This window comes from Pseudoalteromonas sp. PAB 2.2 (genome assembly GCF_001938575.1).
GTDB classification, from domain to species: domain Bacteria; phylum Pseudomonadota; class Gammaproteobacteria; order Enterobacterales; family Alteromonadaceae; genus Pseudoalteromonas; species Pseudoalteromonas lipolytica.
Genome location: NZ_LYPI01000008.1, coordinates 288,358 through 346,028 on the forward strand (window position 1 = coordinate 288,358; position 57,671 = coordinate 346,028).

General features: G+C 40.7%; 50 protein-coding genes (2 of these 50 only partly in view). 22 read left to right on the forward strand and 28 right to left on the reverse strand.

The features are described 5' to 3' along the window. From mmsB to BWD47_RS05415, 6 genes are all read right to left on the reverse strand, one after another. Window positions 1-781 carry the 5' portion of a 3-hydroxyisobutyrate dehydrogenase gene (mmsB, locus tag BWD47_RS05390; RefSeq protein ID WP_075593580.1) on the reverse strand. It extends 110 nt beyond the left edge of the window, so only the first 781 of its 891 coding nucleotides appear in the window; it begins with the start codon at window positions 779-781; its stop codon lies beyond the left edge, outside the window. A 5-nt stretch (window positions 782-786) separates the two neighbouring features. Further along, entirely contained in the window at window positions 787-1,929 is a 1,143-nt protein-coding gene (locus BWD47_RS05395) for an enoyl-CoA hydratase/isomerase family protein (protein WP_065979915.1), read from the reverse strand. Beyond that, entirely contained in the window at window positions 1,929-2,708 is a 780-nt protein-coding gene (locus BWD47_RS05400; protein WP_065979914.1) for an enoyl-CoA hydratase, read from the reverse strand. The genes BWD47_RS05395 and BWD47_RS05400 overlap by 1 nt, the downstream gene beginning before the upstream one ends. A gap of 10 nt (window positions 2,709-2,718) precedes the next feature. After that, entirely contained in the window at window positions 2,719-3,876 is a 1,158-nt protein-coding gene (locus BWD47_RS05405; RefSeq protein WP_036968447.1) for an acyl-CoA dehydrogenase family protein, read from the reverse strand. A gap of 99 nt (window positions 3,877-3,975) precedes the next feature. Next, window positions 3,976-5,466: a CoA-acylating methylmalonate-semialdehyde dehydrogenase gene (locus tag BWD47_RS05410; RefSeq protein ID WP_075593581.1), complete on the reverse strand. Its 1,491-nt coding sequence runs from the start codon at window positions 5,464-5,466 to the stop codon at window positions 3,976-3,978. An 85-nt stretch (window positions 5,467-5,551) separates the two neighbouring features. Then, window positions 5,552-6,733, reverse strand: coding sequence for an acetyl-CoA C-acyltransferase (locus BWD47_RS05415; RefSeq protein WP_036968453.1), 1,182 nt, complete (start codon window positions 6,731-6,733; stop codon window positions 5,552-5,554). A gap of 341 nt (window positions 6,734-7,074) precedes the next feature. Between BWD47_RS05415 and BWD47_RS05420 the strand changes: the two genes are divergently transcribed. From BWD47_RS05420 to BWD47_RS05460, 9 genes are all read left to right on the forward strand, one after another. Beyond that, on the forward strand, window positions 7,075-7,509 hold the full coding sequence (locus BWD47_RS05420; RefSeq protein WP_036968456.1) for a MerR family DNA-binding transcriptional regulator: 435 nt from the start codon (window positions 7,075-7,077) through the stop codon (window positions 7,507-7,509). 50 nt (window positions 7,510-7,559) lie between these two features. Further along, window positions 7,560-8,735, forward strand: coding sequence for an isovaleryl-CoA dehydrogenase (locus BWD47_RS05425; RefSeq protein ID WP_036968459.1), 1,176 nt, complete (start codon window positions 7,560-7,562; stop codon window positions 8,733-8,735). Window positions 8,736-8,746: 11 nt separating this feature from the next. Next, window positions 8,747-10,354, forward strand: a complete 1,608-nt coding sequence (locus BWD47_RS05430; RefSeq protein WP_065979911.1) for a carboxyl transferase domain-containing protein — start codon at window positions 8,747-8,749, stop codon at window positions 10,352-10,354. Window positions 10,355-10,364: 10 nt separating this feature from the next. Then, window positions 10,365-11,135, forward strand: a complete 771-nt coding sequence (locus tag BWD47_RS05435; protein ID WP_036968466.1) for an enoyl-CoA hydratase/isomerase family protein — start codon at window positions 10,365-10,367, stop codon at window positions 11,133-11,135. Between the two features lie 8 nt (window positions 11,136-11,143). Beyond that, window positions 11,144-13,111 (forward strand): acetyl/propionyl/methylcrotonyl-CoA carboxylase subunit alpha, encoded by a 1,968-nt coding sequence (locus BWD47_RS05440; protein WP_075593582.1) that lies wholly within the window; start codon window positions 11,144-11,146, stop codon window positions 13,109-13,111. Further along, entirely contained in the window at window positions 13,108-14,013 is a 906-nt protein-coding gene (locus tag BWD47_RS05445; RefSeq protein ID WP_075593583.1) for a hydroxymethylglutaryl-CoA lyase, read from the forward strand. The genes BWD47_RS05440 and BWD47_RS05445 overlap by 4 nt, the downstream gene beginning before the upstream one ends. 11 nt (window positions 14,014-14,024) lie before the next feature. Next, the gene (locus tag BWD47_RS05450; protein WP_075593584.1) at window positions 14,025-14,723 is read left to right on the forward strand and encodes a CoA transferase subunit A; all 699 of its coding nucleotides are present in this window, start codon (window positions 14,025-14,027) and stop codon (window positions 14,721-14,723) included. Window positions 14,724-14,734: 11 nt separating this feature from the next. Next, window positions 14,735-15,391 carry a 3-oxoacid CoA-transferase subunit B gene (locus tag BWD47_RS05455; protein WP_065979908.1) on the forward strand — a complete coding sequence of 219 codons (657 nt, stop codon included), beginning with the start codon at window positions 14,735-14,737 and terminating at the stop codon, window positions 15,389-15,391. Between the two features lie 388 nt (window positions 15,392-15,779). Next, the gene (locus BWD47_RS05460; protein ID WP_036968484.1) at window positions 15,780-16,658 is read left to right on the forward strand and encodes a LysR family transcriptional regulator; all 879 of its coding nucleotides are present in this window, start codon (window positions 15,780-15,782) and stop codon (window positions 16,656-16,658) included. Window positions 16,659-16,722: 64 nt separating this feature from the next. Here the strand turns inward: BWD47_RS05460 and BWD47_RS05465 are convergent, their stop codons facing one another. The 4 genes from BWD47_RS05465 to BWD47_RS05480 all read right to left on the reverse strand — a co-directional run bounded on the left by BWD47_RS05465 (window position 16,723) and on the right by BWD47_RS05480 (window position 24,756). After that, entirely contained in the window at window positions 16,723-20,190 is a 3,468-nt protein-coding gene (locus tag BWD47_RS05465) for an ATP-binding protein (RefSeq protein ID WP_075593585.1), read from the reverse strand. Between the two features lie 10 nt (window positions 20,191-20,200). Next, entirely contained in the window at window positions 20,201-22,483 is a 2,283-nt protein-coding gene (locus tag BWD47_RS05470) for an ATP-binding protein (protein ID WP_083422845.1), read from the reverse strand. A 9-nt stretch (window positions 22,484-22,492) separates the two neighbouring features. Then, the gene (locus tag BWD47_RS05475) at window positions 22,493-23,761 is read right to left on the reverse strand and encodes a PotD/PotF family extracellular solute-binding protein (RefSeq protein WP_075593586.1); all 1,269 of its coding nucleotides are present in this window, start codon (window positions 23,759-23,761) and stop codon (window positions 22,493-22,495) included. Between the two features lie 71 nt (window positions 23,762-23,832). Further along, window positions 23,833-24,756, reverse strand: coding sequence for a diguanylate cyclase (locus BWD47_RS05480; RefSeq protein WP_075593587.1), 924 nt, complete (start codon window positions 24,754-24,756; stop codon window positions 23,833-23,835). An 868-nt stretch (window positions 24,757-25,624) separates the two neighbouring features. Here BWD47_RS05480 and BWD47_RS05490 point away from each other — a divergent pair. Then, window positions 25,625-26,044: a hypothetical protein gene (locus BWD47_RS05490; protein WP_036968496.1), complete on the forward strand. Its 420-nt coding sequence runs from the start codon at window positions 25,625-25,627 to the stop codon at window positions 26,042-26,044. Window positions 26,045-26,435: 391 nt separating this feature from the next. Here BWD47_RS05490 and BWD47_RS05495 read toward each other — a convergent pair whose 3' ends face one another. From BWD47_RS05495 to BWD47_RS05530, 8 genes are all read right to left on the reverse strand, one after another. Beyond that, window positions 26,436-26,741, reverse strand: a complete 306-nt coding sequence (locus BWD47_RS05495) for a hypothetical protein (protein WP_075593589.1) — start codon at window positions 26,739-26,741, stop codon at window positions 26,436-26,438. Window positions 26,742-26,870: 129 nt separating this feature from the next. Continuing rightward, window positions 26,871-27,272, reverse strand: coding sequence for a hypothetical protein (locus BWD47_RS05500; RefSeq protein ID WP_075593590.1), 402 nt, complete (start codon window positions 27,270-27,272; stop codon window positions 26,871-26,873). Window positions 27,273-27,378: 106 nt separating this feature from the next. Further along, window positions 27,379-27,804, reverse strand: a complete 426-nt coding sequence (locus BWD47_RS05505; protein ID WP_075593591.1) for a hypothetical protein — start codon at window positions 27,802-27,804, stop codon at window positions 27,379-27,381. Window positions 27,805-27,913: 109 nt separating this feature from the next. Further along, window positions 27,914-28,762: a DUF4062 domain-containing protein gene (locus BWD47_RS05510; protein ID WP_075593592.1), complete on the reverse strand. Its 849-nt coding sequence runs from the start codon at window positions 28,760-28,762 to the stop codon at window positions 27,914-27,916. A 117-nt stretch (window positions 28,763-28,879) separates the two neighbouring features. Next, complete coding sequence (locus BWD47_RS05515) at window positions 28,880-29,329, reverse strand: hypothetical protein (protein ID WP_075593593.1); 450 nt, start codon at window positions 29,327-29,329, stop codon at window positions 28,880-28,882. Between the two features lie 478 nt (window positions 29,330-29,807). Beyond that, on the reverse strand, window positions 29,808-30,197 hold the full coding sequence (locus BWD47_RS05520; protein WP_075593594.1) for a hypothetical protein: 390 nt from the start codon (window positions 30,195-30,197) through the stop codon (window positions 29,808-29,810). A 62-nt stretch (window positions 30,198-30,259) separates the two neighbouring features. Then, window positions 30,260-30,556, reverse strand: coding sequence for a hypothetical protein (locus tag BWD47_RS05525; RefSeq protein ID WP_075593595.1), 297 nt, complete (start codon window positions 30,554-30,556; stop codon window positions 30,260-30,262). Between the two features lie 107 nt (window positions 30,557-30,663). Next, the gene (locus BWD47_RS05530; RefSeq protein ID WP_256719223.1) at window positions 30,664-31,023 is read right to left on the reverse strand and encodes a hypothetical protein; all 360 of its coding nucleotides are present in this window, start codon (window positions 31,021-31,023) and stop codon (window positions 30,664-30,666) included. Between the two features lie 423 nt (window positions 31,024-31,446). On the opposite strand from BWD47_RS05530, the gene BWD47_RS05535 reads away from it, so the two are divergent. Next, window positions 31,447-31,866, forward strand: a complete 420-nt coding sequence (locus BWD47_RS05535) for a hypothetical protein (RefSeq protein WP_036968511.1) — start codon at window positions 31,447-31,449, stop codon at window positions 31,864-31,866. Between the two features lie 106 nt (window positions 31,867-31,972). On the opposite strand, the gene BWD47_RS05540 is transcribed toward BWD47_RS05535, so the two are convergent. Together BWD47_RS05540 and msrA are read right to left on the reverse strand one after the other, a co-directional pair. Continuing rightward, complete coding sequence (locus BWD47_RS05540; protein ID WP_075593597.1) at window positions 31,973-32,308, reverse strand: hypothetical protein; 336 nt, start codon at window positions 32,306-32,308, stop codon at window positions 31,973-31,975. 511 nt (window positions 32,309-32,819) lie between these two features. Then, the gene (gene msrA / locus BWD47_RS05545) at window positions 32,820-34,046 is read right to left on the reverse strand and encodes a peptide-methionine (S)-S-oxide reductase MsrA (RefSeq protein WP_065979991.1); all 1,227 of its coding nucleotides are present in this window, start codon (window positions 34,044-34,046) and stop codon (window positions 32,820-32,822) included. Window positions 34,047-34,245: 199 nt separating this feature from the next. Between msrA and BWD47_RS05550 the strand changes: the two genes are divergently transcribed. The 5 genes from BWD47_RS05550 to BWD47_RS05570 all read left to right on the forward strand — a co-directional run bounded on the left by BWD47_RS05550 (window position 34,246) and on the right by BWD47_RS05570 (window position 41,492). Continuing rightward, a complete protein-coding gene (locus tag BWD47_RS05550) occupies window positions 34,246-35,769 on the forward strand; it encodes a leucyl aminopeptidase (protein WP_036968514.1) in 1,524 nt (507 codons plus the stop codon). A 153-nt stretch (window positions 35,770-35,922) separates the two neighbouring features. Beyond that, a complete protein-coding gene (gene pxpB, locus BWD47_RS05555; protein WP_075593598.1) occupies window positions 35,923-36,588 on the forward strand; it encodes a 5-oxoprolinase subunit PxpB in 666 nt (221 codons plus the stop codon). Continuing rightward, window positions 36,585-37,526: a biotin-dependent carboxyltransferase family protein gene (locus tag BWD47_RS05560; protein WP_075593599.1), complete on the forward strand. Its 942-nt coding sequence runs from the start codon at window positions 36,585-36,587 to the stop codon at window positions 37,524-37,526. Before pxpB ends, BWD47_RS05560 begins: the two co-directional genes overlap by 4 nt. Window positions 37,527-37,917: 391 nt before the next feature. Then, the gene (asnB, locus tag BWD47_RS05565) at window positions 37,918-39,585 is read left to right on the forward strand and encodes an asparagine synthase B (protein ID WP_075593600.1); all 1,668 of its coding nucleotides are present in this window, start codon (window positions 37,918-37,920) and stop codon (window positions 39,583-39,585) included. 329 nt (window positions 39,586-39,914) lie between these two features. Further along, window positions 39,915-41,492: a BCCT family transporter gene (locus BWD47_RS05570; RefSeq protein ID WP_065979899.1), complete on the forward strand. Its 1,578-nt coding sequence runs from the start codon at window positions 39,915-39,917 to the stop codon at window positions 41,490-41,492. 64 nt (window positions 41,493-41,556) lie between these two features. Here BWD47_RS05570 and BWD47_RS05575 read toward each other — a convergent pair whose 3' ends face one another. The 5 genes from BWD47_RS05575 to BWD47_RS05595 all read right to left on the reverse strand — a co-directional run bounded on the left by BWD47_RS05575 (window position 41,557) and on the right by BWD47_RS05595 (window position 49,680). Next, the gene (locus tag BWD47_RS05575; protein WP_065979898.1) at window positions 41,557-42,264 is read right to left on the reverse strand and encodes a 3'-5' exonuclease; all 708 of its coding nucleotides are present in this window, start codon (window positions 42,262-42,264) and stop codon (window positions 41,557-41,559) included. Next, window positions 42,264-44,162 (reverse strand): DUF294 nucleotidyltransferase-like domain-containing protein, encoded by a 1,899-nt coding sequence (locus tag BWD47_RS05580; RefSeq protein ID WP_074988244.1) that lies wholly within the window; start codon window positions 44,160-44,162, stop codon window positions 42,264-42,266. The genes BWD47_RS05575 and BWD47_RS05580 overlap by 1 nt, the downstream gene beginning before the upstream one ends. Before the next feature lie 82 nt (window positions 44,163-44,244). Next, entirely contained in the window at window positions 44,245-47,322 is a 3,078-nt protein-coding gene (locus tag BWD47_RS05585; RefSeq protein ID WP_081759716.1) for an efflux RND transporter permease subunit, read from the reverse strand. A gap of 2 nt (window positions 47,323-47,324) precedes the next feature. Further along, the gene (locus BWD47_RS05590) at window positions 47,325-48,341 is read right to left on the reverse strand and encodes an efflux RND transporter periplasmic adaptor subunit (protein WP_083633638.1); all 1,017 of its coding nucleotides are present in this window, start codon (window positions 48,339-48,341) and stop codon (window positions 47,325-47,327) included. A 331-nt stretch (window positions 48,342-48,672) separates the two neighbouring features. Then, complete coding sequence (locus tag BWD47_RS05595) at window positions 48,673-49,680, reverse strand: rhodanese-related sulfurtransferase (RefSeq protein WP_065979897.1); 1,008 nt, start codon at window positions 49,678-49,680, stop codon at window positions 48,673-48,675. 197 nt (window positions 49,681-49,877) lie between these two features. Here BWD47_RS05595 and BWD47_RS05600 point away from each other — a divergent pair, with 197 nt between their 5' ends. From BWD47_RS05600 to BWD47_RS05620, 5 genes are all read left to right on the forward strand, one after another. Beyond that, window positions 49,878-51,203, forward strand: coding sequence for a DEAD/DEAH box helicase (locus tag BWD47_RS05600; RefSeq protein ID WP_065979896.1), 1,326 nt, complete (start codon window positions 49,878-49,880; stop codon window positions 51,201-51,203). A 2-nt stretch (window positions 51,204-51,205) separates the two neighbouring features. After that, window positions 51,206-52,036 carry a S1 RNA-binding domain-containing protein gene (locus BWD47_RS05605; RefSeq protein ID WP_036968547.1) on the forward strand — a complete coding sequence of 277 codons (831 nt, stop codon included), beginning with the start codon at window positions 51,206-51,208 and terminating at the stop codon, window positions 52,034-52,036. A gap of 711 nt (window positions 52,037-52,747) precedes the next feature. Next, on the forward strand, window positions 52,748-53,194 hold the full coding sequence (locus BWD47_RS05615; protein ID WP_075593602.1) for a hypothetical protein: 447 nt from the start codon (window positions 52,748-52,750) through the stop codon (window positions 53,192-53,194). A gap of 4 nt (window positions 53,195-53,198) precedes the next feature. Then, on the forward strand, window positions 53,199-53,645 hold the full coding sequence (locus BWD47_RS20015) for a hypothetical protein (RefSeq protein ID WP_143474476.1): 447 nt from the start codon (window positions 53,199-53,201) through the stop codon (window positions 53,643-53,645). Between the two features lie 103 nt (window positions 53,646-53,748). Further along, the gene (locus tag BWD47_RS05620; RefSeq protein ID WP_075593603.1) at window positions 53,749-54,495 is read left to right on the forward strand and encodes a type 1 glutamine amidotransferase domain-containing protein; all 747 of its coding nucleotides are present in this window, start codon (window positions 53,749-53,751) and stop codon (window positions 54,493-54,495) included. A 216-nt stretch (window positions 54,496-54,711) separates the two neighbouring features. Here the strand turns inward: BWD47_RS05620 and BWD47_RS05625 are convergent, their stop codons facing one another. Then, complete coding sequence (locus BWD47_RS05625) at window positions 54,712-55,599, reverse strand: LysR family transcriptional regulator (RefSeq protein ID WP_075593604.1); 888 nt, start codon at window positions 55,597-55,599, stop codon at window positions 54,712-54,714. A gap of 125 nt (window positions 55,600-55,724) precedes the next feature. Here BWD47_RS05625 and BWD47_RS05630 point away from each other — a divergent pair, with 125 nt between their 5' ends. Next, window positions 55,725-56,216: a VOC family protein gene (locus BWD47_RS05630; RefSeq protein WP_075593605.1), complete on the forward strand. Its 492-nt coding sequence runs from the start codon at window positions 55,725-55,727 to the stop codon at window positions 56,214-56,216. Between the two features lie 426 nt (window positions 56,217-56,642). On the opposite strand, the gene pyrF is transcribed toward BWD47_RS05630, so the two are convergent. Next, on the reverse strand, window positions 56,643-57,347 hold the full coding sequence (pyrF, locus tag BWD47_RS05635; RefSeq protein ID WP_036968566.1) for an orotidine-5'-phosphate decarboxylase: 705 nt from the start codon (window positions 57,345-57,347) through the stop codon (window positions 56,643-56,645). Between the two features lie 33 nt (window positions 57,348-57,380). Next, a protein-coding gene (gene lapB, locus BWD47_RS05640) for a lipopolysaccharide assembly protein LapB (RefSeq protein WP_075593606.1) crosses the window boundary here: on the reverse strand, window positions 57,381-57,671 show its 3' portion. 846 nt of this gene lie beyond the right edge of the window; the window shows 291 of its 1,137 coding nt (coding positions 847-1,137); the start codon falls outside the window, past its right edge — the gene reads right to left on this strand; the stop codon is at window positions 57,381-57,383.

Sequence of the window (57,671 nt, forward strand, 5' to 3'; positions counted from 1 at the left end):
TACTTTGCTGGGCTGCTTCCATAGCAAGACCTAAATCTTTTGCCATTAAATCAACCATAAAGCCCGGTTTATAATCATTACTAGCCGGTGCGGTTTCCATCACACCTGGGCACGGGTTATAAAGCTCTAAGGTCCAGTTACGGCCTGAGCTGGCGGTCATAATGTCACTCAATACTTTGGGGTCTAAGCCATTATTAATGCCCATTTGCAGAGCTTCACTTGTCCCTGCCATCAAAATACTAAGCAGCATGTTGTTACATATTTTAGCCACTTGGCCTGCACCAATATCACCCGCATGGAAAATATTTTTGCCCATATCAACCAATGCAAGCTTGGCTTTTTCAAAGTGACGCTGCTCACCACCGACAATAAAGGTCAGCGTACCCGCGGTTGCACCTGCAACACCACCTGATACCGGCGCATCAACAAAATCAATGCCTTTTTGTGCCAATTCGCTGCCTACTTGACGAGCTGATTCAGCATCAATGGTTGAGCAATCAATAACCAGTGTTTTACTATCTAGTAAATTAATTAAGCCCGTTTCACCAAGATAAAGCGACTTAACATGCTTGCTTGCTGGTAGCATACTAATAAAAATATCGGCACCAATAGCACATTCAGCTGCATCGCTTGCGGCCATTGCGCCTTTTGCTTCAAGCTCGCTGACCGCCGCTTTATTTAAATCAAATACGCGTACTGTGTGGCCGGCATTAACTAGGTTAGCCGCCATTGGGCCACCCATATTGCCTAAACCAATAAAACCTATTGTTAATTTAGCCATCTGTATTACCCCTTGGTTAACACATTGAGTGGGTGAGATTGCTCATCCCAGCGTGATGTAAAAAAGCTTTCTAGTAAATCAGGTTCAATGTCTGATAGTGACTTAAATTGCCAATTAGGTGCGCCATCTTTATCAATTAATAAAGCACGCACACCCTCTTGAAATTCACCTACTTCACCGCATCGTACCGACATACCAAGCTCCATTTTAAAACACTCGGCAAGTGTTTTGCCTTTCGATGCAGCAAGTTGACGCTCTACCAATGCACAACTCAGCGGGCAACCATGTGCCAACGATTTTTGAGCACGTGACAGCCATTTATCTTCTGTGTCGATTGCTTGGATATAGTCAATTTTGTCTTCTAGAGTTTCAAACTCAGCAAGCTTTTGAATAACTGCTAGGTTAGCTTTCACATTCCCCTTTGGTACTCGACCTGAAATGTTATCGATAGAGACTAAAATTTGAGTTAGCTTTTCATGGTTTAATGAGGCTGTTTTACCCCATTTTTCAGCAGTGATAGCAGAAAAAATGGCATCAAATTTATCGGCCGTTGCATAATGATCGGCTAAGTTTACAAATAATGCATCTTCGGCATTAATAGAGGCCGCCGTTAAACCTAAAAATAGGCCCACTTGATCTGGCATTTTATGTAAAAAGTAACTGCCGCCAACATCTGGGTACAAGCCAATAGTAAGTTCAGGCATCGCGATTCGAGAAGTGTCAGTTACGACTCGATGACTTGCCCCCGCCATTAAGCCAAGGCCCCCGCCCATCACAATACCGTTACCCCATAACATAATGGGTTTTTCGTAGCAGTGTATTAGGTAATCAAGCTTGTACTCTAACGTGAAGAAATCTTCAATGTAGCTGGCAGGCTCACCTGTGCTCATCGCTTTGTGTAAACTAACCACATCGCCACCGGCACAAAACGCTTTTTCACCTGCACCTTTTAAAATAACCATCGCTACTGAGTCATCGTCAGCCCACTTTCTAAGCTGTGGCTCAAGTAACTGGATCATGTCGTAATTTAATGCATTTAACGACTTTGGCGCGTTAAGTGTTGCAATTGCAATGAGGCCGCTGGCGGCCTCTGCAGTTTCGAACACCACTGGCGCATCTTGATGATTTAGTAGTGTTAAATTACTCATTAGCCGTTTACCCAGTTTGCTTTACGCTTTTCTAAGAATGCGTTCACACCTTCGCGTTGGTCTTTGCTGTCGAAAAGTTGAACAAACAGTTCACGCTCAAGTGGTAATGCATGAGCCATAGGCTGAGTACGGCCTTTTTGAATGAGTTCTTTACACGCAGTAACAGCAACAGGGCTCTGTTCAGCTACTTGATTAGCCAGCGCCATTGCTGCATTTAAACTTTCGCCTTGTGCAACAACTTCTTCAACAAGTCCAATTTCAAGTGCTTTGTCGGCTTTTAAACGCTCACCACATAAGATCATGCGTTTTGCCCAACCTTCGCCCACTAACCACGCAAGATTTTGCGTCCCGCCAGCACAAGGCAGTAAGCCTACTTTTGCTTCAGGTAGCGCCATTTGTGCTTGTTGCTCTGCAATACGAATATCGCACGCAAGGGCAACTTCAAGACCGCCGCCCATGGCATAGCCATTTATCGCAGCAATTGAAACACCACGGAAGTTTGTTAATGCTTCAAATGCATCACCAAATACTTTTGACATGGTTGCCGCAACGCCTTTATCGCCACTTGCAAATACATTTAAATCGGCACCGGCACTAAAAAACTTCTCGCCTTGACCTGTGATAACCAATGCATACACGTTTTTATTGGCATTTAACTCTGTCACCGTGTCTTTTAAGGCGGTAAGTGTATCGTGTGTCCAGGTATTCGCAGGGGGGTTATTCATTGTTAACACCGCTACGTTGCCTTCAATAACAAGATCGATAGATGGATTAGACATAGTACGCTCCTTATAGAATGTCGTTAGCTGATTCAGCTAAAATACGGCGCGCAATAATCACACGCATAATTTCATTTGTACCTTCAAGTATTTGATGTACTCGCACATCTCTAAAATGACGCTCTAGTGGGTATTCTTTGATATAGCCATAGCCACCGTGAATTTGCAGTGCATCATCACATACTTTAAAGCCAACATCAGTGGCAAAGCGTTTTGCCATTGCACAGTAGGTGGTTTTTTCGCTGTCGCCCGTATCCAGTTTAAACGCCGCTAAACGTACCATTTGACGCGCAGCTACAAGCTCCGTGTTCATGTCAGCAATTTTAAATTGCAACGCTTGGAAAGCGGCTAAAGGCTTGCCAAATTGCTCACGCTCTTTTAAATACTCGCGCGCTGTATTAAGTGCAGCTTGCGCCGTACCTAACGAACACGTTGCAATATTAATACGACCGCCATCTAGGCCTTGCATCGCAAATTTAAAACCTTCGCCTTCTTGACCCAGTAAGTTTGCAGCAGGAATACGCACGTCTTCAAAGCTAATTAAGCGTGTTGGTTGTGCATTCCAGCCCATTTTTTCTTCGGCTTTACCATACTCAACGCCGGCTGCATCTGCAGGAACCACAAATGCCGAAATACCTGCAGCACCTTCACCACCGGTGCGTGCCATAACCACTAATAAGTCAGTTTCACCCGCTCCAGAGATAAACATCTTAGAGCCTGAAATCACATACTCGTCGCCTTCTTTAACGGCTTTTGTTTTAAGTGATGCAGCATCAGAACCTGAACCCGGCTCGGTTAAGCAATACGAGGCAAGTAATTCACCCATGACAAGTTGTTCGCAGTATTTTTCTTTTACTGCATCGGTACCGAAGCTTGCTACCATCCAGGTTGCCATATTATGAATCGTTAGCATGGCGGTGGTTGCTGTACAACCCATCGCAAGCTGTTCAAAAATAATGCTTGAATCTAGGCGAGATAACCCTAAACCACCCGCTTCTTCTGGCGTGTATAAACCACAAAAACCAAGCTGACCCGCTGCCTTAATGGTGTCTTTTGGAAAAATGTGTTCTTGATCCCATTTAGCGGCGTAAGGTGCCAGTTCAGACTCTGCAAACTGACGGGCTGTTTCAGCAAAGGCTTGCTGATCTTCGGTTAAATTAAAGTCCATAGTAGACCTCTTAAATTGTTGTCTTATTCTTTGTATAAATCGGTGTTTAAAGAGCGAGGACAGCCTCGCTCATTCCTTATAAAGCGCGCTTACCGGCGCTTATTTAAGGTTAATACTCATGTTTGGACCCGAGGCAATATCGTCCTCAAACCAACGAGACGTAATGGTTTTCGTTTCAGTGTAAAAACGAATACCTTGTTTGCCATACGTGTGTTGATCACCATAGAAAGAGCCTTTCCAACCAGTGAATGAGAAAAACGGCAGTGGCACCGGAATTGGCACGTTAATGCCTACTTGGCCTACTTCGATTTCGTGTTGGAATTTACGTGCGGCTGCACCGCTTGAGGTAAATAATGACGTACCATTACCGTATGGTGAGTTATTAATTAGCGCGATTGCTTCTTCAAGCGTATCAACAAACATACACGCCAGTACTGGACCAAAGATTTCTTCTTTGTATAAATCCATCTCGGTTGTAACATCAGTGAATAACGTTGGACCAACCCAGTTACCTTGCTCATACCCTTCAACAGTAAAGTCTGAGCCATCAATTAAACAGGTTGCACCTTGTGCTTTACCGCCAGCAATAAGCGATAAAATACGGTCTTTTGCCGCTTTTGATGTTTGCGGACCATATGCTGCATTCGCATCATCCCACACACCTGGGCGCACGTTTTCAAAACCCGCTTTAATTTCATCAACCCAGTCTTTCGCTTGACCAACAAAAACAGCAACCGAAATACCCATACAACGCTGACCCGCAGCACCAACCGAAGCACCTACTAGGTTGTTTACAACATGTGATTTACTCGCATCAGGCATAATAACCATGTGGTTTTTGGCGCCAACACAAGCTTGAACGCGTTTAAGATTCGCAGTGCCTTTTGAATAAATATACTCACCGACACCACACGAACCCACAAATGAAATTGCACGTACAGCAGGGTCTTCTAGTAAGCGGTCTACTTGTGGTTTAGTACCATGAACAACTTGTAAAACACCTTTAGGGGCACCTGCTTCAACAAACAGCTCAGCTAAACGCATTGGTGTAAGTGGGTCTTGCTCTGATGGCTTAAGAATAAACGTGTTACCACACACAATAGCCAGTGGGAACATCCACAGTGGGATCATCGCTGGAAAGTTAAACGGCGTAATACCAGCACACACACCAAGCGGTTGCATATACGAATATGTATCGATTTTACGCGCCACGTTTTCCATGGTTTCGCCCATCATTAACGAAGGTGCATTTGCGGCTTGTTCAACAACTTCGATACCACGCCATACATCACCTTTCGCATCTTCGAATGTTTTGCCCAGTTCATGACAAATAATCGTTGCTAACTCATCGTGATTTTCTTTTAATAACGCGGCATATTTCATCATAATGCGCGCACGTTCAGAAATAGGTACTTCTTTCCACGTTTTAAACGTTTCTTTAGCCGAAGCAATTGCGGCATCCATTTCGGCATCTGTTGCACAAGGCACTTGTGCTAAAACTTCTTGGTTTGCAGGATTAATAACATCAATAAGGTGCGTTGAACTTGATTGGGTAAATTCGCCGTTGATAAATAAAGGTACTTGGTGCATGAGGCACTCCTCCCCAGTGGGTATTAAGAGGCCGCAACATGATAGTTTTTAAAATACGTTGCGGCTGTGAGAGACTAAAAAATGCTTAAATAGCTTCGACGGCCATCGCAACCGCTTCACCACCACCAATACACAGTGAGGCAACGCCTTTGCTTAGACCACGATTCTTTAATGCATGAATTAGGGTGACTAAAATACGTGCGCCGCTGGCACCAATTGGGTGACCCAATGCACATGCACCGCCGTTAACATTCACTTTGCTTTCGTCGAGTTTAAGCTCGTTGATTGCAAGCATAGTTACCATGGCAAATGCTTCATTGATTTCCCAAAGGTCAACGTCTTCTACAGACCAACCTGCTTTATCTAGTAAAGACTTCATTGCACCAACAGGTGCTAATGTAAACTCGCTAGGGGCTTGTGAATGTGTGCTGTGAGCTACAATGCGACAAAGCGGTGTTAAACCTTGTGCGTGTGCGTCAGACTCACGCATTAATACAAGAGCAGCAGCACCATCAGAAATTGACGACGAGTTAGCCGCCGTAATAGTGCCATCTTTTTTGAATGCAGGACGTAAGCCTGGGATCTTATCTGGGCGAGCATTACCTGGTTGCTCATCAATAGAAACCGTTACATCGCCTTTACGCGTTGAAATAGTGTGTGCAGCAACTTCGCTCTCAAACGCACCTGATTCAATGGCGGCATTGGCTTTGGTTAACGAGCTTAATGCAAAGTTATCCATTTGTTCACGGCCAATTGAATATTGATCAGCGGTGTCTTGTGCGAAACAGCCCATTGCTTTGTTGTCATAGGCATCTTCGAGGCCATCACACATCATGTGGTCTTTTACTTCACCGTGACCCATACGCATACCACCACGTGCATTAGGTAGCATGTAAGGCGCATTACTCATGCTTTCCATACCACCAGCAACAGCAACATTAATAGAGCCAGACTTAATTAGATCATGCGCGAACATCGCCGCTTTTAAACCTGAGCCACATACTTTATTGATCGTCGTTGCACCGGTGCCTTGATTTAGGCCCGCTTTTAACATTGCTTGACGCGCTGGTGCTTGACCTAAACCTGCCGGTAATACACAGCCCATAATCACTTCGTCGATTTTATCCGCAGATAATCCCGCGTGCTCTAAACTGCTTTTAATGGCAGTCGCCCCTAAATCAGTTGCGTGTGCGCCACTAAGTGCGCCCATAAACCCACCCATAGGTGTGCGTTTTGCGGCAACAATAACAACGGCTTCAGTAGTCATAATTGGCTCCATGTTAGTGGTTATCATCATGTGTTCAAATCATGTGTAACCAAACAGTTAATTTGTTATAGTTTAATTTCGATTTAATTCAGCATACATAATATTTACGTTTACGCCAACGTAAATCTAAAATCAACTTTTTTGCGGCCGGTAAAACTGTAAACTTATCTGTATTTTGCTGTATTAAAAATCAAACATTTCCTCACAAAGCCATATAAATAAGGCGCTGCAATAAATTTTAAGCGCTAACCTTATAAGTCTAAAGTATAACTTCACAATGACACTTTACCTTTACGTAAACTTCACTTATATTGGTGTTATTCGAATGAGGTAAATAAATCATGAAACAAGACAATCAAACAAACTTTGAAAGTGCAGCAGTCGAGCCTGCCAGCAATGAGCAAACGTTTAGTATCAGCGAACTAGCAAAAGAATTTGATATTACAACGCGCTCTATTCGCTTCTATGAAGACCAAGGCTTGATCTCACCTGAGAGAAACGGTCAAACCCGTATTTACTCGAAACGTGACAAAGTAAGGCTAAAACTGATCCTACGAGGTAAACGCTTAGGCTTTACACTTGCCGAAACCGGCCGTTTGTTTGAACTTTACGACGCAGATAAATCAAGCGCTAAACAGTTAGTGACTATGCTTGACCTTATTGCAGAAAAGAAAGCGGATTTAAGCCAACAAATGGACGACATTAAAGTTGTTCTTATGGAATTAGTCACCGCTGAACGTCGCTGTCGTGAAACCCTCAATAACCTAGACGAATAACCTGACACCCTTTTTATACGCGTCAACAGACTCTCACAGGAACACATATTATGAGCACTATTTCACTTTATAAAGAAATGAACTTCGGACTTGGCGAAACCGCAGACATGATCCGTGATCACGTTAATAGCTTCGCAAGCCAAGAGATTGCCCCTCTTGCTGAACAAACAGATTTAGACAACACGTTCCCAAATCAACTTTGGCCACAACTTGGCGAAATGGGTTTATTAGGAATGACGGTAGCTGAAGAATTTGGCGGTGCGGGTTTAGGCTATTTAGAACATGTTATTGCCATGGAAGAAATTAGCCGTGCAAGTGCCTCAATTGGCCTAAGTTATGGTGCTCATTCAAACTTATGTGTAAACCAAATAAACCGTAATGGAACACAAGCGCAAAAAGAAAAATACTTACCAAAGCTTATCAGCGGTGAACACATTGGTGCGCTTGCTATGAGTGAACCCAATGCAGGTTCTGACGTAGTATCAATGAAATTAAAGGCCGAGAAAAAAGGCAACGTATTTGTTCTTAACGGTAACAAAATGTGGATCACCAATGGTCCCGATGCTGACACGTTCGTTATTTATGCCAAAACCGATTTAAATGCAGGCCCTAAAGGGATCACTGCTTTCATCGTTGAGCGCAACACACCTGGATTTTCTACCGCACAAAAACTAGACAAACTGGGTATGCGCGGTTCGAATACTTGTGAACTTGTATTTGAAAACTGTGAAGTACCAGAAGAAAACATTTTAGGTAACTTAAACGAAGGCGTAAAAGTCTTAATGAGTGGCCTTGATTACGAGCGTGTTGTATTAGCCGCGGGTCCACTTGGTATCATGCAAGCCTGTATGGACATTGTTGTACCGTACATTCATGAACGTAAACAGTTCGATAGCCCAATTGGTCAATTCCAATTAATTCAAGGCAAAATTGCCGACATGTACACGCAAATGAATGCAGCGCGTTCATATGTTTACACGGTAGCTCGCGCATGCGATCGCGGTGAAACAACGCGTAAAGATGCGGCTGGTGCCATTTTATATGCGGCAGAACTGGCAACTAAGATGGCATTAGATGCAATTCAGATCTTAGGCGGTAACGGTTATATCAACGAGTACGCGACAGGCCGTTTATTACGTGACGCTAAACTTTATGAAATTGGTGCGGGTACTTCTGAAATCCGCCGTATGCTGATTGGTCGCGAATTATTCACTGAAAGCCGATAAGGATTAAAGTTATGACGATTTTAAAATCGAGTGTTAATCCACACGATCCGCAATTTCTGCAAAATCACGATAACATGGCTGCCCTTGTAAACGACTTACGTGAAAAAGTGGCCGATATCCGCTTAGGCGGTGGCCCTGCTTTAATAGAACGCCATGTTGGCCGTGGTAAGTTATTTGTACGCGATCGTATCGAAACATTATTAGATGAAGGTTCGCCGTTCTTAGAGATTTCTCAATTTGCGGCGTTTGGTGTTTACGAGCAAGCGATTCCATGTGCAGGCGTTGTTGCGGGTATTGGTCGTGTTAAAGGCGTTGAATGTATGATTATCGCCAACGATGCCACTGTTAAAGGAGGGACATATTTCCCACTAACAGTGAAAAAGCATCTGCGCGCACAAGACATTGCAGAGCGTTGCCATTTACCGTGTATTTATTTAGTTGATTCGGGCGGTGCAAACCTGCCTGAACAAGACGATGTATTCCCAGATAAACTGCATTTTGGTCGCATTTTCTATAATCAAGCACGTATGTCGGGTAAAGGCATTCCGCAAATTGCGGTGGTAATGGGCTTATGTACTGCTGGCGGCGCGTATGTGCCTGCAATGGCAGATGAAAGCATTATCGTAAAAGAACAAGGCACTATTTTCTTAGCGGGTCCACCGCTTGTAAAAGCCGCAACAGGTGAAGAAGTTAGCGCTGAAGAGCTAGGCGGTGCCGATGTGCACTGTAAAACATCGGGTGTGGCCGATCACTATGCTGAAAACGATGCACATGCACTGTCTATTGCACGTCAATGTATTGAGCGCATTAATTATCAGCGCCCTACTGCACCATTACTTGAAGACGTAAAACCTCCACGTTACGACATTAACGAGATTTACGGCATTGTTGGTACTGATCTTAAAAAGCCATTTGATGTACGTGAAGTCATTGCACGAGTGGTTGATGACTCATCATTTGATGAGTTTAAACGCTACTTTGGTGAAACCTTGGTAACGGGCTTTGCGAAAATTTTTGGCCACCCTGTTGGTATCGTTGCTAACAATGGCATTTTATTTAGTGAATCAGCTCAAAAAGGTGCGCACTTTATTCAGTTGTGCGCGCAGCGAAATATCCCTTTAGTCTTCTTACAAAATATCACCGGCTTTATGGTGGGTAAAAAGTACGAGGCAGAAGGTATCGCAAAACACGGTGCCAAAATGGTTACCGCGGTATCGTGTGCTGATGTACCCAAATTCACCGTGTTAATTGGTGGCTCTTATGGTGCGGGTAACTACGGTATGTGTGGCCGAGCGTTTGAACCAACAATGATGTGGATGTGGCCTAATGCCCGTATTTCGGTTATGGGTGGCGAGCAAGCAGCTGGCGTACTTGCTCAAGTGAAGCAAGACGGTTTAGCACGCAAAGGCGAAAGCATGACTGATGTGCAAATTAGCGAATTTAAAAAGCCAATTATCGAGCAATACGAAAAACAAGGTCATCCATATTATGCCAGTGCACGACTGTGGGATGATGGCATTATCGACCCTGCCGATACACGTAATGTGTTAGGTCTTGCTTTAAGTGCTGCTAAAAACGCCCCAGAGCGTGATTCTCAGTTTGGCGTATTTAGAATGTAATGGAGGCCGTATGTCAGTAACACTACAAATAACAAAATCAAATGTGGCTGTCCTCGTTTTAAACCGCCCAGAAAAACACAATGCATTTAATGAGGACGTGATTAGCGAACTCATTCAGTGCATTGAGCACGCCAATAGCTGTGATGTACGTGCTTTGGTATTAAAAACACAAGGTAAGCATTTTTCTGCAGGCGCTGATTTAAATTGGATGAAGTCGATGGCTGGCAATGACTTTGCAGAAAACTTCGCAGATTCAAAGCAACTTGCCAAATTAATGCATGTGCTTGCAACAAGCCCTCATCCAACGCTATGTGCCGTACAAGGGGCTGCATTTGGTGGTGCGTTAGGCTTAATAGCCTGTTGTGATATTGCTATTTGCCAAGACGATGCACAATTTTGTTTAAGCGAAGTGAAGTTAGGTTTAATTCCAGCTGTGATTAGTCCGTATGTGATCAAAGCGATTGGTGAGCGTGCTGCACGCCGTTACTTTTTAACCGCAGAAATCTTTGATGCACACACAGCGAAACAATTAGGTTTAATTCATCAAGTGACCGGTGACTTACAAACAGCATTAGACAAGCACTTGCAAAGCCTTGTTAATAATGGGCCTATTGCAGTGAAAGCAGCCAAACAGCTAATCAATGATGTTGCGGGTAAAGCCATTGATGAAACACTAATCGATTTAACAGCAGAGCGTATTGCGCGTATTCGTGTATCAGACGAAGGACAAGAAGGTCTTAGCGCATTTTTTGAAAAACGCAGCCCAAATTGGCAGAAATAGGATCCATTATGACAACAAAAACGTTGAAAAAAATTCTCGTTGCAAACCGTGGTGAAATTGCCTGCCGAGTTATGCGCACAGCAAAACAAATGGGCCTAACTACGGTTGCTGTATATTCAGATGCAGATAAACACGCGCAACATGTAAAGCTGGCCGATGAGGCTTATCACATTGGTCCTGCACCAAGCAAAGACTCATACCTAGTCGCAGATAAAATTATCGACGTTGCAAAACAAACCTCCGTTGATTGCATTCACCCCGGCTACGGTTTTTTATCTGAAAACAGTGAATTTGCCCTAGCCTGTGAGCAAAACGACATTGCATTTATTGGTCCTCCAGCATCAAGTATTGAAGCAATGGGTTCTAAAACGCGTGCAAAAGAAATTATGCACGAAGCCAATGTCCCTTTAGTGCCGGGCTATTATGGCGATAACCAAGACAATGAATTTTTAAAAGCCGAAGCAGAAAAAATTGGCTACCCTGTCCTTATCAAAGCAGCCTTTGGCGGTGGCGGTAAAGGAATGCGTGTAGTAGAGCATGCAAAAGATTTTATCAGTGCGCTTGAAGGGGCAAAGCGTGAAGCTAAAGCAGGCTTTGGTAATGATTTAGTGCTTCTAGAGCGTTACGTTACTAAACCCCGTCATGTTGAAGTACAAGTATTTGCAGACAATCATGGCAACTGTGTTTATTTAGGCGATCGTGACTGTTCTTTACAACGTCGCCATCAAAAAGTGATTGAAGAAGCACCGGCGCCGGGTTTATCTGATTCGCTACGAAAAGAAATGGGTGAAGCCGCTGTACGCTGTGCACAAGCAATTAACTATCGTGGTGCGGGTACTGTTGAGTTTTTGCTGTGTGGCGATGAGTTCTTCTTCATGGAAATGAACACTCGTTTACAAGTAGAGCACCCGGTAACCGAAATGGTCACTGGCGTTGACTTAGTAAGCTGGCAAATTAATGTGGCTGCAGGTGGAAAACTGCCGCTGTCACAAGCGGATATTCAGCTGCAAGGTCATAGCTTTGAAGCACGTATTTATGCAGAAGACCCAAGCAATGACTTTATCCCGTGTTCTGGCCGTATTGATGCCCTATTCACCCCGACTGAATCAGAGTTTGTACGCATAGACACTGGCATTGCCGCTGGTGATGAAATTAGCCCGTTTTACGACCCAATGATTGCTAAGCTCATTGTTCACGATGACAACCGTGAGGCTGCGCTTGGTCGTTTATCAAAAGCACTGCAACAATTTCATTTAGCTGGGTTTAGTTGTAACGTTAACTTTTTGCACAACCTTGCTAACCACCCTACGTTTCAAGCTGGTGCGCCTGATACGCACTTTATTGAAGACCAAGGTGCGCAATTAGTCGCTAAAGACGAGCAACAACATACACTCGCGACAGTAATCGCTGCATTTGCATACATGAGCACACTAAAAGGCAGTAGTGCGAGTCCATGGCAGCAATTAACTGGCTTTATGCTAAACAGCGCTGCGCTAACAAAAATCCCATTTACTGATGTTGCGGTGCAAGCTGAAAAGTGTGCCGATGGTTTTAAAATCAACCTCAACTCAGTTGACTATACAAGTTCAGGCACTGTTGAAAATGGCCTTGCTCGCTTAGTCATTAATGGTGAAAAAGTTGTCGCGCATGTTATCCAAACAGACACGCATATCACTGTAATGTATAACGCTCAGCAAACAGTGATTGAACTCATCGATAAACACTACATTAGTGAACATGAAAGTGATGCACTTCCTCTTGCGGCCCCATTAAACGGCACAGTCGTTAAACACCTTGTCGCTGTGGGTAGCGAAGTAGTTAAAGGCGATGCGGTTGTAATTATCGAAGCAATGAAAATGGAATACACGCTTAATGCTCCACATGATGGTGTATTAACCAGCTACTGTTTTGGTGAAGGTGAATTAGTTAGCCATGGCGATATGCTCGCCATAGTCGAGGAACAGGAGGCGGTATGACACAGTTCCCTGGGTGTGTACGTATTGTTGAAGTGGGTGCCCGTGATGGACTGCAAAATGAAGCAGCCGTCACCAGCCAAGATAAAATCGAACTAATTAACGCCCTAGCCAACGCGGGTCTTAACGATATTGAAGCGGGAGCATTTGTATCACCTAAATGGGTGCCGCAAATGGCTGACTCACGTGATGTGATCAACGCATTAAGCTTACCTAATGTTAATTTAAGTGCGCTAACCCCTAACTTACGTGGTGCAGAAGCCGCTCATCAAGTGGGCATTAAAGAGTTTGCTATATTTACCGCAGCCAGCGAAGCATTTTGTCAAAAGAACATTAACTGCTCGATTGATGAAAGTATTGACCGCTTTAAAGAGGTCATGGACTTTGCGAAAGAAAATAATATTCGTGTTCGTGGCTATGTAAGTTGTGTAATGGGTTGCCCTTACCAAGGTGACGTTGACTACGCTGATGTATTAAAGGTGTCGCAGCGTTTATTAGACTTGGGTTGTTACGAGATTAGCCTTGGTGACACAATTGGTGTAGGAACAGCAAAAAAAGTGGACGAGTTATTAGATTTATTACTGCAACATATTGATAAGTCAAAACTCGCTGTACATTTTCACGACACCTACGGGCAAGCGCTCACAAATATTTACACCGCGCTAATGCGAGGTATTTCAACCGTTGACAGTGCCGTTGCAGGCCTTGGTGGCTGCCCTTATGCCAAAGGAGCGTCAGGAAATGTTGCCACTGAAGATGTAGTTTACTTACTGCAAGGGCTTGGCATAGAGCATGGAATTGATTTAGAAAGACTGGCGAAAGCTGGTTGGGCTATTTGTAGCGCATTAAATAAACAACCTGTCAGCAAGGTTTCACTTGCTCTAAAGAACACGCAGAATAATTAAGGAGTAGGCTCATGGCCGGTTTTGATAAAGTGGTTTCGAGTTACGAAGCTGCGATGGAAGGTTTAAAAGATGGCGATACCATTATCGCTGGTGGCTTTGGCTTGTGTGGTATTCCTGAAGGACTTATCGGCGAAATAAAGCGTAAACAAACAAAAAACTTAACGGTTGTGTCTAACAACTGTGGCGTTGACGACTTTGGTTTAGGTATTTTGCTACACGACAAGCAAATTAAAAAAATCATTGCCTCTTATGTTGGTGAAAATGCCTTATTTGAACAACAGTTACTTAATGGCGAAATTGACGTAGTACTTACGCCACAAGGTACACTTGCTGAGAAAATGCGTGCTGGTGGTGCGGGTATTCCGGCATTTTACACTGCAACTGGTTACGGCACCCCTGTTGCACAAGGCAAAGAAGTTAAAGAATTTAATGGTCGCCCATACATTCTAGAAGAATCAATTACAGGTGAGTTTGCGATTGTTAAAGCATGGAAAGCCGATCGCTATGGCAACCTCGTGTTTCGTCACACAGCCATGAACTTTAATCCAATGGCTGCAACCGCAGGTAAGATTACCGTTGCTGAGGTTGAAGAAATCGTAGAGCCGGGTGAACTGGAGCCGAGCCAAATTCACACCCCAGGCATTTATGTTAATCGTGTGATCAAGGGTAACTTTGAAAAACGCATCGAACGTGTAACGACTCGCGATTAAGGAGCATTAAAATGGCATTATCACGTGAACAAGTAGCTATGCGCGTTGCACAAGAGCTACAAGACGGTTATTACGTTAATTTAGGGATTGGTATCCCTACCCTTGTCGCTAACTATGTACCCGATGGCATAGAAGTCATGCTGCAATCTGAAAATGGTCTGCTAGGAATGGGTGCGTACCCATCTAAAGACCAAGTTGATGCAGATATGATCAACGCGGGTAAAGAAACCGTGACAGCAGCAACAGGTGCAGCAATATTTAATAGTGCAGATAGTTTTGCCATGATACGGGGTGGTCATGTAGACTTAACAGTATTAGGTGCATTTGAAGTTGACCAGAACGGAAACATCGCATCGTGGATGATCCCAAAAAAGCTGATTAAAGGCATGGGTGGCGCGATGGACCTTGTTGCTGGCGCGAAGAATATTATTGTTACGATGACGCATGCAAGTAAGCATGGCGACTCTAAGTTATTAGAAAGTTGCACTTTACCGTTAACTGGGGTTAACTGTGTAAAGAAAATCGTAACTGATTTAGCCGTACTCGAAGTCAAAGACGGCGCTTTTCATCTACTAGAGCGCGCACCAGGCGTATCAGTAGATGAAATCATAAGCAAAACGGCAGGAAAATTGCTTATTGAAGGTGATGTCCCTGAAATGGTTTTCTAACCACTGACATCCCAATGTACCGACCTCATTCCCAGTGCCAATGGCGCTGAGTTACCCAAAATCCCTCGCAAGAGGGATTTTTTTTATCTTTTATATCCCCCTCACTGCACCAATTTGTCACACAATTAGTATAAAATGCCCTAAACTTGTGAGTAACACGTAAGGAGCACTTTACTTGTTACCAATAAATAAAAACTGCTACACTCGCCTTTTTTGCTTTTTGAGGCGAAAAACTAGATTAAACAAGCAATTAACGCTTAATTTTTAGGCGTTATCGCAAAAGTTAGCTATATTCACCCTTTAGTCTGTAAGTTTTTAAATATTGGGATAATAATTGCTTAGCTCTTAACTTCATAAAACGCGCTATTGAGAATTACTGAAATTAACTATGCAAACACCTATTCGTGGCCTACGCTCATTTTGTTTCGCTGCTCGCACACTGAGCTTTAAAGATGCAGCAAACCAACTTTATCTTACGCCATCAGCCGTAAGCCATCAGATCAAGCAATTAGAAGAGCAATTGGGGATTGAGCTATTCGAACGTCAAACTCGCTCTATTCGTTTAACCGCTGCGGGTAAGAACTTTTATGATTCAGTGTCACCTCTGATTAAAGCTCTCGAAAAAACCATTAATGAATTTAGTCAGTTACAAGAAAATATCACTATAAGCATTACCCTGCCTGAGTTTTTTGCCAGTGAATTATTAATGCCAAAGTTGAGTGAGTGGACCGCCGATCATCCAAACACTAACTTACAGCTAAACACCTTAAAAACGCGCAAGGAACTGACCAAGCAAAGTGACTTATCAATTGTATTATCGTCATCTAAGCCACACGAAGGGGTTGTACACGAATTATTTTCGTTGTCGTATACACCGGCATGTAATAAAGAAAACTGGCAAGCATGGCACGAAAACCCTTTTCAAGCCCTTAATGAAGTGCCCCTAATACTGCATAAAGCACGTCCTTGGGCATGGCACCAATGGGCAGAACATGCAGGTATTGAAGACTTCGCACCTAAACAAATTATTCAGGTTGATAGTATGTTCGGGGTTGCGCGTGCTGCACAGCAAGGGATGGGAATTGCACTTATTCCTTTACCAATTAGTCAAACCTGGTTTGAAGAGCAATGGCTATTTAATTTTACTGATATGCCATTAAAAACCAAAGATAAATACTATTTAGTCCAGCACGAACCGAGTGAGACTAACGCACAGCTAGAGTTATTTATAAAGTGGATGATTGATACGTTTAAGCATTTAAAATAATCACTTATCTGGATGCCTGTGCATAACACAGGCATCATTCACACGGGCTCTGTCGTGAGTAATTTCATCTTTCTAGCGATTCTAACCACCCTTTTATCTCAGCCATTAGTTGTGGCAACAGGCGCTCTAGTTTTTGAAGTGTGTCTTTGATTTCGAGGTTTTGCTCGCGTGCTTTTAACTCAATTTCTTCACATAATTTTCTGAGCTTATCGGCACTCAGCTCACCACACATCCCTTTTAAAGCATGCGCAGTTTGATGTACTTCCGCATGATTTTGCACTGCAAACTGATCTTTTAAATCAGTGAGTTTTTTCGGCGCGTTGATCATAAATATTTGGCATATTCTTTTTAGTAAAGCCTCTTTATTAAGTAACCGTACAAGCGCTTCTTGACGATTCCATAATGACTGCGCTTCATCTACTGTGCTAACGTGTGCTTCTGTTTGCTGTTCATGATCCGATAAAATCCATTTCACAGCTTTTGATAGCACATCATCGGCTTTAATTGGTTTGCTAAGATAATCATTCATACCGACTGATAAACATTTTTCTTTTTCGCCCATCATCGCACTCGCAGTCATGGCAATCACAGGTACATTAATAAAAGCGCCACCAGCCTCACCTGAACGTATTTTTTCAGACACTTGATAGCCATTTAAAGTTGGCATCTGACAATCGAGTAGTACACAGTTTACAGGCGCTCCGCTTGCTTCGCTCTGCAATAAATGTTCAATGGCTTCTTGGCCATTGTTGGCCGTGAGTATTTCAATGGGTAGCTCGTCAAGTGCCCCTTTCGCTACTTCTAAGTTAATTTTATTGTCATCGACAATAAGTACCTTACTGCCTTTAATTTGTGATAAACGCTCATTTGAAATTGCGAACTCGCCAGCACTGTTGTCATGTAATAACGTGTGTGTTTCGTTATCACGCAGCTCAACCCCTGCAATGCGTAATAGGGCTGTTTGTGTAAGGGGTTTACTTATTTTACTCACTTTGCCCGCTTTGCTTTTTGGTATTGAAGTATCAGACTGATGCAATAAGACAACGTGAGTGCTGCTATGTGTTTCATGCAGGTGATCTAAGCTCGTATTATTATTGGTTTCTTCGTCGTCTATGATGGCAAAATCAATGTTCTCATCATCGTGTAGGTCTAATTCACTAAGCGATGAAACGCTTACGTGCCCGCCATATAAAACAACCAATTTTTCAATTATTTCTATAATATGTGCATTTTGACTACACACTAAAACATGTTTAGAAGAAAAACATGCCTGCTCTTGCTTTAAGTTTCTTTCACTCGCGCGTGCCTTAATATAAAAGCTAAATGTACTGCCTTGATTTAAAGTTGAATCTAAGTAAATTTCTCCACCCATTGCATGACATAACTGCTTACAGATCGATATTCCTAATCCCGTCCCCCCAAATTTCTCGGTAATTGCACTACTCGCTTGTTGGAAAGCACCAAACAGTCGTTTTTGCGAAAGAGGATCAATGCCAATTCCTGTATCTTGTACACTAACCCTTAATTTATATTCATTATTTGCAACATGCTCCGTACTCACTTTAATTTTAATAAACCCTTTTTCAGTAAACTTAATGGCATTACTAATCAGGTTATTAATAATTTGAGTTAGTCTAAGGGGGTCTACTTCTAGCTTATCGCATGTAAGTTCTGTGGTGTCTAAGTACACATCAACCCCTTTATCGAAGGCTCTGACAGCACACGAGCTCACCAAACTTTCAATCAGTAGCAGCGGGTTTATCAACTGAATATTTAAGTCGAGTTTTCCTGCCTCTATTTTCGACAAATCAAGAATATCGTTAATTAATAAGTTTAAGCTTGATGCGCTCAACTCCATCATATCAACAAGCTTGCGTGACTTATCTGTTAGCGCTTCTCGTTTCAAAATATTTAGCGTGCCAATGACACCATTTAATGATGTTCGCAGTTCATGGCTCACATTCGAAATAAATGCACTTTTAACCTCGCTGTGTTTAATTGCTTCGTCTTTTGCTTCTGCAAGTGCGTGTGTACGTTTACGCACTTTGGCTTCAAGCTCAGAGTTAAGACGTTTAACTTTAATTTCAGCCTGTTTTTCTTTACTAATGTCTCTAATTATTAAAGCCAAACCACTTAGGTTACTGTGCTCAGAAAAAACAGGACTCACTGAAATAGCGTAATGCGCGATATATTCACCTTGCACGAATGAGCACTCGTCCTTTATTTGAGCTCTAGAACTCTGTATTTTTTTTACATATTCATCGATTGGTAAATTAGATAGAAATTCAATTTCCTTACTCGATTTCCCTACTGCCGCTTTACTTGAAATGAGCAATAATCGCTCTGCAGTATGGTTTAAACTGGTCAGATACCCTTTTAAGTTAAGGGCAATAATTGCATCGATAGAACCATCGACAATTGCTGATGCTTCTTGTCTGGTTTCTGCGAGTAATTGGCTTCTAATCGCATTACGATAAAATGTAATTAAAAGAATTGATGTGAAAACAATCACTGCAAATAACAGACTGTAGGTGATCAAGCGTTTTTCATTGATCAAATTATCCACATATTCTTTAGGTGCAAGTAGGTTAAAATTTACAAAACCATATTTATTACCTGATCTGGTATACAACTTTTCTGAACGTACATAGAACTGTTCTTCGGTATTCGCTTTTGACTTTATTAAATAGATACCGTTGTACTTTATGTTTTCGGTGTAAACAGCCTGCCAATTTACACTGGGATTTAAATCTCTAGAAAATTGATAGCTTTCAAGTGGATGAATAATAAAATCTCCATCAGAGCCACTAATAATAAGTTGTGAGGTATCAAACACTGTTTCTTTAAGGTTATTAAGTAATGTACTGGCATTAACATTCATAATTAAAAAAGCAAAACGCTTACCGTTCTCACTGTATATTGGTATCGAAAACCGAATCATCGGTTTAAAAGGAAATTCAATTTCACCAAACTCACGATTTAAAGACAGTGGTGACATATACACTTGCTTTGGTTCAAGCAACGTACTGGGCAAGAAATAAGGCTCGCCACTTTTAGATTGTAATGAATAATCCGCAGAGGCTTCTACAGATGCGCCAACACGCTGAACACGAATAAGTTCGTTACCTTCAGCAGTCACCGCAATAACACGTAACTGTTCAACGGCAAGGTTATTTTCCATATAACCAATAAAAATAGTTTCTAATCGCTCTTTCCATTGCTGATAACTAGTGCCATCGTATGGGTCTATTCCATTGTTAAAATGGGCTCTTGGTAAGCCTGAAATTGGCGGTGTTGAATACAAAAACCGTAAATCTGATTTATATTCTGACAGTGTCGTTGTTACAATTTCTTTTAGCCTTTGATTCGTTTCGACGAACTCTTGGTCTATCGAGTCTAAAACATCTTCTTTTACTTGCCCTTCAAAAAAGCTAACGGCGATTGCTATAAAAATAACAAATACTATCGACACTAAAGCAAAGTATGGGTTCAATGAGGCTGCTTTTTTATTTTCTTTTAGTAAAATATTCACTCAGCTCCCCTTACCGTTCATCAGCTGCTTTTGTGCACCATTTCAACAAAATAGCTTTAACGCACTCATAATTAATTGGTTTTGCAATAAAGTCATTCATCCCGGCATCAATACAGCGTTGTTTGTCGGCACTTAATACATTGGCAGTTAAAGCAATGATGGGAGTGTTTTTATAGGAAGGCATCTCTCTGATCCTTAATGTCGCTTGCGGCCCATCTAAGACAGGCATTTGCATATCCATAAGAATGAGATCAAACGCCCGTGTTTCACACTGAAGAATAGCTTGCTCGCCATTATCGGCAATATTGATAGAGCTGATATTAAACTCACTCAACATCGCTTCAATAACGATTTGATTGATTTCGTTATCTTCGACAATCAGCACATTCAGCCAAGAGAAATCAATTGCTTGCTCATGGGGTTCTTGCATGTGCTGTTGTTCACTATAAACAGACTCATTCGTTCGGATAACATTGAGATCAAAATGAAAGTCTGAGCCAACACCATACTCACTTTCAACGTGCAATGAAGTCCCCATTAATTTTAATAGCTTACTAGAAATGGCTAAACCGAGTCCTGTACCACCAAACCGTCGTGTAATTGAGGCATCTGCTTGTGAAAAGGCCTCAAACAAGCTATTAAGCTGTTCCTTCGCTATGCCAATTCCGGTATCTGAAACGTGGAATGTAATGCTAAATTCATCATTCGATAGCTGATGAATACTCACATTTAACGATACACTGCCTCTTTCTGTAAATTTAATTGCATTGCCAATTAAATTAATAAGCACTTGTTTAAGGCGTGTTTCATCTCCCAAAAATATAAAATTGGGGTCCTCAGGCAACACTGAAATAAACAGTTCGACTTGTTTATTATTAGCTTGCGCTTTAAATAAATGTGTTAGCTCATCGAGTAATAAGTTTAATGCTATTGGCTGTTCTTCCAGTTCAATTTTTGAGGCTTCGATTTTACTTAAATCTAAAATATCATTGATAATTACTAATAAGCTCGCACCTGAAGAGTGTATGATGGCCAACATTTTTTCTTGTTCTGCATTTAATGGTGTACGACTCAATTGACGTGCCATACCCAAAATACCGTTCATAGGCGTTCGTATTTCGTGGCTCATATTCGCCAAAAATTCTGACTTAACTTTAGTGGTATGTTCGGCGGTTTGTTTGGCATCTGATAAATCTTTACTTAAAATTCTGAAGCTATCTGCCGCTTTTGCAAGTACACCTATTTCATCTTTTCTATGTAAGTCATAAATTGGTGCTGATAAATCGCCATTAAGAAAGTGTTTAAAGCTCACCGTAAGGCGTTTAATAGACTTAGAGATCTGCAAATGGAAAAAAGCAGACAAGGCAATAATGTAAATTAACACTCCCCACGCGAGTAGCTTTAAAATACGTTCTGTTTTAGAAACTGTTTTTTCTGCTTCTTCCTTGATACGGCTTAACCTTGTTAATGATTGCTCTCTTAGTTCATTTGCTAAAGTACTAAATTCAATTGCGTCACCGGCCATTACAACATTGACTAAACTTAAATAATTGCGATTTGCTTGAATACTCCTCGCAAATGCCTGACTATAAGTATCTGCCATTTTTGAAAGTTGGTTAATTTCAGAGCGGTATTCACTTTTTTGAATATGCACAGAGGCATTTAATTTCGTCGAAATCATTCGTAAAGCATCGTTAACTGACGCTCTTTTTGCATAATCTTTTTTGGTTAAAAACAAATACGCATCTCGATGCAACGAATGCCACAGATTGAGATACTCAGAAATAAATAACTTTTCTTCAACAGTGGTTACTTTTCGCATTAAGTTATCAAGGTGTGTCGTTGCATCAGCGTAAATTCGGGGTAATTCTTTTTCTGTCAATGTTGCTCTTATTTCGTAGCGCTTGGTCAAGACCTGTAAATTCTCGCCGTACCTCTTTACTAGTTCAGACATGGCGTTGAGGTAAATTTGACTCTCATTCTCTTCATTTTTAAGCTCAACATCGCTTAGACGTGTTTTGATACTTTGAAAATTTTCGACGATTTTTTCAAACACAGCACTGCTTCCACTCCCGCCATACACAGAGATATCGCGTTGCATTTCGACTATGTCTTTATTGATCCTAAGAATACTTACAGCGTAATTACTGATTCGGCTTATATCGTTAAAAGCAACCTCTATTGTATTTAGGCGTTTATTCATAACGTAGTAACTGGCGCTCATAGCAAGTAAAATTAGCATCAACGCTAATAACATTTTTGCAGCAACAGAGCGTGAGAAAATATTCGACAAGGCAGTTCCTTAAGAATTAAGCAGTTCAAACCACTTATCTAAACTGTAATCATAATTTGGCATGACGGTATTCCAAACCGCGATATTAGAAAAGCGCTTAATGTAGCTGCCTCCATCCCTTACCTGCCCAGCTTGAACAGAGATTTTTCCATCAGTGCCTGTTAAGTCTGTCACCGCTTCTTTACCTTGATACCAGTAATTCCACTCTGGTATAGACATAAGAGGCTGACTTCGTTCTGGGTTAGAAATGTAATAGCCCTGACGCGCTATAAATGCACCGGGATAGCCTGACAACCACCAGTTCATGTAATCGTACGCTGCATCTTTTACATGCCCTTGCGTATTGGCCGATAAACACATAACCCCATGCCAAGCACGATAACCTTCTTTGGGTGAAGCATACACAACAGGGATACCTTGTCCTCTGCATGCACTTACTCCCGGTGAAAACATACTTTGAATAGTCACACGGTTAGTTTTCATAAAGTCTATCGACTGTGGAACCGATGTCCAAAATCCAGCGAAGTGACCCTGCCTTTTTTTCTCGAGCAAAATTTTAAACAGCTGATCAATTTCTGTAATACTCATATTTCCTAAGTCATTGAAACTCATCAGCCCTTGGGCCTGAACAGCAAGTGCGGCGTCAAAAATACCTATGGTGGGCGCATTAACTAATCCTACTTTCCCTTTATTTTTTTCGTCGAGCAACCATGCCCACGATTCGGTTTCATAGGGAATACCTTGCTCAATAAATTGCGTGTTATAGCCAAAGGAATCAACATTGTGAACATACGGCATATAACTGATTTTTTTGCTAGGCGTCGTACCGAGACGACCATCAGGCTGAACATACAAAAGCTTATTGGGTGAATCCCCCGCCCCTATTTTTGCTTCAGGTATTACACGCCCGGTTTTAGTTAGTGGATTAATTTCGTTCCAATAAATAAGCCTATCAATATCTAATGGTTGGATAGCCCGAGCTTGCCACAAAATATTAATTGAATCAGACCACTGTTCGTACAAATCAAAAGAACTTGGATTCGCTGCCGCCTTTTGTAAAACTGCAGCACTGCCCATTGGAGTAAATTCGATATTAATGCCAAGCTCACGCATTGCTCGTTGACGTAACTCTTCTTGCAAGGTGACATGTGTGCCCATCACTCTCAAAGTGACAGTGTTTTTTGCAAAAACATACGGTGCTTTAAATGCCAGTGTTGAAGCAGCGACTCCCACACCCATTTTTTTTAGAAAACATCGACGGTCTTTTAAGTTAGCCATACATATTCACCTAGTAAATAAGCAACTATGAGTATAGATGAAATTTTTAACGTTAAAATCTGATTATTTCATCAGTCAATTGCATGTAATTTAAAGCAATTTCTACCCGCATTTTTTGCTTCATATAATGCTTCGTCAGCTAATGAGACAAGTTCATCAAACTGTTTCATCTCTTGGTGAGAATACACAACTCCCCCGATACTGACTGACACCCTATTTAAAGAAGATTCTTCGTGACGAATATTTTCGCTCGCTAGTTCATGATTAATTCGCTCGCAGACTTGCTTTACTCCATCAAAATCTGTGTAAGGTAAGAGCACAAGGAACTCTTCTCCTCCATATCGTACAACCGTATCTTGCGGGCGTTTAACTGAACGATTTAATACCTCAGCAATCTTTTTAATACATACGTCGCCTTGTGGATGGCCATAATGGTCGTTATAACGCTTGAAATGATCGATATCTAACATCAGTAGGCTAAAAGCTCTTTTATCACGTATAGCTTGTTTAAAAACATTAGAGACTTCTAAGTCTAGGTAATGGCGATTAAATAAACCTGTTAGAGAGTCTTTGTATGTCAATTCAACCAACTTTTCGAGGCGAAGTTTATTCTCAATATGATTCTTCGTGCGGTGTATTAATGTTGAAGCAGTGATGGGTTTTCCAATGAAATCTGTTGCTCCGGCTTCCCAACAGGCATTTTGTGAATCGGTATCGTAGGTCGATGTAATAAAGACAATAGGTACATTTTCAAAGGCAGGATCGTCTTTTATTTGCCTACATACATTTAACCCATTGATATCAGGTAAATTCACATCTAACAAAATTAAATCAGCAGTGTTTTCTTTACAGTATTCTAAGACACTATTTCCAGCGCTAAATGGTAAAACAGTAAAGTGCTCTTCTAATATTGTTTCAAGTGTAAGTCTGATCATTTCATCATCATCAACTACGAGTATTTTACATTCTGACAATGGTTTTAGAGTTAAAGGCATATAAATTCTTCATCTTTATTATTGTTTAGTTTCGCTTTGCAGCAGCTCTTTAAGGCATAATCGCTTACTAACTTACCTTGTAACTTTTGAAAACATACTATTCATGAGAAGGTCACTTTAGTATGTTATTAATTCTGCAACTAACTGTTAGTTCAATAAGTTTTAACAGTAATTATAGTCAAAGCCCTATTTAATGCTTAACTATTTTTCATTATTTGTAGTATAAAAGAATGATGGCTATTTATTGCATGCGCCATGCACTTAAGCATAAGGTCATTACAATGAATGGATAGCTAATCCTGTCATGAAGTGGGTTTATCATATCGTTTTTGTTTTTTACGTTGTTCGTGCTTTGCTTTAGCCACATTTTCAAATACAGGGGGAGGAATATGAAATAGCGAAAGAAGTGGGAATATGGCCATAAATAAATATGCCCCTTTTGGCATCTTTTTAGCCCAGAGTACCAGCTTAAAGAGCAGATTAAACAATATATTTAAACAATACAGTTCTGCCACACAGTTTACTAATAACAACCCGTGCTATCGTGATTAAATCCATTTACCTTTGTATCAATAACCTTTAAAATAGAAATGAGGAAAATGCTACTTTTTTAAACGTATTTAATTATTAAACATAAAAAGCGAAGACTGCAATTTTCCGATACTACCCTCTCCTGATACAGCTTAAGCCTTGCAGCAACACTATTCTTAGCATGAGAGCCTCAGTTTTTAAGCCTTTTATTCGACTAAAGTCTATAGGTTAAATTTATTCACCTATTGGGTGTTTTTTTATCGTTTGTTCGATTTTCCTCTCTAAACTAAAGTTGGATTGTCGGTAATAAATGCCGACTCTAACAGAGGAAAAAATTATGTTTAGTACACTTATGAAACGCGTTGCACTTAGCTCTTTATTAACTTGCTCAGCGATGGCAGTGGCTGATCAGGGTGACTACAAATTAATGGTGATTGACCAATCTACAACACTTGCAGAACAAAGCAATCAATACGAATTAGCATTTAATCAGTGCGCATTGAGCGTTAAAGAAAAAGACTTTGCGGCAGCCGAAGCACTCTGCTCTAAAGCAATTAACTTGCTAACGACAAGTAAAGTCCCTGGTCATAAACGTCGTGAATTAACATCATTTGCTTTAAGTAATCGTGGCGTTGCACGTATTATGTCTGAAAACGAGACAGCCGCATTATCTGATTTCTATGAAGCCGTGCAGATTTCAAGTAACGATTTGGTAGAGCACAACTTAACTCGCGCCAAACAGAACTTAGCATTATAAGTTCATCCGCATTATTTCATGAAACCCAGCTTAGGCTGGGTTTTGTCGTTTTGGAGTATCTAAATTTAAGCACTTATAATTGAAAACTTAAATTTTAATAAGTCTTTACGTAATCCATCAGACTATCCGGTAAGATTATTAGCGCTTAAGTAAGACAATCTGTTACGAGCTGCAAACCGTTAAAGCAGAAATCAACCTTTTCGCCGTTTTAGAATTAAAACAGACACGAACGTAAGTCATTGTTGGACAATTGTGAGTTAGAATCGACATTCAGTGCTATGCTATGCTATGGTCAGGCATAGGTAACGCCCTACTAATGTGCAAAAAATTGTTGGCTAAAATGTTAGGAACGAAAACAGCAAACTGTTTTTTGTTCTTATTAATTAACTTGTTATACGTTTTTTAACTGGTTTAGAATTGTATTACATGCACTGATCACATCTGCTCTGTAGAACTCTATAGTTTCAGCTAACTCTTTATCTGATTTAGCGAGGAACTCAGGAGAACAATTGGCTCGTACGTGCTTCAAAGGTAAATGATCAGTATCAGACTCAATTACACCAAATACGTGAAACTCAGTATCCCAACATTGCTCATATTTATTATTGCCAATTCGCCAGAGCCCTATGACATTATCTAAATAATCCTCATCACTCTCTAGTAATTTTGTAGCAAGTTTTATTGCATCATCAGACATTTAATTAACACCAAACTCTAGAAACGTATAACGCCTCAAACACCGGCTTGGTGAAGTTGACGGCTTTTTTTGGGAACGAAAAAGGTGACAGATTTACCAAGTCCGAGTGCTTTGACTTGTTAAACATTGCTACCACCATTTTGCAAAACTCTCTATGTGCTCAATATGCTGGATCACCAATTCACGATCAAAATCACTCTTGAACTCCATATAGCCAGATCCGATTTCACTATGTATTCGGTGAACTGACAATTGAATTTCTTCCTTAGTGAATGAAAGTACTATTTCTCGGTCCATATCATAGAATTCGGCTTTACCGGCTTCTCCGGTTTTCAACCGTTCTAGCTGCACCAGAAACTCGTCAAAAACGGAGCACTCAAACAAAATATCCTTGGCAGAATATGAAAATATTCCTCTGGGCATTTCAAGTTTCAGCTCCACCTCGCAGCCAATTGATGGCAAGCGATCTTCGCTTTCATTGATCTTTATTCCAAACCAAAACGGGTTGGGTAGTTCGATATCGTAGCTCATAATATTTGATGCTAAACGCCAGATTATGGGGCGGAAAATGCTTGGCTAAAATTAGCGACGAAAGAGCACAAGCCAAGCTTTTTGCGTCCCATCCATAAACCGTTTGTTATGTGTTGCTTGCACTTACTAGCAGAAATTCACTAATTTCATTACGTAACTCAAGGTTACTGCACCTACGAGCATTTTCATCAGCCTTATTTGCCCATGATATTGCTTCACATTTATTACCTGTTTCCAAGAAGCGCTCAGCAATGGCAAGTTGTGAAGAAGCAACATATTCACTTAAATTTAAGTTTGTTGCGACCTCTATTGCAATTAAATAGATATTTAAAGCTTGCTTGTTATTTCGGGTGTAATCGGCAAGAGCTTCCCATTGAAGGGGATGATCCTTGCTTGTTCCCTTATGCATTTCACATAATTCATTTAGTTTTTGATAAGCATGCCAATAATTTTGAGTTAACTCAGCACTGGAAGAATTAACCAATTCACACGCTAAATCTAAAACTGAATTATAAATCGATTGATCAACCATAAAAACACATAAACCGCCCGGTTATGGGGCGAGTATTAGCTTGCTAAACTGGTGAGGAACGAACCCGTGCAAGCTGTTACGAGTCCCTTCCATAAACCGCTTGTTATATTTACAATTCGATCATGTCCGCGATTTGATAACCAAGATTGGTAATTCTAAATACTTCACCTTTATGACCACGATCTTCAATTAAATATTCATTCTCTAGTTCTTGGATAGCTGATTTCCAGCGAGCTACCTCTCTAGGCTCTTGTGATGAAATCAAATTTTTCCCATTTGTTTGAACGTCATCACCACCAATATAACTTAGCGACATAATTGTGCCACCGCTATCGAGGCTAGCTTCTTTAAGTAATATACGAGCTTCGTTTGATAGTTTTGGAATTGAAGTATTTGATTCTACAATTTCGCTTTGAGTTGAGAATGAATCACTTACCTCAAATTGAAATAAAGAGTGTTCATTAACTTTAAGTTGAAGGTGACGATAAAATTTTTCTTTAAAATCAGAATGACTATCATAACCTTCATATAAGCCACGAGATTGACAAGATTTTTTAAACTTACTTAATTCTGAATATTGGTCGGGGTCAACGGTATCCATTACGACAGGCTGACTGGAAAAATAGAGCATTGCGGGCTTGTCAGCCGCGATATGTTTTTCAATTTCCTCAACAGTCCCACTAGCGTACTCAGTAGTGGCTGTTCCAATACGAGTCCAGAAAACACCGACGAGGAAATCACATTTATCTAAAATTTGATTGTTTATAATTTCCTGAGGAGATGCCCCCATTTCTGGAGATGAATGAGATTCCCATCCAACAGGTAACAAAACAATATTTCGTGACTTTGAATGAACAGCATTCCATTCATATATTACATCACGAATGATCGTTCTTTCAGATGCTACATCCCCTGGTGAAGCAATCATTACATTGAATACTTTGGCTTCGTAACTCATAACCTGAACTCTCCTTGTAAATATAACGCCGCAAATATGGGGCGTATTAAGCTTGGCTAAAATTAGCGAAGAATGAGCGTCAGCCAAGCTTAATACATCCCACGCATAATTGCCTTGTTAGGCTACCTTTCTGATAAAGAATGTTTGTTCATCTTCACTTTGGAAAACACCAATTTGGTGTGTATCTAAGTTAACAATACTTTCTAATTCTTTATTCTCAGTATCCCAAGTTACACCTTCATATTTATATGGAAACTCTGATGAATTTGGATTTTCACTGTGAATATAAATTGAGTTATCTATTGTGTCTTCTTTTATGATAGCGAAGCACTGGATTTCATTGCTTCTATGGTTAGTTAAAGTCTCTGCCTTGACTAAAAAACGAAAAGTTAATTCAATGGCTCGTTTCCTGTTTTCAGGTCTCGAATTTCCTTTGCCATCCCAATCAGGATGAGTATGCCAAAGATCAAACCAATCATTAGGGTCGATTCTTGATAAGGCATCCTCACATTGTTTTTCCATTTTTGACCAGTAGCGATCAATTCTTTTTTTATAACGCCTATCCATGATGTTTCCGTGGTAGCCTAACATTTTAGTATTTATGCAACACGCAGTTTGTGATGCATAATCGCTTGTTGGACTGAGCCGCTACCTGCTCGGTGTGTCAGAGTTGGTGTTGTTTATGCTATGGACTTACTTAGAAAAATAGGCTTTTTAGTGGCTCTCACTTTCCTAGCTAATTTAATCAGCTTAGCTGTGTTATGTAAGCTTTCCCTGCATTGCTCAGCGCTTATTATGTATTCATTAAATCTAAATTTTTCTTAATACGCAATTATATTTTTACGCATACAGAGGCTGCTACCTAACTTCTCAGTCGTTCTGTTTTGGGTAACTTCCGTAGTTCGTTCAAATTCGACTCTAGAGCATCTGCTCTGAATTGTTTTAAGACAATAATGAGTTAGAGCCAAAGGACGGTTATGTGCCACTTGCAACATAATTAACACCTGTTTGTATCTCAGCAAGCCCGAGGGCGCATAACTTTTTGTTAGCTGCCAACCCAAATATTACTTAAGTTTGCAGCATTAATAAAAAGCCCAATCGCAATAGGAGCAGTAAACAAAACCATTAAACTGTAGACAAATAATAGCTGGCCTTTACTAAGTTGGTGTAACTGCTGACTTGTAGTTTCACTTCGTAGACGTAACACGGTTGATAGTAAAATGAGAAAAAGTACAAACCACCAAAAGCCTTGATTTAATATAGGGACATTATAGGCAACAACGAAAATGCCAACGCAGCTTATAGCAGCAATGAACCATTCAGCTATCCAGCTTAATTGAAAGTATCCATCTTTAAAATACCAATATAACCTAATGCTTAAAGTAACAATTAGATATATGACTAGAACTATAAAAATATATTTGAATACTTCCATTTTCCATCAATGCCTTACGAAGGAGAGCAAACCAAGCGTTCTGAGTGCTTTTGAGTAACTTGTTATAAGCCGTATGCAACAATTAGATATATGAATAAGCTAAAAAACGATGCTAATGCTACAAACAATGAAATGCGTACCTTTTTAATATGACAGTCTAACCCTTTATGGTACATGGAAAAATTTTTAGGGTTACCAAATAACATGCCCCAATACTGATCTTGGTAACCTAAGTATTCAACCAGCTTATTTTTACGCTCATTTGTGTATTTATGCGCTGCTTCTTTGTATGCTGCCATCTGCATGTTAAACACAATAAAGGTAATCGCTACGACTCCAAACAGGATGATAAATACCATTGCTTCCCTTAGGCTTATAACGCCCACTTAAGCAGACGAAAATTGTTGATTAAAATGTGAAGCGAAGCGGAGCCTACCAACTGTTTTTGTTCCGTTTGAAGTGCATATTATACAGCCTTACGCTTATTTTTATGTAAAGAAAACATTAGTAGTGCAGCAAGTAATGTTGCAATAATATCACCAAGGTCAAAAAACATTGAAGTCCAGTATTGTTCAATTTCATATGTTAATGCACCGGCAGTAAACATTAAAACTGACTTTTTAAATGTTTTTATGTCAATCTTTGGCTTAACTATTGGAATGAGAGACAAGATTCCGAATAAATAGAAAAAGCTTGGGGAAGATCCTAAAAAGGTATCTAAAAAACTATTGATACCAAATATGTTAGATCTCGTTAGCTTCACAATAATTGCGAAAGCACCACATATAATGAAGCTAGCTATATAAAACTTTTGTTCTCGAAACAACAAACCAACTCCTTGGCAATTTAACAGGTTATAGCGAGCGAATAGCACGTTTTCTTACCACACAAGCCGCACTTCTCTCAAAGTTTATTAGTAACAAAGTTATTAACTGATTGCCACATATATTAAAAGTTGGCAGTAACCATTACCTAAACTTAATAAAAGCGAGTCTTTAGGTCGTGTTATTGATTATGTAAGCGCCCACACAATAACTGTATATAAAAACAGCATTTAGGTATTGCTCAAAAAAATAATTAAAAAGACACAGTCCCCTACTTTTCAGCCAACCACTAATTTTGAGTAATTACTCTATAGATTAAATTTCTTCATCTATCAGGTTTAATTTAATCGTTTGTTTAGCTTTGGGGAATATTTTAAAGTTCACTCGTTGGCAAGAAACACCAACTTAACCAAAGGAAATCTATCATGTTTAAAACACTTGTAACCACTATTGCACTTAGCTCTTTATTAACTTGCTCAGCGATGGCAGTAGCCAACCAAGCTGATTATAAACTGATGGTTATCGAGCAAGCTCACTCTTCAAACGACGTAAACAGCACATACGAAAATGCTTTCAACCGTTGTGCATTGAGCGTAAAAGAAAAGAATTTTTCAGAAGCTGAAAGCCTGTGTACCGAGGCAATTTCACTTCTTAGTACAAGTAAAGTACCTGGATACAAACGTCGCGAATTAACTTCGTTTGCATTAAGTAATCGTGGTGTTGCACGCATCATGTCAGAAAACGATACTGCAGCTCTTTCTGATTTTTATGAAGCAGTTCAAATTTCTAAAAACGAACTTGTAAATCATAACTTAACTCGCGCAAAGCAAAACTTAGCGTTGTAAAGTTACCCCACCAAATTGTTGTCGAAAGCCCGGTTCTTGTGTGTTCTGACCGGGCTTTTTTTCGCGCCTGATTTACATGATAAACCAATAAGCAAACTGTAACCCCCTATTGGCCTATACTAAATTTCTCTTTCAGTTCTTGAATTTCTTCACTATACGTAGCTAAAAATTGGTTAAACTGAGTAATAATCTCTGGATGATTAATCGTCGATACATGAAAGTCTTGTACATCTACACCGAGCAATTCATGGAAGTAGACATCGGTCGTTACATTTAACTTTTTCCGTAATTTATAGTTAAGAACATCCCGCGAGATATAAATACAATTTATTCGGTTCAATAAAAGCAAAGAAATAAGCTCCGTTGTATCCGCAGTTTCGATAACGGCAATTCCCTCTTTTTCAAAATATGCTTTAAAACGTTGTGAGGTGAAACCACGCACTTTACCAAACCTGGTGCAATCAGATAATTGTGTATCAGGATTAAGACTCGCAATACCGGTTACAGTTGTAAGAACAGGCTTTGAATAGACTATTTGCTTGGTTTTTGTGTAGATATCTTTAAAACTTTTTTGCCATTGCGGGTTATCTGGGTATTTAAAATCAAGGTAACTTTGCGTAATAAAATCTTTATAAAGGCGGTTTAGAGGCGTTGGGTAAACACTATATTATAGTCGTATTTACGACCGAATAATTTTAATAACTGTGCGCTGTATCCAGTGAACCGTGAGTTATTGTTATCGCTCCCTTCGTAATAAGGTAGATATTCAATGTTCTCTACGCCTACTACATACGAGGCTCTTTCTGCGCATAATAACTGCAACGAAAATAAGCTTACTACAACAGCACTCAAACCACTTATTAGATTTATTTTCACATTTCAAACGTCACTTTTTGGGCATACATACAAGCTTAGGCTAAAAAATGACTTTGAACTAATAGCGTATCGACATTTTACTCTGCTGGAACAAATTCAAGCACCGTAGCATTAATACAATACCTATCTTTACCTTGTGGGCCTTCACCTGGGAATAAATGGCCTAAGTGGATCCCTGAACTTTTCGATTTTAATTCAATACGCTGCATTCCATAACTGTTATCTTCGTGCATGGTGACGCTGCCTTTAACGGCTTGGGTAAACGATAACCAACCTGTACCAGAATTAAAGCGGTCTCGGGTATCAAATAATGGGGCACCACTGAGTTTATCTATAAAAACCCCCTCTGGCGTATTTTTAAAAATATCATATTGCTTACAATATGGACTGTCGGTACGAGCATGAAATGCAACCCTAAACGCCTCACTGTCACCCAACTTAAACGCACCGAGCGCTTTGTAAAATTCATCTTTACTTACATACCCTTGACGGCCATACACCTCTTCACCATTTTCTATAAACAGTAAAGTTGGCGTTGCCCAAGTTGGGGTCTTAATTGTCAGCCCATCGAGCTCATCGGCATAACGAAAGGTCATGGGAATAGTACCTTGGTAGTTATTGGCAACTTCTTTTTTGAACTTTTCACAGTATGGGCAATACCCTTTCGCATCAATAACCACAATCTGTTTATTTGTCAGTAATGCACTATTATCAACGTTGGGTTTGTTGGTTGAATCAAATACCACGCCTGTTGAATGATCAGGACAATACCCATTCGGGTTTTTCTTTAAATAATCTTGATGATAATTTTCTGCTGCGTAAAATTTCTTGAGCGGCTTAATTTTTGTGACAATTGTTCCGTAGCCTGCGGCCGTTAACTTTACTTGGTACGTCTGTTTTAATTCAATGGCTGTTTGTTGCTGCTGTTCGTTGCTGGTAAGAATTGTAGAACGATACTGTGTACCAACATCATTACCTTGGCGATTAAGCTGCGTAGGATCGTGATTCTCAAAATAGTGCTTAAGGAGGCTTTCAGTGGTTATTTCATTGCTGTTATAAGTGACTTTTACCACTTCAGCATAGTTATTGTCGTCGAAACGACGTGACTGACGGGTAATATTTTTATACGTTGCTTTAAATCCCTCACCATCTGCATAGCCTGATACAGCATCAATTACCCCATCCAGTGCTTCGTAGCGTTTTTCAGCCCCCCAAAAGCAGCCAGAGCCAAGTACAATAGTTTCAATATGCTGCGTGGCGTTTTGCATGGTGTCTTGTGAATACACTTTACTTGCAGTCATCATGGCACTACTGGTCAGTAATATCAGTAACATTGACTTAATTGTCATACTAATTTCCTCATTAAAGCCTGTATATTTAAAAGACCGGCGAGTTTAATAAATCATTTCACCTTAAACGCGTCTAAGCTGTGATTCACCGCTAACAATTTAACTCTTTTGTATATTTAAGGTAAAAAGCACCTTTTTACATTGGGATATAATAATGAGAATTGCACATAGCCTAACCGCTCTCGCATTGGGTATAACACTTGCTACGCAAGTGAATGCAGCAGAGTTCACTTTCGCACAATCTATTAAACCAACTGACAACACATTAGTGCTGTTTTTTGATTCAAAAACAGGTGTTTCTGATTTCAATTACCTAAGCGCTGAAACGCAAGCCCACTTAGATAAAGTGGTTAACTTTGCAGACTTTAAAGCCAAGTACGGAAAAACATTAGAAGTCATTGCTCCAAACAACAGTGAACATCAACGTATTTTACTTGTTGGGCTTGGTGAGCAAGCAGAACTCAATGCTGCAAAAATGGCAAAGCTAGGAGGTAATGTTCACGCTAAGCTTCACAGTGCGAAACAAGCTTCGGTTAGTCTTGATTTTTCGGTGTTGAAAGAAACAGACACAAACGCCAAATATGCAGCCGAGTTTGCTCATGGTGCTAACCTACGTGACCACCGTTTTGAAGAATACAAAAAAGAAAAAGACACCCATGTAGTTAATTACACTGTCGACGTTGAAAATATAGACCAAGCGGTCAAAAACCACACTTTACTACAACATATTGAACAGGGTGTATTTTTAGCACGCGACTTAACCAGTGAAGTAGCGACAGAGATGACTCCAGCTGACTTTGCTAAAGCCGCAAAAGAGCTTAAAAAGTTAGGTGTTAAAATCACGGTTCTAGAACCTAAACAAATTAAAAAGCTGGGTATGGGTGCGCTCGAAGCGGTTGGCCGTGGTAGTGAAGAAGGTTCACGCCTTGTTGTTGCCCATTATCAAGGTAATAAAAACACACCTATCGCGTTAGTAGGTAAAGGTATTACCTTTGATTCTGGCGGTTATAGCCTTAAAACTGGCGCTTCAATTGCACGTATGAAATCAGATATGGCGGGTGCTGCAGCCGTACTAGGCACTGTAAAAGCAATGGCGTTAGCTAAAGCCGACACCAATGTTGTTGCGGTCATGGGGATGGCAGCAAACATGGTTTCACAATTTGCTGTTGCACCGGGTGACGTTGTTCGCACAGCTGAAGGTTTAAGCGTTGAGATTGTAAATACAGACGCAGAAGGACGCTTAGTATTAAGTGACGCTATGTGGTATGCACGCGATAAGTTCAAACCCTCTATTATGATTGATGTTGCAACGCTCACTGGCTCAAAGATTGGGGCTGTTGGCAACGAATACGCCGCCGTATTCTCAAAAGACGATCAATTAATTGAGCAATTAACACTGGCTGGTAAGCAAGTAAACGAAAATCTTTGGCGCTTACCGCTGGGCTACGACGATGCGTTAAAATCTGACATTGCAGACTTAAAAAATATTGGTTCTCACGGTCCTGGTGCAACAACAGCGGCAAGTTTTTTACAAAACTTTGCGGGTGACACACGTTGGGTACACATCGATATCGCGGGTAACGCACTTAACAATAAAGCAAAAGATGAACTCGCTGAAGGCGGAACTGGCTACGGTGTACGCTTACTGTCTAACTGGTTACTAAACAACAATAAGTAGCCTTTTCCTTTACTCTCTGCCAAGCTGTTATCATTATTTTATAACGGCTTGGCAGTGTTGAGTTTTTAATTAACGCTAAAGACTCATTTACATCATCACTACTGGGCCTATATGCTAATTATCATCAACAAATAATAAAAAGTGTGACATACAATGGCTTCTACTCAACGACCACAGATCACAGCACTGACTACGCATTGCATTTTTTTCGATGTCTATGAGTCAGGGCAAGATGTGCTTGAAACACAAAAAAAGATTTGGGCACTCGCGCAACTTTGTCGAAATTCAGGGGACTTTATTGATGTGGTGCCTGCGAATAATAACCTCACCCTTTACTTAAAAGAGTCATCTTTACTTGCTAAGTGGCAATCTTCATTACTTAGTCACTGGCATGAGATTAAAAGCAATAATTTTACCTCTACGCATCATAAGCTCGCCACGGTGTATGGTGGCGATTATGGCCCCGATATTTCAGCGGTTGCTAAATACCATAATTTAACCATAGACGACGTGGCTCAAATGCACAGCAGTGCAACGTATCATGTTTTGTTTATGGGCTTTCAACCCGGATTTGCATACCTAGCAGGCTTAAACCCCCACTTATACACGCCGCGCCACGAAAAACCACGCATTCATGTCCCTAAAGGCGCGGTTGCTATAGGCGGTGAGCAAACTGGCGTCTACCCCGAAGACTCCCCAGGTGGTTGGCAAATAATAGGTCATACAGATTTCAAACTGTTTGATATAAATGCACAGACACCGTGTGCAATTGCACCGGGCGATACGTTAGAGTTTGTTATTCAGGAGGTGCTAAAATGATCACCATACTCAAGCCCGGCATGCAAATGTCTATACAAGATCAAGGCCGCGTAGGTTCTCGCCATTTAGGCATTGGTCAATCAGGGTGTGTTGACCCTTATGCACAAATCATCACTAATCGTCTTGTTGGCAATCCCGATAACCATCCCGTGATTGAGATCACGCTTGGGCTTGCCGAAATACAGTTTGATAACGACTATTACATCGCCTTACATGGCACCGACATGAAAGCCACTGTGAATGGTAATGCTGTTCAACCGGGCTGGAGTTTTTATATAAAAAAAGGCGATATACTAAAGCTAAACGCAGCCCGACATGGGTTTCGAAACTATTTAGCTATTGGTGGTGACTGGCATTTACCAACGGCTATTTTAGACTCTTACTCAACCGATATTGCAGCAGGCTTTGGTGGCTTGCATGGTCATGCTTTAAAGGCGGGTGATCGTTTCGATATAACACCTAAGTATGCAACTAAAATCGGATTAGGTGCCATGTTACCGCCAAAGAGTACACATATTCGTATTCTTGCCGGTCCGCATGCCTCAATATTACCTGATAATACATGTGATAAGTTTACAGAGCATTCATGGCATATTTCGCCTAGCAGTAACAGAATGGGCGCACGATTATTAAGCGATGAGTGTAAATTAGCGCATTCATTGTCGCTGCCCTCAATGGCAGTTATGCCTGGAAGTATTCAATTACCACCTAATGGTGAACCCATTGTTTTACTGAATGACGCGCAAACAACGGGTGGGTATCCAATAATTGGTACTGTTATTGAGGCTGACTTGCGTCATTTTGCTCAGCTTAAACCCGGTGACTTCTTACACTTTGAGTTTGTTAGTCTTGAGCAAGCTCATTTAGCCCAGCAAAAGCTCGTTGCTCATCTAAATCAACTTGCAATTGCTTTAAAGTATAAAAATGCCAAAAGTTAACAGTCTAAATGCCCTGTGTTTAAACTCGTTTGGCGTTTAATAAATGACTAACCCCTAAACCAAGTTGTCTATACAAGAGTGTATTTACTTTTTGAGACAATGTTTACAGTGATATAAATTGTTTTTGCTGCGCCAAATTGGTGCAGCAAAAATAATTTTTACGTCGCTTATTTCATCAAATTTCTTCATTTTTACTAAAAAATAATTCGTTCACTATTGTTCATACAAAGCTTTTGGATCAATCTGGTGCAAAGCCTGTGTTTTCGGTGCATAGATTATTCTTAAATAATTAAAAAACCTGTGTGACTTAGGTAATTATTTCTGTTAAAACAAAGATTCGCAGTTTTAAAATTATTGTTAACTGCGCACATAATTGGAATGAGGAGTCACTATGTGTTCAATTTTTGGGGTATTAGATATTAAATCTGATCCTGCCCAATTGCGAAGCCAAGCAATTGAGATGTCAAAACTATTAAGGCACCGCGGACCCGATTGGTCTGGCGTGTATTCATCAGAGAAAGCTATTTTAGTTCATGAACGACTTGCCATTGTTGGTGTGTCAAGTGGTGCACAGCCGCTTTATAATCCAGAGCGTACACATATTCTCGCTGTCAATGGTGAAATCTATAACCATAAAGAACTAGCGGCAAATTTAGAAACCGATTTTACCTTTCAAACTCAATCTGATTGTGAGGTTATATTAGCCCTGTACAAACAAAAGGGGCCTGAGTTTTTAGATGATTTAAATGGTATTTTTGCTTTTTGTTTATACGATGAAGAGCAAGATGCCTACCTAATCGGTAGAGACCACATTGGTATTATTCCGCTTTACACAGGTCATGACGAACATGGCAACTTTTATGTTGCGTCAGAATTAAAAGCACTATCGCCAATTTGTAAACATATTGAAGAGTTTCCACCGGGGCATTTTTTATGGAGCAAAGACGGTCAGCTACGTCGTTATTATTCACGTGATTGGCAAAGCTATGACGCGGTAAAAAACAATGATGCAAAAGTGAGTGATGTTAAAAACGGTTTAGAAGCAGCCGTTAAACGTCAATTAATGTGCGATGTGCCCTATGGTGTATTACTTTCTGGTGGGTTAGATTCGTCTGTTATCTCTGCAATTACCCAACGCTTTGCAGCAAAACGTATTGAAGACAACGACGAGTCAGACGCGTGGTGGCCTAAACTTCACTCTTTTTCGGTTGGGCTTGAGGGCTCGCCAGATTTAGCGGCAGCGCAAAAAGTAGCCGATATGATAGGCACTATTCACCACCCTATTCACTTTACCATTCAAGAAGGTATTGATGCACTGCGTGAAGTCATTTACCACATTGAAACGTATGACGTAACAACCATCCGTGCATCAACCCCCATGTACTTAATGGCACGTCAAATTAAGGCAATGGGCATTAAAATGGTGCTTTCTGGCGAGGGAGCTGATGAATTATTTGGTGGCTACTTGTATTTCCACAAAGCCCCTAACGCACAAGAGTTTCATGAAGAGCTAAATCGTAAAGTCTCTAAACTTAATATGTTTGATTGCTTGCGTGCGAATAAATCAATGGCGGCATGGGGTGTTGAAGCTCGCGTACCATTCTTAGATAAAGAGTTTGTCGATATTGCAATGCGCATTAACCCAGAAGCCAAAATGTGCAAAGACGGTAAAATTGAAAAACACATCATTCGCGAAGCATTCGATGGTTACTTACCTGATGACGTATTATGGCGCCAAAAAGAGCAGTTTTCTGATGGTGTAGGTTATAACTGGATAGATACCCTTAAAGAATATGTGAGCGTGCAAGTTAGCGATCAAGAACTTGCCAACGCAAAATATAAATACCCTATAAATACACCGGATTCAAAAGAAGCGTATTTTTATCGCAGTATTTTTGAAGATCATTTCCCTGGAGATGCATCAGCAAAGTGTGTTCCTCATGGGAAATCTGTTGCATGTTCAACACCTGAAGCACTTGCTTGGGATGAATCATTCCAAAATAATGCGGATCCTTCGGGTCGTGCTGCTGGCGTTCACAACGACGCTTATAAAAAATAATAGCGAGAGCTGCAAGTCACAAGCTTGCAGCTTTTTTAGTATTGATCTGTTCGTTCTGAAACAATACTGTCATTAAACTTTTTTACTTTCTTCTTAAGTTTGTTTAAAAACCCATCAAAAAACTGAGAAAATTGATTTTATTCGGCTATTTAGCGCCTAAAGCATTTACATTTTCCCTCTAACTCCTACACTAAAGACTACTATTTGGTACTAAATTGATTTGTCTTCAAACTATTTTCACGTTTATTGCGTAAAAATATTCTTTGGGCAAACGTGTTCCAACCGGCCATTTAGCTTTCTGCTAGATAAAATTACAACAAGAGGTATTCATGAGCGAACATCATGACAAGTACAGCATCGACAATACGGATTACACTGTCGGCCAAGACAATGTACAAAAATGGGGGTTCGATGTTCACAACCCTGTTTTTGGCATTAGTGCAGGTTTAATTGCAATCTTTTTAATTGCAACACTTATTTCAGACCCCGAAATTGCAAAAGCAACCCTTAACGGTATCAAAAACGACATTATTAATAATTTTGATGGTTTTTTTATGTGGTCAGCAAACTTATTCGTATTGTTTTGCTTTGCATTAATCATTTCACCGTACGGTAATATTCGTTTAGGCGGAAATGAAGCTCGCCCTACTCACTCGCGTATTTCATGGCTTGCCATGTTATTTGCCGCCGGTATGGGGATTGGTTTAATGTTTTGGGGCGTTGCTGAACCGGTTGCTTACTACACTGGTTGGTATGAAACACCACTCGGTGTTGAAGCAAATACCCCTGAAGCCGCAAAGATGGCTATGGGTGCAACCATGTTTCACTGGGGCCTTCACCCGTGGGCTATTTATGCAGTCGTTTCACTATCACTAGCGTTCTTTTGTTATAACAAAGGTTTACCTTTATCTATTCGCTCAATTTTCTACCCTATCTTAGGCGATAAAGCATGGGGATGGCCTGGCCACCTTATTGATATTCTGGCTGTGCTTGCGACCTTATTTGGCCTTGCCACTTCCCTTGGTTTAGGGGCTCAGCAGGCCTCTGCGGGTATTAATCATGTATTTGGGACTGATGCGGGCATCGGTTTGCAAATTGGCGTTATTACTGGCGTTACCTTGCTTGCGGTGATTTCGGTCATACGTGGTATTGATGGTGGTGTTAAACTGCTAAGTAATATCAATATGGTGATTGCCTTTGTACTGCTTGTATTTGTTGCTATTGTTGGTTTTGCTGCAGCCTTTGGTAATATCCCGAATACGGTGATGGGTTATGTCGAAAACATTATTCCACTAAGTAACCCACATGGCCGTGAAGACGAAACATGGATGCACGGCTGGACTGTATTCTACTGGGCTTGGTGGATTTCATGGTCACCGTTTGTAGGTATGTTTATTGCGCGCGTATCTGAAGGACGTACAATTCGCGAGTTCTTAATTGCCGTATTACTTGTCCCTACTGTTGTTACTATCTTCTGGATGTCAATTTATGGTGGTATCGCAATTGAACAAGTGGTTGATAAAGTCGGTGTACTAGGTGAAAAAGGCCTAACCGATGTACCACTGGCTATGTTCCAAATGTTTGAAGCATTACCTATGTCTCAAGTGCTGTCGTTCATTGCTATTGTGCTGGTGTTAGTGTTCTTTATCACGTCTTCTGATTCTGGCTCATTAGTTATCGATTCGATTACCGCAGGCGGTAAGGTTGATGCCCCTGTACCACAGCGCATTTTCTGGGCAACCATTGAAGGCGCAATTGCGGCTGCATTAGTATGGATTGGTGGAACACAAGCCATAGAGGCGTTACAAGCTGGTGCAGTATCAACAGGCTTACCTTTTACATTCGTGCTGTTGCTTATGTGTGTGAGTTTAGTGCTTGGGCTTAGAACAGAGCCAAGAACTCGCTAGATAATATGGTATTAAAAAACGCCGCAATTGCGGCGTTTTTTTATTATGGGAATTATTACTTTAGTTAAATTAGTAACTCTCGTAATGGCGTGTCTGGTCGATAATGATACGCTAATTGTGCCTGCAAAAGCTCAGCGGTTGCGATTGCATCTGTTAAGGCGTTATGATTTTGATACGCAGGTAATGAGTAACGAACTCGTGAGTCTGCTAATCTTACCGAGTCTAATTTACTGTTAAATAAACGCCCTATTAATCCCTGTTTCGCTTTAAGCGCTCTTCTTTCAAGTTCTAAGGTGTCTATTACTGCAAACTCTAAACCTTCACCTAATCGTGCGTTTAACGCTTGATACAGGAAGTGGCGTTCAATAGGCGCAAAATGCACAACAATCACTTTACCAGCTAATGCGGCTAATAACGGCTCAATTATCGACGAGAAGTCAGGCGCGCCAGTTAACTCGGAGTGTGTAATGCCATGAATGACTATCGACTCTTCATCGAGCTTTTGCCTTGGTTGAACAAGCCAATGTGCACTGTCTTTGCAATAAATTCGTTTTGATGTAAAAGGCACTAACCCCACACTAACAATATCGTCTTTATCAAAATTTAGACCGGTCGTCTCAAAATCTAACGCTACGAGGGGTACTTCACTAATCGGTAAATTAAGGTCGTTTACCGCACTTTGATAAAAATGTTGTATACAAGGATGACGACTCGTCGCTGATAGCGCTTTATAACGCGCAGGCCAGTTTTGTTTTGCGCTATTAGAGGTCATTACTTCACACCTGAATTAGCTGAATAACGGAATTTTAAGAAGTTCTGTGCTTTATCTAAAATCGCAAACGCTTCTTTTAAGTTTCGCTGTTCAAAAGGCGATAGCAAATGTGGCTCTAAATCGTTGTCGGGCGCTTCATCTAGCTTTTCTATTTGCCAAGCCTGATGACGGATACGGATCATGGCGATATATTCAAGGGCATCTCGTAAGTCTTGCGCTTTTCCTTCTGGTAATAACTTGGCATCAATTATATCTTCAAGTCGTTCAAATGAGTTTTGCTTACGGCTGCCTATCGCTAAAGCATGCACACGGATTACATCAGACAAAGGGGCTGTGCCACGACGTTTTAAGTTCATTGAGCGTTTATGTTGACCATTATGCTCTAATACAAAGTCTTTAAAAAAGCCCAGTGGAGGCGTTCTATTACGTGCGTTAGCTGCCATATTCGCTAAGAAACGCTTATTGCTGCGCCCTTCTTTAGCAATAAACCGTTTTAGTTCCTCTGCCCATTTGGTTTTGCCGTAAACACCATCAAGATCAAAAAATATTGAACTGTGCAATAATGCTTGTGGTTTTGGCTCTGCTATCCAACTAGCAAATTGTTCTTGCCACTGTTCCCGCGTTAAACGCCATTTTTTAAATGACGCCATAATTTCACCATCGCAGTACTTATAACCACACTCAGCCAAGCCATCACAGACAAAGTCAGCAAGTTTTTGAAAATACGCGTCGTGTAAAGATTCATCAAAACTATTGTCTAGAATAATTGCGTTGTCTTGATCTGTAACGATTAATTGCTCATCCCTTGCCATTGACCCCAGTGCAATGAAGCAATAAGGCACAGGAGGCGGACCAAACTTTTCTTCGGCTAAATCGAGTAGACGCTGTTTGAATGTTCGCCCTATCACTGCCATGGCAGTGCCAATCATATGAGAATTAGCATCTTCATTAACCATCCGCACAAATACATTAGGCAGCTGGCGCGCATAATAAGCTAAGTCTTCAACTGATTGCTGAGCAAGAATGCCACGCACCAGTAATAAACTACTTTGCGATTCATAGCGCAAAATATCTGATAACGAAATAACCCCAATGGGTTTTTTCTTAATAACAACGGGTAAGTGATGAATATTATCTCTGAGCATCGCTAGTACAGCTTCAAACACGTAGGCGTTACTATCGAGTAATACAAGATCAGTCTGCATTATTTGCTGAGCATGTGCTTCGTAACTTAATCCTTGTGCAATAACACTGGAACGTAAATCGCGGTCAGTTATGATGCCAACAACTTGGCCATCGTCATCATCAGGGTCATCGCTAATGGGTTTATCGGCATCAGTAACCAATACTGACGACACCGACTCTTGCGTCATCAACTGCGCAACAAACTGAACTGTTGCATCTTTTGCGACCGTGACCACATCTCTGTGCAGTAATGACTTTACTTTTGCGGTAGTTAAATCATTGCTATCGGCTTGCTCGACGATAGCTTGGTGCAAACGTACATTACCATCAGCCTCAAAGAAATCTGCAAATGGTTCGTACTCGTCGCAATACTGGTTAAACAACTCCACATTAATACAATAAACAAGTGTGTCTTCGAGTGCTTTTGCCGGAAAACGTACTTTACGATTCATTAGCAAACCCATTTGGCCAAATATGCCCCCTACGGTTAAGCGGTTATATAATTCACCATCACGGCGATACATTTCCACGGCACCAGTACGAATAACATATAAATCGGCTATGTCGTCACCGTAATTTAATATCTCGGTGCCAGCACGAAAATAAGCAATTTCAATTTGCGACGCTAATTTATTTATTGCCACTTCTGGTAAGTCATCAAATGGAGCATGATCACTTAAAAATTGTGCAATATCGATGTGTTCGGCTTGCATACGCATACCTAGATTGGGTGTTTTTATTGATTGTGGAGGTAATTGGCTATTTTTTCAAAGAAAAATAGCCAATTAAGGTCGATTAAGCGTTTTCTAACTCATCGGCAAGGTGTTTAGACTCATCACCACGAGGTTTGGTAAAACGTGCTAAACCAAGGTAAATAACGGGGGTTAAATAAAGCGTGAATAATACCGCTAAGGCTAAACCACCAAACACCACCCATCCAATGGCATTACGCGCTTCGGCACCAGCTCCTGTCGACAAAATAAGCGGCAACGCACCCAGTAAGGTAGATACCAACGTCATAGCAATCGGGCGTAAACGAACTAACGCAGCTTCTTCAACAGCGACCCTCACTGAGCGACCTTGGTCACGTAATTGGTCAGCAAACTCCACCAGCAGTATCGCATTCTTAGCAATTAAGCCAATCAGCATAACTAAGCCTATCTGCGAGTAAATATTTAAAGACGTACCCGTTAAATACAAAGCCAAAATAGCCGACGTGATACCAAAAGGCACCGTGATCATAACCACAATCGCACTGTTTACGCTTTCAAATTGTGCCGCGAGTACGAGTAAAACGATTAAAAAAGCCAATACGTAGGTTAACAGTACTTCATTAGCGGTTTCTTCAAATGTAAGTGCTTCGCCTTTAAAAGCAAGGCTAATACCATTCGGTAAGTTAGTCTCGGAGATGTCACGAATTTTGGTGACCAATTCAGCGATAGTGACATTTTCGGGTAGTTCCATACTTAGCTCAATTGCACGACGCTGTGCATGGCGCTCAAGCTCAGCTGCCACGCCTTCTTCAGTAATCGTTGCAACACTGCTGAGCGGCACAAGCTGACCATCTCGCGCCCCAACGTATAAGTTGGCCAGATCATTTGGATTAGTAATGGTTTGATTTTGTGCCTGCAACATAATAGGAATTGATTGATCACCAATGTTTAAATCAGCAATATCATCACCATTTATCGCCGCTCTTAACGTGATTGAAATATCACTTAAAGACACACCAAGCTCCTCTGCACGGCGTCTGTCTATATTAACCCGTAACTGTGGCTGCGACGGTTGGTACGAAATTCTCACTGGCGCAACCTCTGGAATTGCGTTTTCTATTTCAGCTGAGAATGCCTGCGCTGCTTTAAATATTTCTAAGTAATCTTGACCAAGCAGCGCCAGCTCAATGCCACCCCCTTGACCACGCAAATTTAGACTGTTTGAACCACCAGGGTAACCAGCTGCACCAGGAATATTACCCAGCGGTCCACGTATTTTATTAATGATTTCTTGCTGACTAAAGTGACGCTCATCCCAATGCTTTAAAGGCACGGTAATGAATACAATATTGGGATCCCATTGCCCAACAACGGTATATATTGACTCAATTTCGCCACTTTCTACAAAAGGCAGTAATATATCTTCCATTTGCACGGCTTGCCTATCCATAAAGTTAAGGCCGACACCGTCGGGGCCACGTGCAAAAATTCGAATTTTGCCTCTGTCTTCTGTGGGCAGTAATTCGTTATCAAGGTTCATATACAGTGCACCTGAGCCCGCAGCGACAATTAAGCACACAAAAAATGTAATCCATGCATGGTCTAATACACCATGAATCGTGCGTTTATAAACAGCTGCTAAGCCATGCCCAAGTTTTGCAAATGGATGAAATCCCCCTTGCTTTAATTTAAGTTTAGAGGTTAATGCAGGGACTAAAGACAATGCGACAAAACTAGAGATAATCACTGCGCCCGCGAGCACTCCACCAAATTCACGAAACAACCGCCCCGCTGTTGATGGTAAAAACGCAATAGGTACAAATACTGCGGCCAATACAGCCGTGGTGGCCACCACCGCAAAAAATACTTCGCGAGTACCAATTACCGCAGCGGCTCGCCGCCCAAGTCCTAGACCGCGTTGACGTTGAATATTTTCACTCACCACAATCGCATCATCAACAATTAAACCTGTCGCTAATACTAAAGCCAGTAACGTTAATATGTTGATTGAGAAACCCAACGCCCATATCAGCGCGAGCGATCCAATTAAAGCAACGGGAATCGCAAAAGCAGGCACCAGTGTTGCGCGCCAAGAGCCAATAAACACCCACAGCGTTATAACAACTAGCAACACGGTGAGTAACAACGAGTTGATTACTTCGTCTACTGAGCTGCGAATAAACTGTGCGTCGTCGGAGGTGAGCGTAAATTCCATTTCGGGGAATCGCACACGCATTTTTTCAATCAGTGTTAATACTTCATCTGAAATTTCAATGGTGTTCGACTGGGCTTGACGAATAATCTCCATGCCAATAACAGGTGTGCCATTTAATCTTACGAACGAACGAGGATCTGCAGGGCCAAAATACACAGCGGCGACATCGCCGATACGCGTGTCATCACGAACAATAATATCTGCGACTTGTTCTGCTGAAATTGAAGTGGCATCAGCACGGACGATGACTTGTTGATCGCTCGACTTTAAACTCCCTGCCGGAACATCAAACGGCGCTTGGCGTAATACATTAGCAATGTCGGGCACAGTGAGATTAAAGCTGCTTAATTTAAGGGGATCGATTCTAACCCTTAAAACTCGTTCACGGTCACCATTTAAACGTACATCAGCCACACCGGGAATGGTTAAAAATTGCGGGGCTAAGTCTACATCAACGCGTTCGGTCAGTGCTTCAAGAGATAATGTATCACTCGAAACTGTTAGGGACACAACCGCCTCAGCGTCGTTGTCGGCCTTAATAATTGATACCCGTTCAACTTCTTCGGGAAGTTCGCGTTGTACCCGTGCAACCGATTCACGCGTTTCGTTTGCAGCATCATCTAAGTTAACACCCGGGCGAAATTCGACCACGATACGTGCGTTGTTTTCTTCACTTTGCGCGCGAATCGACTTTACCCCACTTACACGTGCGACTGCACCTTCAAGTTTACTTGTTACTTCGGTATCAACTGTTTCAGGTGAACCACCCGGAAACGACGCTGACACCGTAATGCGTGGCCTGTCTACATCTGGAAGCTCTCGTACTTCTACGCCAGCAATCGCAGCAATACCCGCAATAATGATCAATAAGTTCAACACCACTATTAAAACAGGTCGGCGAATTGCCATTGACGGCAAGTCTTCCATCATTGGTTGTTGCTTCATCATTACTCCTTGGCAAGCTTAACGTCGTTAGCAAATGTCAGCTCTTGGTTAGGGCGTAATCGTTGTACCCCCTCTGTCACTAACAAGTCGCCTTTATTTAACCCCCCTGATACGAGCAATCGCCCTGCTAAACGCTGCTCAATTTTTACATCAACACGGGTTGCTTTTTTATCGACACTTTTCCATACATACGGACCTGCGGCACCCCACATCATGGCTGCTTCTGGGACTACAGCATATTCATCGCCTCGAATATTAATGTGCACGCGAAAGCTCATGCCTGGCATAAACTGCTTTTCATTGTTATCTAGTTTGGCTTTGGTTCTTATCGTGCGTGTTTGTGCATTGATACGTGAGTCTAACTCAGCCACTGTTGCGGTATACACTTTATCACCTAACCATGGAATAACCTCTACCTCAGACTTCTGGTTAAGCACAGAAATTGCGGCCTCAGGCGCGTTAAAGTTAATATACAGCTGAGAAATGTCGTCGATGGTCGCTATTGCAGTTTGTGCGGTGATCCTGTCCCCAACTTCTACATCGGTAAGGCCCATTACGCCGCTAAAAGGCGCCCGGATCTCACGATCTTCACGTTCCGTTTTAGCGTGCATTAACTTTACTTTTGCTAGTTCATAAAGGGTTTTAGCATCATCTAAATCGCTTTGGGGAACAGCACCTCGGGCATGACTCTCTTCAAGCCTTTTCATGGTGCGCTCGGCATCTTTTAAGGTAATTTCAGCTTCTTTAAGGGCGGCTTGTTGTCTGCGTGAGTCTAGTTCGAGTAATAAATCACCTTTTGACACATTATCGTCCGGTTTAAAATACACTGCGGTCACTCTGTCACCCACTGCGGGGTACAACGTAACTGAATGAATCGCTTCTGCGTTTCCAACGGCTTTAATTTGCTGTTTTGATTTTTCAGTTGTAACGGGTTCAACAACCACATTGGCCGCCTGTGCAACAGATATGCAGGAAATACAGGCGATTAAGGTCCATGAATATAATTTGCCAATTGTCAAAAGTTCACCTAAATAAGAATCGTTTTAATTGTTACGAAGTGTAACAGCTTTGTGATCAATAAAAACAAGACTTCGTTTAATAAACAAAATGATGAGGCGAAATTAATAATACCTGTACTTATATTCAAGTGCTCTGCTTCAAGGTAATAAATCCTATCGAAAGCGATGTAAAACAGTGCACCTATTTAGTCGTTAAATGGGGTGTGTTATCACGGTGACATTTAGCCACTTACTGACATTAATTAGCTGTATGAGTGGCAAATAATGTTTAGGTCATAAAAAAGCCCCAGACTATGCTGAGGCTTGTATATTATGCATTAGAAGTGGAAGCTTATTGTTGGCGCTGTGCTTCTTTTTGCGCTTTTTTAGCTTCTTTACGTTTACGAAGTACTTCTTGAGCTTCGTTACCAATGTGGCCTTCGCCACGAGCTTGTGCTAATTCGATTTGCTTTTGACGTTCAGCAAAACGAGCACGCTGCTCTTCTGTTAGGCTGTCGTGACAGTGATGGCACGATACACCTTCCATGTATTCTGGCTTTAACTTTTCGTCTTCTGTGATAGGCATACGGCACGCATGACATTGGTCGTATGAACCTTTTTGTAAGTCGTGATTAACCGCTACACGGTTATCAAATACAAAACATTCACCTTCCCACATGGTTTCTTCTTTTGGTACTTCTTCTAAGTACTTAAGAATACCGCCTTCTAAATGGAAAACTTCGTCGAAACCTTGTTCTTTCATATACGCCGTTGATTTTTCACAACGGATACCACCCGTACAGAACATAGCCACTTTTTTGTGCTTTTCAGGGTCAAGGTTTTCTTTAGCCCACGCAGGGAATTCACGGAACGTTTTAGTTCGTGGATCGACCGCGTTTTGGAAAGTACCAATTTCGATTTCGTAATCATTACGCGTATCGATTAAGATCACTTCAGGGTCTGAAATTAATGCATTCCAGTCAGCTGGTTTTACGTATGTACCCACTACTTCACGCGGGTCGATACCTTCAACACCCATGGTTACGATTTCTTTTTTCAGTTTAACCTTAGTGCGGTAAAACGGACATTCATCGTCGTATGACTCTTTAGTCACAATGTTGTCTAGGTTTGGTTGTGCATCTAACCATGCAAGTAGATTGTCGATACCTTCTCGCTTTGCAGACACCGTACCGTTAATACCTTCAGCCGCTAATAACAAGGTACCGCGTACTTCGTTTTCTTCCATCACATTAAGTAATGGTTGGCGAATTGCTTCAAAATCTGGAAGGGCTACAAATTTGTAGAGTGCGCACACAACGAAGTGTTCGCTGGTTACATTGTCTTTATGTACAGCAGTCATAGGTTACCTTTTGCTTTAAATGCCATAATTGGCGTTAACCGAATCGCAAATCCGGCGCATTGAGGGCGCGTATTTTACGCGAATTAACGCTAATTGCAAAAACTCTAACGAAATAGCTGTGTTTTTACTGTCTCCAACTATGGCAAGTACGTTATAATAAACACGATTTACTAATTTTGCTCATCGGAGATTAAGCATTGCATTTTACTGAACTTGGGATTGATACACGCCTCGAAAAACAACTTGCGCATCAAGGCATCACCCAGCCCACCGATATTCAAGCTCACGCGGTACCAACAGCTATCGCGGGCCATGACATTTTTGCACAGTCAAAAACAGGGTCGGGCAAAACGCTGGCGTTCTTATTACCCGCTGTACAGCGCGTAATGAAACAAAAAGCACTCAGTAAACGAGATCCTCGCGTTTTAATAGTGGCCCCTACTCGCGAGCTGGCTACTCAAGTTTATAGCCAACTTAGGCTACTAATTGCTGGCACAAATATAAGCGCGGTGAAAATTTTAGGTGGTGAAAACTTTAACGACCAAATTAAGGCGCTTCGTAAAGACCCTCATTTTGTTGTGGGCACACCGGGTCGTCTTGCTGACCATTTAGGGCAACGCTCATTGCAGCTTTCGGGCCTTGAATTACTCATTTTCGATGAAGCAGACCGTATTTTAGATTTAGGCTTTACCGAGCAAGTTAAAATGATCAACGAACTTGCCGATCATCGTTTACGTCAAACTTTATTATTTTCGGCGACGCTAGATCATGCACAGGTAGATGCTCTATCACGTAACTTACTGCGCTCGCCAAAACAAATTTTATTAAGTGCCTCTAACGAGCAGCACAGCGACATAACGCAAAAGCTTTATTTAGCGGATCACCTTGATCACAAAGAAGCCCTACTTGAGCACTTTGTAAAACAAGACGATGTTGGCCAGTGCATTATCTTTACTGCAACCCGCGCCGACACCCAACGTTTAAGCCAATGGCTAAATGATAAAGGCTTTAAAGCGCAAGCGCTTGCTGGCGATTTAACGCAAACAAAACGTTTGGAGATCATGGATGCTTTCAGTCGTGAGAATTTTAAAATATTAATTACCACCGACGTCGCATCACGTGGCCTTGATTTATTAAGTGTTACTCACGTCATTAATTTTGATTTACCTAAACATGCCGAAGAATACGTTCACCGTATTGGTCGTACAGGACGCGCCGGTTTTAAAGGCACTGCAATATCGCTTGTCGGTCCAAAAGACTGGCCTAGCTATAAAGCAATTAAAGCATTCTTAAATGATGAACTTAGCTTTTTCACCGTCGAGGGCTTAGTAGGTAAATTTAAAGGCCTACGCGAGAAAAAAGCGGATACTGTTTGGAAAAAAGCAGAAGAAAAAATATCTGCAAAACCAGTAAAACCTAAACGTAAAGCCGCTCCTAAAAAACCAAAAGCGCCAGTTAAACCCCCTATTGATGTGGATGGTTTTTCACCTATGCGTCGTAAGAAAAAACCAGAACAGGAATAATAATGAGCATTCTTGGAACTACCCAAACATTATTCGTTAACGAAATATCAAACGAAGGCGCCTATTTAGATGGCCGCGATTTAGGTGAAGTGTTTTTACCTAGCAAAGAAATTGAATACGAAATTGAAGCTGGCGACAGTGTTCAAGTATTCATTTACCTTGATCATGCTGGCCACCCGACTGGTACCACTAAAAAGCCACTTGCTCAAGTTGGTGAATACGCCCTATTGCGCGTCAAAGCAATTAATAACACCGGTGCATTTATGGACTGGGGCTTAGAGAAAGATGTGCTTGCACCATACAACGAACAAAAGCCAAAAATGAAAGAAGGCTTTTCGTATTTAGTACGCTTATACCTAGATAACGCCAGTCAGCGTATTTGTGCATCAAGTAACTTTAATAAGTTTTTATCAAAAGATGAGCCTAACTATGCACCAATGGAAGAAGTTGAGTTAATCGTTGCGGGCAAAACAGACCTAGGTTACAAAGTACTGGTTAACGAAGCACACATTGGTGTGGTGTATTACAACACAGTATTCAAAAAGTTATTCGTTGGCCAACGCTTAACTGGTTACATTCAAAAAGTACGTGAAGATGGAAAGATTGACGTACTACTCGAAAAACCAGGCATGGGTAAAGTAAACGACCTTAGCGAAAAAATTCTAGATAAATTAAAAGCCGAAGGCGGTATTTTACACCTAGGTGACAAATCTGACCCAGAAGCAATTAGAAAAACCTTTTCGACCAGTAAAGCAAACTACAAAAAAGCCATCGGCGGTTTGTTTAAACAAGGTTTGATTGATATTGAAGCCACGTCGATTAGGTTGAAATAAGCTACGAGCTACGAGCTACGAGCTACGAGCTACGAGCTACGAGCTACGAGCTACGAGCTACGAGCTACGAGCTACGAGCTACGAGCTACGAGCTACGAGCTAACAAGATTATTGATATATGAAAAGAGTAAAGTGAAAGCTTTACTCTTTTTTTATTGGTTTTGATAGCTGTAACAAATAGGCGCGGTAAATTTTCTAACACTATAATGTCCCTAGATGAGTTACCGTAATTGCTTTAAAAGTCTGCTATGAGCGGACATTGAATATTTTCTTTTGATACATTTTGATATTCAGAATTTACAACTTTCCCCTATATTCAGGAAAATGAGCAATTAGCGCATATTTGTCATCAGACCACTTTACCAAACTAAAAATATTTTGTTAGCTAGCAAAAGGTTAGCTAATTTGATAAAAATGTAGTAATGATAAAAGTGAGTAGTTGTGTGGTAGAAATATACGCGATTTGCGCACTATTAAATTGTTATGTGAATCAATCTGGACTGCCTATGAAACTCTACAAGTATTTACCTCGAGAGTACTTAGATAGCGTCTTAAATGACGGTGCATTCTTATTTAGGTCACTTTCGTACTTTCAAGATTATGAAGATTCCGAAATTCGGGGAGATAAATTTGAAGGTATTAATAAATATAACGGGAAAGACGGATTAGAAATTAATAATCTTTCTACAGGAAATTTGGACTTATAAATCCATGGTTGATTCAGAGAATATTTTCATATTCTCGACTAGTACTGAGTTAAGTGCTGAACTAGCAAAAGAGTTTAAAAGCAATGTTTGTATCGAGTTTATTGATATAGGAAAAATTATAAATGGGATTCGTAAAGCAGTTGAGAGAAGAAAAAGTATAAAACCCAATAAACTAATAGTTGGCGATATTAATTATTACCATGAAAGTGATCCTCCCGTTACTATTTGGGCTTTTCCAGAGAAAATTATATTCAGAAAATTAGAATATTTTTCTCCTCAAAATGAGTTTCGTTTTGCCTTTTCTAAATTAAATGCTTTAAACTTTGGTAATACTAAACATGAAATAGATATGGCGGAGCCCAAGAAAGTAATACGAGTTCAGCCATACCCAGAATACTTATTAAAAATTGGAAATATAAGTAAATATTGTGTTGTGCACGAATTCACATAACAAGTTGCTCAAAAGGACAAAAAACAGTTGGCTGTTTGCTCCTTCGTCGCTAATTTTAGCCAACAATTTTTCGCCTCTTAGCAAGACGTTAGTATGCAAAGGATATTCATGCTTAGTTTTTAGTTCTATTCTGGTAGTCTCAATTTTCTCTGTTCAGGCCAAAAATAAATGTGATATTTCGGGTGTTTGGGATCACTCAGCCAAGCCCGCAAAACTACTAGTTAACTTAAATGAAGCTGAAGTTACTGTCTATTCCCATGACAACAATCCGAAAGCAGTCGGATTAGCTGTTTTAGAAGCCCTAAAACCAACATCAAATTCTTTATTATGGAATGCGCAGATGTATAGTTCAGCAGAAGATTCATTTGTCGATGTTCAGATTGCCTTAAAAAGTTGCAATCAATTAACAGTTAGTTTTGACGGTGAAGAGGTTTTAGAGCTTGTCAGGTAAATTTGCATATAACAACCGCAAGCAGCAGATAAATTCAGCATTTAAACCTTTTAGTCACCTGCCTCGTCTAAAGAATGATTTTAGTTATTTATAAAGGAAAACTATGAAATTCTTAATCACTATTATACTAACAGCTGCCTTGTTTACCACAAATGCTATTGCAGAGCCTACAAAAAAAATACTAATGGTGGTATCTAATATGGTAGAAATGGGAGATCCTGAAAAGCATGACGCAAGGAATAATTTATGGGAATTTGCGCCTCCGTATCACATTTTTGTAAGTCATGGCTTTGAAGTTGACTTTGTATCACCTCATGGTGGTGAAGTTAAATTCATGATGGATCCTTTGGGGATAAGTAGTTACACAATCAAATATGAAGGCTTCTTAGAGAAAGCAAATAGTTCATTTAAACCTTCTGAAATTGACCCAAATAACTATTGGGGAGTATTCATTGGTGGTGGCTACGGTGTAATGTTTGACGTTGCAGATAACAAAAAAATCCAGTCCATTATTAGTAACATATATGAGTCAGGCGGTATGGTAGGTGTTGGTGGTCATGGTTCAGCAGGTATTGCGAACGTGACATTATCTAACGGAGAGTTTTTGGTGAAAGGGAAAAAAATAGCAGGATTTCCTAACTCCACTGAAACATCTAAGTCATGGGCAAAGCAAGGAACACTTTTGCCTTTTCTTATTGAAAGTCAACTTAATAAGAATGGTGCTATTGCTCTAAATAAGGAAACACTAAAAGATAAACACGCAGTGATCGCAGATCAACGTATTGTCTCAACAATGTTTTTGCCTTCAGCTGCACTGGTAGCAAAGGAAATGATAACCTTAAAGCAGTAGTAACGGCACTTTACAAATCAATTCAAAGGACAATAAACAGCTGGTTTTGCTCCTTCGTCGCTAATTTAAACCCGCTATTTTGTTGCCTTTGATTGGAGCATTAGCCCATAGAAATTCTTGTGCCAAATTAACCTAATAGCCGACGACCTAAAACGTTTTTGTCCAAAAAACCACTGAGTAAATGCTCTATGGGTTGGCTTTGAGTGAATAGCGAACCTAAGCCCATGTCTGCCGAATGATTGAATTAAAGGTATTATAACGAGCAGGTAATACTCTGTTTTTTTTACAGACCAAATATAAACTTTCTATTACTGGTTGTTTAGGTTTGAAAACCTTTAAACGTTTAGGGAGATAAAAGCTGTCAACGGCACTTTTGGGTAATACGGTAAAGCCAATGCCTTGAGCGATTGGTTCTAAGATTTGGCTAATTTGGTTAATTGAACCGACGACAGGAATTTTGCTAACATCTAGTTGTGTTAATTCTTGTTCTAATGATTGCTTAAAATACATAGACAAATAATGTTCGGCATCTGGATGATTGATTAGCCCTAACTCTGAAAATAAAAGCTCCCAGCTATTATTAACATTAGCTTTTTGGGGCAAAATCAAACACAGCTCTTCTTTGCCAAGCTCTTCAAAATCAAAGAAACTTTCATTGGGTATATTGGTCACAATTCCTTGGTCAATATGTCCGTTTTTAATATCAGCCAAAATTTGATGATTAGGGGCTGCTTTAATATTAATGTGAATGTTAGGATGTTGATTTTGAAGTGGTAATAACTTTGGGTAAAGTAGTAACGCCACTGAGCCAGAGCATGCTAAGGTGCATTCTCCTGATAAAGGGTCATCAAAGCTTAGTTGCTCAAAGAGAAACTTTTCATTCCTTATTAACGCTTTCGCATGGTTGTAAACCAACCGGCCTTGCTCAGTAATTGAAAATGACTTCTTCTCTCTTTTAATTAACTTACATCCACACGCCTCTTCGAGTTTGTTGATGTGCTGGCTAACTCCCGGTTGAGTCATATAAAGTTTTTCGGCGGTTTGTGTAAAGTGCCCAACATCAACAAGCGTTATAAACGTTTCTAACCAAACAGGATTTAGCATACCACCCTTTCATAACTTTCAATTATCATTTTAATAATAATCAATAATTTCATTTTATCAATAAGCATTCATATAATTTACTCATTAATTAGGTTTTATATTTCAGCAACACCTAGGAGAAAATTATGAAAATGAATCATGTTGGTATTATGGTTGGCGATATGGACAAAGCGGTTGAGTTCTACACTAAAGCGCTAGGCCTTAGAATTGTAATGAATAACACCAGAGTTATAGAAGAGCGAAAATCAGCAATCGGTCGCATGTGTATTGCGGTATTCGGTGAAGGCTTCAAAAGTTTTAATATTGCTCACTTAGTAACTACTGATGGTATCGGTGTTGAGCTGTTTGAAATGGTTGATCGCGAAGAGCGCCACAACGTTGATTTCTCGCGCCTTGGTATCTTCCATTTCTGTTTACAGTTGCCAAAGGAGCAGTTTGAAACAGCAATTAAACGTGTTGAAGAGTATGGTGGCAGAGTTCGCATGGATATCCACCGTTATCATCCTGAAGATGAACTAAAGCAAGCGCAAATGGTTTACCTAGAAGACCCATTTGGCAACCTATTTGAGTTTTACTCTCACTCTTACGAAGATACTTACGCTTCAGACTACGAATAACATAAAAGAGTAGAAAATTTTCTACTCTTTGTTTGTTGTTTCTGCCGAGGTGTTTGTTCATTTTTGTTGTTCATGTGTAGTTTAAAGTAGACGTACACTACTTGTTAATTCTGCATGGTCGCATGCGTGTATATAGCACGCAATAGTAATTAAAGGCTAATATCATCGGAGACTTTGGAGTTTAAGAGCAAGACTGAATAATTTTGAAATGAAGTGAGCCAATAGCTGAGTAAAGTCACTATTTATGAGTTAGGCTAACTCTTAAGCAACTTTTATTTCATGAAATCAATAAATGCATGGTTTTTATTAGGCATGTATTTACTTTGCACAAACTGTAAGCAAATATCCCCCTGATAATTAAGCCCTTAAACAAAAAGAGCAAAGTAAAAACTTTGCTCTTTATTCATTCAGATTAAATAACGCAGGTTATTTTAGCGAGTCATTAATTTCTTTTAGTGTTGCCACTGGGTCTGCAGATTGGGTGATTGGGCGGCCAACGACTAAATAATCGCTGCCATCTTCAACAGCTTGCTTTGGTGTCATAATGCGTTTTTGGTCACCAGCATCGCTACCTGCAGGGCGAATACCTGGTGTAACCAGTTTAAAGTCTGCGCCTAGCTCTGCTTTTAACTTTTTCGCTTCTTGCGCTGAGCACACTACCCCATCAAGGCCTGATTCTTTAGCTAGTTTTGCTAGGTAGATAACCTGCTCTTCAGGTGTTTTATCTACACCTAAGCGAGTAAGTTCGGCGGCATCCATGCTGGTTAATACTGTTACTGCAATCAATAATGGTGCGTCATCACCAAACTGCTCTAATGCTTGCTTTGCTTTGGTCATCATTTCAACGCCGCCAGAAGCATGCACGTTAACCATCCATACACCCATTTTTGCAGCTGCTGTAACAGCTTTTGCAACGGTGTTTGGAATATCATGAAATTTCAGGTCTAAGAAAACATCAAACCCAAGATCTATTAGTTCTTTTACAAAGCTAGGGCCAAAATACGTGAACATTTCTTTGCCTACTTTAAGGCGACACGTTTCAGGCGATAATTGCTTTACAAACGTAAGCGCTGTTTGTTGATCGTCATAATCAAGGGCAATTAATACTTTTTTTGAATCTTCGACAGACATAACTTTCCTAAAAAACTAATGGACTAATATGAATTAAAAACCGTCTATGCCACGGCTTGGAACAATTGTTTCCCAGTGTTTACAAGATGGACACACCCAATAAATGGTATGACTGGTAAAGCCACAATGCTGACACTGAAAATCAGGTTTGGTTGCGATATAAGAGGTAACCAATTTATCAATTTGATCTAGTACATCTTTAATATCGTTATTTTGTTTCGCGAGCAGTTGTAATAAAAAGCTAAAGCCACGGATCGTGGGATGGCGCTTTAAACTGTCGGTTAAAAATTTAATGGCTTGCTCAATATGCCCTTGTTCAAGGAG

Bases quoted from the DNA above. Each gene is read 5' to 3' on its own strand.
- BWD47_RS05515 (WP_075593593.1), bottom strand. From the start codon at position 29,329: ATGGATAGGCGTTATAAAAAAAGAATTGATCGCTACTGGTCAAAAATG.
- BWD47_RS05400 (WP_065979914.1), bottom strand. From the start codon at position 2,708: ATGTCTAATCCATCTATCGATCTTGTTATTGAAGGCAACGTAGCGGTG.
- BWD47_RS05505 (WP_075593591.1), bottom strand. From the start codon at position 27,804: ATGGTTGATCAATCGATTTATAATTCAGTTTTAGATTTAGCGTGTGAA.
- BWD47_RS05535 (WP_036968511.1), top strand. From the start codon at position 31,447: ATGTTTAAAACACTTGTAACCACTATTGCACTTAGCTCTTTATTAACT.
- BWD47_RS05475 (WP_075593586.1), bottom strand. From the start codon at position 23,761: ATGGCTAACTTAAAAGACCGTCGATGTTTTCTAAAAAAAATGGGTGTG.
- BWD47_RS05490 (WP_036968496.1), top strand. From the start codon at position 25,625: ATGTTTAGTACACTTATGAAACGCGTTGCACTTAGCTCTTTATTAACT.
- BWD47_RS05510 (WP_075593592.1), bottom strand. From the start codon at position 28,762: ATGAGTTACGAAGCCAAAGTATTCAATGTAATGATTGCTTCACCAGGG.
- BWD47_RS05500 (WP_075593590.1), bottom strand. From the start codon at position 27,272: ATGAGCTACGATATCGAACTACCCAACCCGTTTTGGTTTGGAATAAAG.
- BWD47_RS05430 (WP_065979911.1), top strand. From the start codon at position 8,747: ATGACGATTTTAAAATCGAGTGTTAATCCACACGATCCGCAATTTCTG.
- BWD47_RS05495 (WP_075593589.1), bottom strand. From the start codon at position 26,741: ATGTCTGATGATGCAATAAAACTTGCTACAAAATTACTAGAGAGTGAT.
- BWD47_RS05415 (WP_036968453.1), bottom strand. From the start codon at position 6,733: ATGACTACTGAAGCCGTTGTTATTGTTGCCGCAAAACGCACACCTATG.
- pyrF (WP_036968566.1), bottom strand. From the start codon at position 57,347: ATGTCTGTCGAAGATTCAAAAAAAGTATTAATTGCCCTTGATTATGAC.
- BWD47_RS05435 (WP_036968466.1), top strand. From the start codon at position 10,365: ATGTCAGTAACACTACAAATAACAAAATCAAATGTGGCTGTCCTCGTT.
- BWD47_RS05575 (WP_065979898.1), bottom strand. From the start codon at position 42,264: ATGACCTCTAATAGCGCAAAACAAAACTGGCCTGCGCGTTATAAAGCG.
- BWD47_RS05595 (WP_065979897.1), bottom strand. From the start codon at position 49,680: ATGACTGCTGTACATAAAGACAATGTAACCAGCGAACACTTCGTTGTG.
- BWD47_RS05520 (WP_075593594.1), bottom strand. From the start codon at position 30,197: ATGGAAGTATTCAAATATATTTTTATAGTTCTAGTCATATATCTAATT.
- BWD47_RS05550 (WP_036968514.1), top strand. From the start codon at position 34,246: ATGAGAATTGCACATAGCCTAACCGCTCTCGCATTGGGTATAACACTT.
- BWD47_RS05560 (WP_075593599.1), top strand. From the start codon at position 36,585: ATGATCACCATACTCAAGCCCGGCATGCAAATGTCTATACAAGATCAA.
- pxpB (WP_075593598.1), top strand. From the start codon at position 35,923: ATGGCTTCTACTCAACGACCACAGATCACAGCACTGACTACGCATTGC.
- BWD47_RS05410 (WP_075593581.1), bottom strand. From the start codon at position 5,466: ATGCACCAAGTACCTTTATTTATCAACGGCGAATTTACCCAATCAAGT.
- BWD47_RS05480 (WP_075593587.1), bottom strand. From the start codon at position 24,756: ATGCCTTTAACTCTAAAACCATTGTCAGAATGTAAAATACTCGTAGTT.
- BWD47_RS05580 (WP_074988244.1), bottom strand. From the start codon at position 44,162: ATGCAAGCCGAACACATCGATATTGCACAATTTTTAAGTGATCATGCT.
- BWD47_RS05615 (WP_075593602.1), top strand. From the start codon at position 52,748: ATGGTTGATTCAGAGAATATTTTCATATTCTCGACTAGTACTGAGTTA.
- BWD47_RS05455 (WP_065979908.1), top strand. From the start codon at position 14,735: ATGGCATTATCACGTGAACAAGTAGCTATGCGCGTTGCACAAGAGCTA.
- BWD47_RS05440 (WP_075593582.1), top strand. From the start codon at position 11,144: ATGACAACAAAAACGTTGAAAAAAATTCTCGTTGCAAACCGTGGTGAA.
- BWD47_RS05630 (WP_075593605.1), top strand. From the start codon at position 55,725: ATGAAAATGAATCATGTTGGTATTATGGTTGGCGATATGGACAAAGCG.
- BWD47_RS05395 (WP_065979915.1), bottom strand. From the start codon at position 1,929: ATGAGTAATTTAACACTACTAAATCATCAAGATGCGCCAGTGGTGTTC.
- BWD47_RS05445 (WP_075593583.1), top strand. From the start codon at position 13,108: ATGACACAGTTCCCTGGGTGTGTACGTATTGTTGAAGTGGGTGCCCGT.
- BWD47_RS05605 (WP_036968547.1), top strand. From the start codon at position 51,206: ATGAGCATTCTTGGAACTACCCAAACATTATTCGTTAACGAAATATCA.
- msrA (WP_065979991.1), bottom strand. From the start codon at position 34,046: ATGATGACTGCAAGTAAAGTGTATTCACAAGACACCATGCAAAACGCC.
- BWD47_RS05405 (WP_036968447.1), bottom strand. From the start codon at position 3,876: ATGGACTTTAATTTAACCGAAGATCAGCAAGCCTTTGCTGAAACAGCC.
- BWD47_RS05525 (WP_075593595.1), bottom strand. From the start codon at position 30,556: ATGGTATTTATCATCCTGTTTGGAGTCGTAGCGATTACCTTTATTGTG.
- BWD47_RS05620 (WP_075593603.1), top strand. From the start codon at position 53,749: ATGAAATTCTTAATCACTATTATACTAACAGCTGCCTTGTTTACCACA.
- BWD47_RS05570 (WP_065979899.1), top strand. From the start codon at position 39,915: ATGAGCGAACATCATGACAAGTACAGCATCGACAATACGGATTACACT.
- BWD47_RS05460 (WP_036968484.1), top strand. From the start codon at position 15,780: ATGCAAACACCTATTCGTGGCCTACGCTCATTTTGTTTCGCTGCTCGC.
- BWD47_RS05420 (WP_036968456.1), top strand. From the start codon at position 7,075: ATGAAACAAGACAATCAAACAAACTTTGAAAGTGCAGCAGTCGAGCCT.
- BWD47_RS05625 (WP_075593604.1), bottom strand. From the start codon at position 55,599: ATGCTAAATCCTGTTTGGTTAGAAACGTTTATAACGCTTGTTGATGTT.
- asnB (WP_075593600.1), top strand. From the start codon at position 37,918: ATGTGTTCAATTTTTGGGGTATTAGATATTAAATCTGATCCTGCCCAA.
- BWD47_RS05425 (WP_036968459.1), top strand. From the start codon at position 7,560: ATGAGCACTATTTCACTTTATAAAGAAATGAACTTCGGACTTGGCGAA.
- BWD47_RS05450 (WP_075593584.1), top strand. From the start codon at position 14,025: ATGGCCGGTTTTGATAAAGTGGTTTCGAGTTACGAAGCTGCGATGGAA.
- BWD47_RS05585 (WP_081759716.1), bottom strand. From the start codon at position 47,322: ATGAAGCAACAACCAATGATGGAAGACTTGCCGTCAATGGCAATTCGC.